Genomic DNA, 57,671 nt, shown 5'->3' on the forward strand with positions numbered 1-57,671 from the left:
CTTGCTCCATTAATTTGAGCACTTGAAAATCCGGATTCGATAATAATATCACGAGATGTGATTTGTTGTTCTATATTATCTCTAAAGAAATCTGTTGTTATTTTAAATTTCTGAAGGAAGTTAAAATCTAATCCAACATTGAATTTTTTATTGACTTCCCAGCCCAAATTAGGATTTGGTGCTGACGATAGATTAGCATAATCTAGGCCATTATATCCATTATTTTGTCTGGTGTATAGCCCTAAAGCTCTATAAGAACCAATACGAGAATTTCCTGTTCTACCATAACTTGTTCTAAGGCGAAGAAAATCTACAAACTTACTTTTCTTAAGAAAACCTTCGTTACTTATATTCCAACTGACACCTAAACCTCCGTTTAATGCGGTATCGTTATCATCACCAAAAGCTGAACTTTGATCTACTCTGAAATTGGCTAAAAAGAAATACTTTTTCGCATAATTATAGTTTACCTGAGCAAATCCTGATCGTCCAGCATATTCTGTATAATCGATCTCATAATCTTGTTGTTCGGCAGTAATAATAGGTTGAGGAGAATCGTAGATGGTAAATCCACGGCCTATTTCATATGAAAAATCAACTTTTTCACTTCTTGCCTCTATACCTAATAAAGCATCAAAATTATGTTTTTCTGCAAATTGTGTATTATAAGCTAGGGATGCATTCCAGTTCCATTTTCTTGTATCACGAGCTCTAATCATTCGTCGTCCCTTAGAACCATCATTAAAATTACCAGAACCGTTTAAACCCGAAAAGAATTTATCTTCATCTTTATTTGAAGCATCAATACCAAAGAGCGTAGATAACTTTAAATTATGAAGAACATCGTAATCTAGTTTTAAACTTCCTAAAAGTGCAAATGTTTTAGAATCCGAAATATTTTGTTTAGATACGGCTACAGGATTTCCGTAGGTTTCGAAATAGGTATATTCTCCGTTTACATCATAAGGCGATAATGTAGGAGGTAATGCGTACGCATAAAGTGTATTCGGGTTTTCTTTATTGGTTAACGAAGGTGATAAACGTAAACTTAAACCAAATTTATCTTTTTTATAATCTGCCGAAAACGACGTATTTAATTTTTTATAACTGTTTTCCTTCTGCGTTTCATTTGTATGTTGGTAACCTACATTAGCTCTGTAATTCCAATTACCTTTACCGCCGGAAACACCGAAATTTAATCGGCTAAAAATGCCTGTAGTATTTAATAAATCGAACCAATCAGTATTTACACCATTCCACGGTTGTACACTTCCAGAATTTCCACTATTGGTATAATAGGAATTTAACACCGTTTGATATTCTTCTCCACTTAAATATTTAAGGCCATTAAATGCAGTATTAATACCTGTTTGAGCCGAAGCTGTATATCTTAGCTTTCCTTTTTCACCTGATTTTGTGGTGATAATAATAACTCCATTAGCTGCATCAGCACCGTATAAACCAACAGCAGCAGCATCTTTTAAAATATTAAAACTTTCAATGTCTTCAATACCTACGCGAGCTAAAGGATTTAATATGTTCTCTGAAAGAATGCCGTCACCTAAATCAAAAAAACTATTTCCATCAATCCCAGTTTCTTCCGACAGGATAATACCATCTACTATTATTAACGGTTGTGTAGAGGTTCCTACCGCATTACTATTAAGTGGTGTTAAAGAGCCTTGGCCACGAATATCAATTTTTGCGGCTTCACCTAATTGCGGGTTTACTTCAACTAATACTCCGGCAACCTGACCTTCTAATAATTCATCAAAAGTTACAGCAGGCTGTTCTTTAGAAATATTGTCCGGATCGACTGTAGAAATGCTTCCGACAACTTCTTCTTTAAGTTTTTTGGTTCCGTAAGAAGACGTAATAACAACTTCTGTTAATTCACTAATATCTTCTTCCAAATAAAATGTAAATTCAGAAGCACTCCCAATGGTTTTAGTCTGAGATTTCATTCCCAGATATGAAGCTTCCAGTTCTACATTATTGATATTTTCCCCTTTAATGGTGTAAATAAAGTTACCGTCGATATCTGTCATGGCACCAATGCTTTTTCCTTTAATTACAACCATAGCGCCACTAAGGGGAAATTGATCAGCAGCGCTCAGGACCTTTCCCTTAATTAAACGGCTATTAGTGGTTTCTTTTTCCTTTTTATCGGTTAATAATATCTGGCTACTAATTAAAGCATAAGCAATATCAGAATCTTTTAACAGTGAGTTTAAAGCATCTTCCAATTTTGAATCTGTAACATTTAAAGTGAAGCGTTTTGTAACATCTACTTTATTAGAATTATAGATAATACGATACCCTGTTTGTTGTTCTATAGATTTTATAATGGTACTCAAAGGGGTATTTGTAGCCTTTATATTTACGGTTTTATTTTGTGCAAAACCAACTGTAGTGACAAGCAAAAAAAACAAAACACAGAGTGTCCTTTTAAGTTTAGCATTTTTTTTGTAGTTAATCATTGTTGAGAGGTTAGAGTTTTAGTCGTTAATTATTATGATATTATTTTTAATTGAATATTCGAAAGGTGTATCTATTTGTAATAGTTTAAATAAAGTATCAATATCAGATTCATCAATTCTAATAGATCCAGAAAACTCTTGATTTGCAAGTGTTTTATTATCGTTAATTATCGCCACATTATATGCTCGCTCTAATTTTTTACATAAGGCGCTAAACGGCATATCCTTAAAAAGGATTTCTCCATTTACCCAGGCTATATGATCGGTAGTATTGACATCTTTAATATGGAATGTGTTTTGTTTTTCTAACCAAACAGCTTGTTGATTGGGCTCTAGAATAGAATATTTTGAAGCATCGCTTACAGCTGAAATTTTAACAGATCCTTCTAAAAGTTCACTATGTGAATTGGCATCGTTTGGATAAGAACTCACATTGAATTTTGTTCCTAGAACCTGAATGTTAACCTTATCGGAATGTACAATAAACGGATTTTGTTCATTTTTTGTTACTTCAAAAAAAGCTTCACCTGTTAAAAACACATCTCGGTTTGCCGAGGCTATAAAGTTTTCTGGAAACCTAAAGGTTGTTCCTGAATTTAAATGCACAACGGTACTATCTGAAAGAACCACCTTAAATCGTTTTCCGTAAGGAATCTTAATGGTATTATACTTTAGCTCTTCACTCTTTACATTAGCATTAAAAATAATTTCATGATCTGTTTGTTTTCCTATAACAATACCGTCTTTATTTATTAAAACATTCTCCTGATTGTCATTAATATGTTTAACAACGCCATTGCTTAATTCTAAAATAACATCGTTATTATTATCGGTTATAGTGTTATTATAGATAGCACGTCCAATACCCACAGCAATCACCAAAATAGCTGCATACTTCCAGTAAGTGAAAACTTTGCGCTTTTTCTTTAAAGTTTGTTTTTTTATTATTCTAACCGTTTCTAAATTTGAAGCTTTCGGAGATTCTGTAAGGGACCAAGCTGTTTTCAATGCTATAAACTGCTTTTTGTTTTCATTAGAAGAATCTATCCAGTCGAATAGCTCTGCTATTTCTTCTTCAGAAGCTTTATTGTCCAAATATTTATAAATCAGTTTAGTCATTACTTGTGGTGTTTTGGGTTAATAAGCTTATTAATACACTTAAAATGATGATGTTTTTAATAATATATTGCCCTAATAAGGTGAATGAAAAAGGGCTTTTATTAAATGATAGTTCCGGAAAAATAAAAAACGTTGAAAATGTTAACGTTAGATGAATGAGCGCTAAAATAGTTGCTGATTTTCGTTGATAATTAAGAATAAACATCAACCCAATGGCTGTTTCCCAAATCGCTAAAAGCAAATAGGAAATGTTTGAAGGTAATAGGTCGCTTATTAAAACATTAATCGTTTTTTTAGCAATATCTTCGGCAGGACTGTAATCTGGAAAAAATTTTAATATTCCAAAGAAGAAAAAAATCAATCCAATAGACAGTGTAATTAAACGCTGACTTGTAGACTCTCTAGATATTAAAATCTGAGTTTTTTTCATATTATAGAGGTTAGTAGTTGCTTGTTAAACAGAAAAAAATCTCTGCTCTACAAGTTTGTACCCCTATGTCTTAAAAAACCCTATGCTTTTTTTAATTTTTTTTAGTCGAGAGAATAATTGATATTAAAATAGTTGGGAAATAAGGTGCCAATTGCTGCCTTAAAGCCTTTAAAGCCTTGGTTATGTGAGATTCAACGGTTTTTAAACTAATCTCTAATTCATCGGCAATTTCCTGATTTTTTTTGTTATCGAATCGCTTCTTTAGAAAAATTGCTTTGGTTTTTTCCGGAAGGTTTTCAATAGATTTATATATAATTTGTTCTAATTCAGAGAAGTCCATAGAATCAAAATTTAACGAGTCTAATACCTCCTGATTTAAAAGCTCTTCCCTTTTGTTTAACGTCTCGTTTTTATATTTTTCTTTAACCTTTTTACTTCTTATCAAATTCAAACATTTAGATTTTGTGTAGGTGTAAAGAAAGGATTTAATACCTGTTGGAAGGTCTATTTTGTTTTTATTAGACCATAAATTTATGAAGGCTTCCTGAGCGATATTTTTAGCTTCTTCTTCATCATAAATAAACTGTACACCAAAGCCAACGATACTATTGTAGTATTTATGAAAGAAATACTCAAAAGCAACTTCATTACCTCTTTTGAAGGCTTCAAACTGTAATTGCTCGTTTGGTTGTGCGTTCATTTATTTAAAATTGTCTTTGTGGAAAACTTAACTTAACATCTAATTTTGAGTAGAAAATAAACTAAAATGCGCCTAAAATTACATTTTTTATGTTAATACAAAATTTTTATTAGATAATTTATAACTACGCAAAACAAAAAGAAGATTAAAAACTTAGATTAATTTGGATTGACCCTAAATAATATTTCGCCTGATTTTCTCTATCTGAGCTTGCAATAAAAAACAGGACAAATAGCTGAATAACCAACTTTGTTAGTTCCTAGTGTTTTTTATTTTTTGTATCTTGAATTAATAGAAATAGCTAGAATTATGATAAGGATAATGAAAACATATAAAGAGCAAAACAAATCGATTAAATTGCTTTTTTTCGCCTTTATCATGCTACTTCAGGGGTGCTCTGTTTATAGATCAAATCCAACAACAATAGAGCATGTCATTAGGAATGAATCTAAAGTAAAGATGGTATTTAAAAATAATAAAACTGAAAAATTTGAGAAAATTATTATTGAAGAAGGTAACTATTATGGTGTAACGATAATCAACGGCGAAACAATTAAACATCCCTTGGACCAAAACGAAATTTTGGTAGTAAAAGAGAAAAATAAATCATTATCAACTATTCTTGGTATAGGAATTCCGGTGGTTGTTTTAGGTACTATTTTTGTGCTGGTCGGAGAGAATAACTCATATGACTTCTTTTTTCAGATGTAGTAATATTTGTCTGTTTTTTTGTTACAATTTCATTACTTACCTTTTTATTTTCCCTCCCCCTTATTTTGTATAATACCATTTTTGAATAGTATATTTTTCGTAAATTCATGTAATAATTAATTACTCATGTGTTTCCATACGGCTCAACTCAAAAAAGTTAAGGATTTAGAACGCAAGTATAACGTTAAAATTAGCGATGAAAACTGGGAGAAATACTTTGACGAACCTAGATACCATTTAAATGGTTTTTCGCATCCTAATATGTTAGTTATTCCGCAGCAAAGATCTGATGTTCTTGCACCAGGCGTTTGGGGTATAGTTCCCAATTATAAAAGCCCAGAGGAAATTAAACCTTATTATAAGGAAGCTGTAAAATATGGTTCAGGACTAAATGCACAATCCGAAAAGCTTTTCAGTCATTTTATGTATCGTGAATCTGTAATGACACAGCGATGCATAATTCCAGTAGATGGCTTTTTTGAACCACATGAACACAACAAGAAAAAATACCCTTTCTACATTAAAGAAAAAGAAGATAAAGGTTTGGCTTTGGCAGGTATATATACCGTTATTGGGACGTATATCACCTTTAGTATCTTAACTAAAAAGGCCTCCCCGCTATTTGAAAAGATACATAATTTGAAAAAACGACAACCTGTTATTCTAAATTCTGAAAATATTGATCATTGGCTTTCTGAAAGCCTTAATGAAGACAATGTAAAGGAATTAGTTAATCTCAATTTTCCTGAAGAACAATTGGATGCCTATACGGTTAGCAAAGATTTGTTTAGCCCTAAGATTGATAGTAATACTCAAACTATTTTAGAAAAAGTTGAATTTGATGGATTAGAAGGAATGTTTTAATGAAGTTGTGTATGGTTAGCTTGAGTCGATATGCCTTTAAAATAGCTAAAAAACGTGAATTAAAGTGAAATTCGTCAGAATTTAACGATGTAAAATGCACCAGCAAATTAATTATACACGTTTTTATAAAACGTTTTTTACTCAATTGTTATTAATTCCAATTCGTTTTTCAATTGTCCAAAATTTATTGGTTATCATGTGGAAGTGATCATCCCTTAATGGCATCATTTTCTGTTTGCCGTTCTGTTTGTATTTTTTCTCTTTTGCTTTTTTCATTTTCAAAACATAAAACTTTCAAAAATTCTAAACTATATTTGATAAAAGAAACTTTTTTGTGTGAGCATTCTTAAATCCATTCGAGAAAAGGAAGGTTATACCCAGACTGATTTAGCCAACCAAACTGGACTGTCTTTGCGTACTATTCAGCGTTTAGAAAGCACAAATAAAGTACCTAAAGGTTATACCTTAAACGTTCTGGCAGAAGAATTCAATATGGAACCATCAGCTTTACAGGCTAAATATGTAAAAAGCAAACTTTCAAGGGATTCTGAAATTACAACAATCAAGATGATAAACTTATCGGTTTTATCCTTTATTGGAATTCCATTCGGAAATCTAATTTTACCTATCATTTTATGGAGGAATAACCGTGATTCAAAATTCGTAGATGAAATAGGCCGTCGAGTTGTTAATTTTCAAATTTTGTTCACATTGTTCCTGTGTTTATTACTCATCTTATTACCATTTACCGTTGCAAAACTATTACCAAATATTCCAATCATGTTGATTGTATTGCTAATTGCTTACCTTTTTAATATTGCTGTAATCATCCGTACTGCCATAAAGATTCAACATCAGGACTTCGATTTTTTAAACGGTCCTTTTCGTCTTATTTAGACCTAAAACTAAAAATGTCATAAAAATGGCGGCATGAAACCCCCTTATTTTACTGGGATTCCTTATTTCTTTGCATCATGAAATTATTTTAAATGTTTATTCAAAATTTTAATGTATCATGAAAAAAATTATCGGTTACAGTATTTTAGGCCTTATAGGTCTTGCATTAATTTTTAGTATTTTCGGTATTAGAAAATTCAATAACAAATATTTTAAAGAACGTCCGGCCTATTTAGAACTTAGTCATGAATCTCAATCCATGGATTTTAAATGGACACATTCGAAGGTGGATGAAGGACATATTGAATATCAGTCAGGTCTTTTAATACCTGTGCAGATTGACAGCCTTCAACACAATCTTAATATGCAATTTGATACCGGCGCACCAGATTCTTTTTTCTATGAAAAAGATCTTATTTCATTGAGAAATTTGGGCTATAATATTGAGGAAGTTCAGAAAGATGGATTCCGATTTGTGAAGGACCTAAAATTAAAATTAGGTGGTAAGCCTGTTACCTTATCAATGGTGAAAATCTATCCGAATTATGGGAATACCTTTTCGGCTGAATATAACCCAGAAACCAATATTATTATTGGGACTATTGGAAGTGATATTCTGGTAGATAGAGTTACATCAATTGATTTTAAAAACAAGACCATACAGTTTTTTGAAAATCGTCCTGAATGGATGCAGGATCTCAAGGGGTTCAAAACTTTTGATTTCCCAGGGCGTCGTATAATGCTACCAGCTATCGTTGATGGAAAGGAGTATGAGTTTTTGTACGATTCCGGATGTTCAGCCTTTGGTTTAATCACGACCAAAGACCGTTTTGAAAAATATACTGATATAGCAACTCCTGTAGAAAGTTTTGGAGCTAAGAGTTGGAACGATAAAATCTATATTAACAGTAAAGCAAGTGATTATCCGCTTACCATTGGAGGTGCTCAACTACTTATGAATAGAGTTTCGTGTGTAGATATGTATGCTTTTCTACAGCCTTTAGTAACTCCATTTACCCGAATTGGTGGTTGGATGGGTAACCAAGCTATAAATGAGAGTCACCTTATTCTTGACACAAAAACTAAAGAATTTTTGATCACAATTTAGGTGATTGATTTGATTGTAACCGATCCAGATGCCTTAGCCCTTCATGGCTTGCCATGAACCTGAGGTGTCTGGTTACCGGTTAAGGAAATACCTTCATTCTAATTTTATGTAATTATTTTGTTTAGAGTATTTAACTTTTAATAAGAAAGCATCTGTTTTGACTCCAAGTAAGACAAAATAGATTCCTAAATTAACTATGTAAATTGGGATATTTTGTCTTTGAAAGGAAAAGGTGTTGATGTTTTAACGGTTAGGCTATGGTTTCGTTGCGTGAAAATCCGCGAGGTTTTTCCGCCGTAAACCGAAGATAGTTCATTGCTTTTGACTTTCCGAGAGGAAAGTCAAAAGCAATGAACTATAGCCGTTGTTGGGCAAAGTTATTTATAATTTATTTCTCGTATTATTATTCTTTTCAGAATTCCATTTTCAATTACCTTTTTTTCAGATGAGCCTTTTCAAATCTTTTATTTATCCAATCTTTCATTGTAATTAAATATGCATGTTTTTATACGTTGTTTTTTATTTTTCAAATAATTTTCGAGTTAAGTGTTCGCAGTTTTCGTCTATAAGAAAAGATGTTATTGTTCCATCTGAATGCCAAGTACTGTGTCCAATGTCAATTCCGCAACTGGTTAAAATATTCTTTTAGGGTGTTATTCGCAATTTCCATCTTCCGCATATAATTTAAGCCTGCAAAGTTATTAAGAAATAACAGGTAATCTTTAAACGTTATTAAATATCAACTAATAAAAAAAAAGCGGTTTGATTTTTCAAACCGCTTTAACCCAAAAAACTAATAATTAACTACCCTCTAATTAATTTTTTTACTGAGCTAACTGGAACAGCTATTTTAATAACCATTTGCCATTCAGGGTTATTACTATTTCCTGCATAAATAGAATTTGTAGATGATACTATCGCTACCAAATTTCCAAAGTCATCAAAAATGGGCCCTCCACTAGATCCCTTTGCATAATCAGCTGTAATATCGCATCTGTTTTCCCAAGGGTTATTTACAAAACTGGAGTTTCTTGCAACAATACCTTTGGTATAATAATATGCCCGCTGATTTGGATGAGTCATGGTATGCACGGTAGACCCAACCTCTAAATCATTACCTAAAGCAACAGGAGTTAATTTTTCTCCTCTTGTATCTATCTTAAATGTAGCTAAATCAGCATACTTACTGTAATTTAAAACTTTAGTTATTGGATACACCTTTCCTTTTGAATCTGCCGCAAAAAACAAGCTATCTTGCGGCATTATACTTTGCCCCTGATCTATAATAGATTCAAAAACATGATAATTAGAAACACATAAACCATCTTCACTAAGAACTGCTGCCGAAGCACCTATAATTACAAAGTCTTTATGAATACCAAAACCTCTTTTTAATTTACAAATCATTAATGATGTTGGCCTGATATTTTTCACTAATTTTTGAGGTGTTAACTGTTTTTTATTGGCTTTTGGCAACTTCGGATATTCGATAGCAGTTTCATTTTCAGCCGATACACTATTATTTTTAAGTTGTTCTATAGATATAAAATGTGCACTTTTTTGAGTTTCAACTATTGAATCGTAGAGCCTGTTAGGTAAATCTTCCCAATTAGAATAACTCACTTCCTGAGCTTTTAAAACTAGAGAAAAACTAGAGAAAACAGCTACTAAAACTAAAATATTCTTCATTTTCCCTTTTTATATATTATTTAAAATTTCGTCTAGCTTTTGATCTAAGTCTGCCCCTCTTAAATTTTTAGCGATGATAACTCCGTTAGGATCAATTAAAAAGTTCGCAGGTACAGCGTTAATACCATATAACTTAACAGCCATACTTTGCCATCCAGCTAAATCGGAAATTTGATTCCAAATTAACTGATCTTTCTCGATTGCCTCTGTCCATTTTCTTAAAGCATCATTTCCTCCATCCAAAGAATACCCTAAAATGGTAAAGTTTTTATTCTTAAAGGAATTGTATGTTTTAACTAAATTTGGATTTTCCCTTCTACATGGCCCACACCAAGAAGCCCAGAAATCTAAAAGCACATATTGTCCTCTTAAAGAACGTAAACTTAAATTTTCTCCATTTGGTTGTTTAGCACTAATATCCGGGGCTTCAGAGCCTATATCTGCTCCTTTAGTTTGATTTAATATATTGTTGTAGATTACACCTGCAGCCGATGTTTTTACGCCATCCGTCATTTGAGCAAACAATTTTTTTGCTAAATTTTTCTCTTGAATGATATTTACATTTCTTCTTAACCAGTCCAAACTAACGGCAGAATTTAAGTGACTTAAAAAAAATGCTTTCTCAGCTTCCTTTTTCTCTGCCATTAAAACTGCATAGTCCTTCTCTATTTCGGCCACTTTTTCAACATTGTTTGCCGATGAAGCTTCTTCATAAGCATCATTTAATGCATTTATTTTTAAATCGAAAGCTTTCCCTACAATGGCCAATTCCTGATAGTCTGTATTTAAAGGCGTTCCTTCTACAGCTGCTGTTAAAATGGAGTCTTTCCCAGTAATTCTTAATTCTCCTTCTTCTAGGTATACAGGCATTCCATCTGCATTATTGGGAGGAACCGTTGGATCTATTTTATGGTGTAGTAAGGTTAAAAAACCTCGTTCTACCGCAGGAATATCTCCAGAAAATATAAATTCATTATTTGAATTAGCATATACCGTATCAATTATTACTCTAGAGTTTTCTTTTATCAATAATAAAGCGGGGGCTTCCTTAATAACATTTTCCATTTTCACCACAATTTTATATTGTGCATTTTGCTCTTGTGCATTAGTATTCCAGCCAAACACTGATACCAGCACCCCTAAAATCATTAGATTTGTTTTCATTTTGTTCATAGTTTATTTTATGTTTAATAATTTTTCTAAATACACTTTTGTTTCAGGTTTGTCTGGCTTTGTCATAAAATTTTCAATAATGTAACCCTTCTTGTCCAATAGGATATATCTAGGTATATATTTGATTCCAAACCTATCCTCAAAGTCTTTGTTTAGTACTCTCCATTGCTCTCCCTTCATATGTAGATTAGAAACATCTCCTAACCACCTAAAATCCCTTTCATCGAGGTTTACTCCTAAAAAAACAATATCTTGTCCTTTGAAATCCTCTTTAAGTTCTTCAAAAAAAGGCATTTGTTTACGACATGGATAACACCAAGATGCCCACACATCAATAAGCACATACTTTCCTCTTAAATTGGATAACTTAGCTTTTTTTCTCTCTAAATTTTCCATTTTAAAATCTGGACATAAATCACCTATCTTAAGAGTATCTATTTCTTTATTCTTTAACACAAAAGGAGCTTGCATTAAAATATCTCTTTTTTCAATTGCGATAGCCAAACTTGTTGTTATTAAAACTATAATAACCATTAATATTCTATTTGTTCTCATTTGTTTTTTATTTTGATTAATAATTAGAATTGAATCATTTCATTTTAACATTAGGACATAGTTCTCCTGTGACCGATACAAATTCATTAAAATTTGCACCAGTCACTAGAACTTTTAATTGTTATTTATTTAATTAATTATATTGATAGAGTTGACTAGACCATGAATAAGACGAAGCCGATACATAAAGTACATCGGACACCTTACCTTGCCCTGTTTTTATATCATCCTGAAGTTCGACTGTACTTAAACCATTTAACTGATAACGATAAATTTTATAGGTATCGGTTCCCGATTGATACGTAGCAACCACTAAACCAGTAAAATTAGGATCTAAAGAAGAAAAGTTTGTATTAATATATTTCAAATAAGTAATTTCCTCTCCTGCTGGAATATTTTTTATAAACGACGGATTATAAGTATCACTATCCATATTATAAAGCCCAATACTACTGGAATTCGCAAAGTATAATATGTTATTACCTTTATTCATAGCATAAAATCCTGCAGATGTTAACATAGCGTATTCTGCATGAGATAACCTTTTTTCGAATGTAATGGGATTATTTCTCCCTGCTTTATACAATGTATAATTACTATAATCTCCTGGATTGGGATAGTAATAATAAAAACCTTCTACAAACTTATCATAATCGAAACCATATAGGAATAATGCGTCTTGATCATCATGCTTTCTAAACAAAGAATAAGCATAAGTTGTAGAACTATAACCAGATCCACGCTGTGTGTTTTCTAAAAATATAGCCTGACCATTCATATTATTTACTGGAATTTCAAGACCATTATTGAAATCGGTATACTGATCTTTAAAAAATCCAATAGTATCTGATGTTGAATAGCCTGCAGAACCAAACATAATGTATCTCTCATTTTTAGAATCGAAAGCCAATGTATTACCATACGATCCTTTGGTTGCCAAGCCTTCCACACTATAATCACCTTCAATTGCCGGAAAAAAGGCTGGATTTCCATCATTCATGGAATAAACTTTAGCTCCTTTACTCATGAAAACCTTGTCTCCACTAATCATAACTGATTTAATTTGACCCTCTTGATCTTCTGGGTTTAGAAAGAACATATCTTCAAGCGTTGATAATGTTCTTGCATTATTTACATTATAAGCCAAACCATCTTCCTCACTAAATGCTACCAAGGCAGGTGCAGAACTGTAATACACATCATCTTCTGATGGTTTCCATTTATAATAAGGTGAAAAAGCAAAACCAACAGGCATACCTTCTAAGGGAGCTCCTAAAGTCTTTTCTACAAGGTTATAATTCGGAATTTCTGAACTCACATAAAACCCGTCAATTTCTGTATTACCAGCAGCGGTTTGCTTCATAACATACCACCCTTGACTAGACACAGACTCGACATTAATTTGGAAAGTTGTGGACTGAATTACATTTGTGGTATTGTTGGTTACTTTTAAATTAAAATTCATTACGCCAATGGAATCTAAAAGGTATTCTAAAGTTTTATTTTCAGAAACTGAAATCAATTCATTTTCACTAAATAAATCCCATTGATAAGAGAAGTCTAAGTTTTCTCCGGTTTCTTCACCATACGTAATAGTAGGATCGATAACCAATGTTTCATTATAATAATAAACATTTTTAATATCTTCTACCTGAATATTAATATCTGGAAACTGTTCTACAAAATCTGAATTGTCTGAACAGGATGCTACAACCACTACCGATAAAACACCGGTAATCATAGCTTTTATAAATGTATTTATATTTTTCATGATGTTGTGCTTTATCTTAATAAGTTCTATCAAAGGTCACTACTGTGCCATCGGCCTCTCTTAAAGGGCCGTTTACTCCTAATCCTTCGTTATACTTTTTTAAATCTTCTTTAAACTTGTATACGTAGTAAGCTAAAAGGAAAGAGTCACTTAAAACTATTTCCATATCATCTTCAGTCCATCTTAAGTCTGAATGGTTGATCATAAAATCCAATTTTACATCACCGTAAATTCCAAAATACCAGAAATCCCAGTTACTTGGTCTTGAAATTTTGTCTGCTATGTAAACAACCACACGATTTTCATCATTATCTGCAACCTTGGCATTTTCCATTTCCGCTAATCTGAATGTTAATCTAAAGGTAGTTTCTTTTAAACTTTCATCCCTCAATAAGATAATAGGAATAGAATCTTCCATTACGTTAGCTTTATACTTTAAAAGATTTATCATTTCTTGTGACTCGAACGGCACATAGTGTACACCCGGAACAGCATTCTCAGTAGCACTATCTATGCGCTCTGGAAAAGACAAGGTGTCACTATTAAAGGCTTCTAATTTCACTGCTACTTCTTCCTTTGGAATTGCTCCAAAAGCATTTAATGGTACATAAATGGTATCTCTATCAACACCGTCTTGCCCATAATAATAAAAGTTATTAAAATGTTGCTGAACATAAATATTATAACCATGATCATCGGTTGGAAAAATCAAGTAAGGGTCGCCTTCAAATGTTGCCGGGTAATCTTCACTGCAAGACATTACCATAAGGCAAGAGGCTAATATTATTAAAAATCTATATTTCATTGTATTCTTTTTAGTCGATTTGTTTTATCAAAATCCAATAGTCTGATTACTATAAATCTCTATTGGTTTCTCCTGATGGTATTGCAATTTTATACTTGTCGGTGTTCATTTCCTGTCCAGAGAATGGTAATGATGTTAAGCTTAAACGCTTGTAAGTATAAAATATCTGCCCTTCTGCCCAAAATTCTCTGGTATACTGATTTAATATGTTTTCCTGTAAATTCCCTTCGGTAAGGGTTACATTTTCATCAAATCTGGAATTAGCAAACGTATCGTAATAAGTTTGGGCTTCTGCAATTGTAGGCGCGGTTTCTGCCAAAATCAAATACATTTCAGACACTCTAATAATGGGGAAATTTTTATAAGCACTAGCGTCGTTTTCTGACATTAAACTATACTTTAGACTAATCTGAGCATTATAAACTAATGCATTACTTGTTAATGTTGTAAACAAATTCATCTTTCTAATGTCTGATGACGATGGATAAACTTGGTTTAAAACATATTCTGAATTAACGCAATGTGCAGTATACGAAGAATACGAAGTATCATCATAACCTAAAGTTTCAACCCCAAACAACTGTTCTACAAATAATGCTAAATCGGTGTTTCCCATATCTGTAGATGTACCTAAACGAAACTTGCGGGTTCCATCTTCATTCTGGGCATCGACTACCTCTTTTGCATATTCATAAGCTTGTTCTTTGTTTCCCATCCATAATTGAACACGAGCTAAAGCACCTAAGGTTGCATAATAATTAAAACGATTTTGTCTGTTATACCAACCTAAATCTTCATACTCTTCAATACTTCCTTCGACGTTTAACAATTCATTGCTATAATAAACAATGGGATCAGAAAAACTCAACATGTCTTTCGCTTGTTCTAAATCTGACAGAATATTTGCGAAATAATCATTGTAATTTAAATACGGAATAAATTCGTTTGACACCTCTAAAGAATACGGCAATATCAAGTTTGAAGTCCCCGCGCTATCGTCTGGTGCTGTTCCATAAATTCTCCAGATATCGAAATGCAAAAAACCTCGTAATGCTCTTGCTTCACCTTCTACAAAGTTTTTCTGTTCAGCGGTTAAAACTTCTGTTGTTTCAATACTACTTAAAATTACATTTAAGTTGGTAATTGCTTTATACATCTGTAAAAAAGCAGCCCCAGAACTATTATCATAAGAAGTATCCGAAAAATTATAATTGTAAGCACTGTTTAAACTTTGAGAAAAGCCTATACTTGGTTCTGTATAAATATTAGCAAAAGTATCTACACCACTTCCCATTACAAAACCTCCCGGATTGTAAACGTTTTGCAATATTTGATAAACGCCAACTAAAGCAGAAGTATAGCCCTCTGGTGTTGTTAGGGCCTTATCTACTGTTACCATATCTTTTGGTTCCACAGTTAACCAATCATCGCATGATGAAAAAAGGCTAATCGCTGCAAACAAAAAGGTTATATATATTTTTTTCATAATCATTTAATTAAAAGGTTACTGATAAGTTTAACTGAGGTCTTATCGAATACGGGTAGTCTGTTCCACGTTCTGTGCTAATATTAGACAGGTAAAACACATCTGAAATTGAACTGGTTAGACTTAACTGTTTCACTTTAAAATAGTCTAATACCTTTTGCGGGAATTGGTAACTCAAATTAACCGAGCTTAAAGCAAATGCTCGTTCAGTGAAAACAAATCGATCATTTGGATAAGTTGATTCATCACTGGAAATACTCTTAAAAGCTGTTATGTCTCCTGGTTGCTGCCATCGTGTTCCTAAAACTCTGGCATCCATGTTATTTACAACATACGCATTTTCTACACGCAACAATGAATTATTTAACTTTTTGGCTCCTAATCTATAAGAAAAACCTATATCCATCATCCAACCCTTATAACGCAAAGAAGAGGTTATTCTACCATTAATTTTTGGAAGTGTGTTGCCTACCGAAATTTTTCTCAAACCTTCCTGAACCGAAGTGTAAACATTCCCTGTTTCTGGATCTTCGTAAAGTACCTGACCTGTAAGGGGGTCTACACCTGGCGATTTCAAAACATAAAGTGCATCTGTAGATTCTCCTTCTCTATATTGATAAAACGTGCCATTACTATAGTTTTGACCCTCCCATTGCTCATTAGCTTCTTTAATAGCATCAGATAATTTCACTAAAGTGTTTTTATTACTGTACACCCCAGTTGTTACATACCATGAGAATTGATTGTCTAAATCTCTTACTACATTAACACTTAAATTAGCATCATACCCAACGTTTCTAACCGTACCAAAGTTTTCTGTGTAAGATGTATATCCATTAGAATAAGGTAGAGACGCTTCTCCAATAAGGTTATGAGTATTAATTCTATAATAATTCACAGTCATACCAATTCTATTATCAAAAGCTTGAAAATCTAAACCAAAGTTGTGTTGCTTAGTATTTTGCCACTCTAAATTAGGGTTTCCTAAAGCCAATAAAGTCATTCCTGTAATATTAGAATATTGCGACGTCGTATCGTAAGAATAGGTTGATAATGCCTGATATGCTGAGAAGTTTAATGAACCTGTAACTCCGTAAGAATATCTAAACTTGATTCTATCTATTTTAGAGATATTTTCCTTAATAAATTTCTCCTGACCTAAATCCCAGGCAGCTCCAAATGAATAAAAAGGCGCATATCTACTTTCTAATCCAAATGATGACGCTCCATCCAATCTCGCCGATCCTTCAACAAAATATCTATTGTCGTAATTATAGTTTAGGGTTCCTGTTAAACCTACACTACGAACCGTAGATTCTCTTCTTGACGGACGTTGACCGGTATAAGAAATACCATTAGAAATATCATTTAGCTTTTCATTGGTAAACCCGCGAACCGAAAGCGTCGTTGACTCATTTTGATTTTGAATCAACTGTCCGTTACCTCCCAAGTACAACATATGTTTACCAAAAGTCTTTCCATAACTTATTGTTGAAGATATTTGATATGAACGTTCTTCTCTAAATGTTTGTGTATAGATACCTCTATCTAATGGGGCTATACCTGCAATAAAATTACTCGAGTTTAGTGGTGAACTAAAATAATCAGATCCTCCTTTTAATAATGTAACACCTAAACTGGTATCCCATTTTAAATTTTGATTAAAATTTACACTTACCGCTGTCTGATTACGAATGTTATTGTAATCTGTAGTTGAAAAACTAGCTAAAGACGAATCATATAACGGATTATACTTAACTTGATTATTAAATGTATCATAAGACATTACAGGGTCTCCGTTTTCATCGTAAGGTCTCCAATACGGATTCATATAATAATAGTCTGAAAATCTTCCGTAAGGACTATTGGTTCCTTTGTTAAACCCTAGTTCTAACTGGTTAGAAAATCTAACTTTTTTAAACTGGTACTGTAAATTTAAACTGGCATTGACATTGTCTCTTTTTGAGCCTTTCATAGCTCCCGTTATACCGTTGTATGACACATTAAACCCATATCTAAACTCTTTATCTCCACCACCAAGTCTTAAGCTATGATATTGACCAACTCCTACCTGCGTTGGTTCTTTAAGCCAATTCGTGTTAACACCTTCCTGAACGGCTTTATTATTCTGGTTATAAAGGTTATCTAGTAATATTTGCTCATTTACCGTTTCTCCGGTATACAAACCTGCTATACTCTCGATTTGCAGTTTTTGTCTTGCATCAAGTAAATCGTAAGATGATAAGTTTGGAATTTCAAAATTCAACCCCGAAGTGTAAGATACTCTTAATTTTCCTCTTGGCGGATTAGAAGACGTTATTACTACAACACCGTTAGCACCTCGTGAACCATAAATAGCTGTGGCACTGGCGTCTTTTAAGATTACGACCGATTCTACATCATTTTGATTCATATCCAAAACACGTTCTACGCTAACTTCAAACCCATCTAAAAGGAATAACGGCGTATTTAACTGTCCTCGTGATTGGTTTTGTAAATTGCTTACATCTGTTATAGATTTTGCACCACGAATTTCTATTGAAAGCGTTGTATTATTGGGATCGGAACCAAAAGCGTTTTGTTCCTGAATATCCAATGACGGATCAATATTTGCTAAGGTTCTAAGTAAGTTTCTGTTACCAAACGATTTAATTTGCTCTTTAGTGATTACAGAAGCTGCTCCGGTAAAACTGGTTTTAGGTCTATTGAAAATACCAGTAGAAATAATTTCTACGGCATCTAACTCTTCAATATCTTCTTCCAGAGTTACATCAATTCTCTTACCTCTTCCTACTAGAACTTCTTTCATTTTAAAGCCTAAAGCCTGAAATATTAAGACATTTTCTGGACTTGAAACGGAAATTGCATAATTCCCATCAAAATCTGAAGACACACCTTGTTTTGTCCCTTTTATAACAACAGATACACCATAAATGGGATCACCGTTAACATCCAAAACCCTACCTGAAACAAATTGCTGTTGATCATCTTCTTTAGGTTTAATTATAATTTGATTATTTGTAGAAAGAACAACATTAAAATCCTTTGACCCTAAACTGTAGCTCAATAATTTAAACACATCAATTTCTCCCTTTTTAATCTGTACCTTAGGATAGTTCTCAAATAATTCCTGAGGATACATAAAGTGATAATGTGTCTGTTTATTTATTATATCGAAAACCTCATCGATTGACACCAATTTATCTTCGCTAATAGTTACCTTATCCTGAGCGAAAGAATTATTAGTACTAATACCAAAGACTGCAGTACATAATAAAAAGATGAATGTTCTCATAATCATTAGAAGGAACCGTTTTCGCGTATGCGAACGGATCTTAATTAATTTTTGCATAAATTTGTTTTGTGTTAGTTAGACATTTGTTTTAATTAATACATCGAATTGAAAGAGACGAAGTTTGTTCACCGCCAAATGATAGGACTTCGATCTCTTTTTTATTTTAAAATTACTTGCTTGTTTCTTATTTCATAGTTTTTAATCACTCCGAAACTTTTAATATTCTCTAATATTTGTTCTATAGGTTGCTCCTTTCCTAAAGATCCATTGAATCCTCTTTGCTTTAATTCTTCATTTTCAAAAACTACATCCATATCATACCATCTTGATAAAATGGTCATAATGTCTTCTAAAGTCATTCGCTTGAAACTAAAAATGCCCTCTTTCCAAGATATTTGTCTGTAAACATCTACCGCCTCAACAGATAAGGTATTGACATTCTTATTTAACCTAGATTGTTCTCCTGGTTTTAAAATATGCTGTTCCTTACTCGAAGATATTTCAACTTTACCTTCCACTAATGTTGTATAAACTTCATCTTCGTCATTATAGGCCTTCACATTAAATTCGGTTCCAAGAACATGAACTAATTGGTTATCATTTATTACTTCGAAACTAGCTCCTTTATGTTCTGTACTTGGTGAAACATCAAAATATGCTTCACCATATACCAATTCAACCTTACGAGACTCTCCTTCAGTAAAATTTACAGGATATTTTAATTGGGATTCAGAATTTAACCAAACTTGAGTTCCATCAGAAAGTTTCACAAAAAACTGACCGCCTCTAGGTATAGTTAATGTATTATAGGCTAATGCTTGCCCCTTATGAGCCTCGTAAATTATTTTTTCACCATTACTGGTTGCATTATTGGTTTGCAAACTTGCTCCTTTTTCAAAAACGATTTCTTTACCATCTTCTAGTGTTAAAATAGCTTTGTTAGCTCCTGGCTTAATAGCATTATTAACAATTACAGGAGCTACCATATCATCACTACCGAAAATTGAATCTGGTTTAAAAAGGTACGCAGTTAACAAAACACCAACTAAAACAGCCGCCGCTGCATATTTATAGATATTTAATCTGAATACTTTACTCCTGTTTTGCTTTGCATTGATTATTGCTTCAGTTTTTCTATAAGCCTGCATAGCATCGAAAACCTGTCTTTTATCCAGTGTGTGATAAATATTCAAATACTCTTTAAAAGCCACATCATTGGAAGGGTTCTCTTCAATCCAATGTGACAACTGATTTAACTCAGCTACAGAGGCTTCATTATTTAAAAACTTAACTGTAATTATTCTGGCTTCTTTCGGACTCATTCTTTAGATTATGATATTAATTCTTTGTGTTATATTTATTAGACGAACACATATTAAAAAACCATTATTTTTTTTTTAAATTATTTTATCTTTTTTTTGCGTTCTTTTGTTAACCAACTGTTTTCTTTGAAAAATATTCCAATAAATAGCGAACTTTTAAACGATTTGAAAAAAGACTCTAAAGAAGCCTTTAGAGAAATCTATATGCTATTTTATGAAGATTTATGTGTTTTTACTTTTGCATACACCAAAGACCACGAATTAAGTGAAGACCTGGTACAGAGTGCTTTTTTAAAACTTTGGGAACAAAGAAAATCTCTGGAAATAAAAGATAATATTAAAGGCTATCTCTACCGACTCATCTATAATTCGTTTTTAGATAAAGTACGGCGAGATCAAACTTTTAACAAAAAAATTGAAGACCTAAGATACAATCAAATTATTGAAGCTATTGAAGAAGATACCGAATTGAAATCAAAACGTATTAAAATTCTTCAAGAAGCGATTGAAACCTTACCTAAAAAATGCAAAGAGATATTTATTTTAAGTAAATATGAAGGTCTTAAATACCAGCAAATAGCAGATCAACTAGGAATTTCTAAAAACACTGTTGAAGTTCAGGTAGGAAAGGCGTATAAAATCCTAAGAAAAAGCCTAATCAGTAAAGATAAACTAAACCTCTTTATTAGCTTAATATATAAAAAGTTAAAAATTGAATAGAGTTTTAGATAATTAACTCTAAATCTACAGATAAACCACCTCTTGTGTTTCAATATCGTAATATGGGTTTTGACCAAATTGATTTGAGTACATATTTGTAATAGGTAAATACCTCGCTCCAGTAATTAAAGACTTTAACTAATTAAACTCTTTTTTAGTAATATGTTTATTTTCTTCTTTGGCTGCCCATTGTTTTAATCAATCAGCAATAAGATAGCCCGCCATAGCATTCCCAACTCCAGCAAAACTCATTTTTTCTTTTTGAGATTTAAATTCTGGATTTATTTCTGTAGTTGGTAAGTTTTTCTCTTTTGGTATTGGTAAAACATGTTTTGGCTTTTTAGCATGGTGCGCTTTATTACGACAGGTGTCACTACAATACTTTTGAACACGACGTCTTTTGGGTTCAAATTCTTTAAAACAATACTTGCATTTGTAAAATCTACTTTCCATAATTTAACGTAAAATAAACGTTTGTTTTACGTATAACACCGTTTATTTGGTGTGTTATTTCAATTTTTGATGACATTTGTAACCTTATTTATGATTAATATTAAACACCGATTCCAGTAAAAAAGCGTCGGCATCTGCATCACTAATAAGTTGTGGCTTTTTAGTTTTTAGTGCCTTTAATGTCGTTTTTTTAATTGGTTCAGAACCGATTTCATTGACATTAAAACCACCCGTTTTTTCCTTAAATGGGCTACCAGATATAAAACCTGAAAATTTGGTTTTAATCTCTATATGATGTTTTAAAAATGCATCTTGTTGTAGCTTAAAAAGTGTAGTAACATTATCCGATACATCTTTAAAATATTTGCTTAAATTCACATACATTAAATAGGTAATGTTAGCGTGAATATCTAAATGCTCCCAATACTTATTCATTAAAAACTGAAATTGGCTTTCCGCTAGTTTTTCTCGGGCATCAATTAACAAAAACAGGTTCTCTTCAAACAAATTACATTTTGTTGCTATTTCAACTCTGTTGAATTTGGTTTCATCCGTGGTAATTTCCTCTTTACGATTTCTATACGCTATTGTATTCGTTGCTTCAGCAGGAACCAAATCTTTAAATTCCGTTTGTTGGAACTCATTATATATCGTATCTGGTATATAAAATAAATATGACCGTGTGAGATTATCGCGTATGGTGGTAAAAATAGCGTTCATATTTTATTTTAATAAATGTGAATAATAATCTGGAATAGCAGCATCGATAGTACGTAAATACTTTTCAAGAGCATCCATAGTAGAATGACCTGTAATATGCATAATTCTGCTTTTTACTTCGTTTGGTGGGTAATCGGTAATTAGTGATTGATATAACTTAGTGATAAAGGTATGCCTGAAACTATACAAACCATAGTTTTTATCTAAATTGAAATCCTCTTTGACTACCTTTTTAAAACGCTTTGAGAAATAGTTCCTTTTGTTATTCTCTTCGGTTTCCCAGAAATCACCAAACCTATCTGGGGTGAACAAATAACTATTTGGATCAAAAGCACCTAAATCCGGAAGTTCTTGTAGCAACATATCCGGAATACGTTTTGTTTCTAAAGCGTTCGTTTTCGATTTAAATTGTATCAGACCTTCTTCGACATTAATATCCTTTATTTTTATTCTACAAACCTCAATAGGCCTTAAAAAGCCATAGGCAACAAACTGAATATATAATAACAGTATAGGATCTTCCTTTTTTAAATAATCAAAAATTTCAGTTTGGGTCGTTTTAGAATAGGTTTTGTGACGTTCCGGTTTGGTCTTTAATGCTTTTATATTCTTTACAGGATTTGAAGTTATGATGTCGTTATCCTCCATAGTTTGCATTAAAGCGCCTAGATTGGTTCTGTGGTTATTGTAACTTCTTGCACTCGTATTAGAAAGTACATGACTAAGGAAAGTTTGGATTAACCCCTTATCAACTTGGTCAATTGTTTTTATGTCTGGGTTTGATTCCTTAAGCCAGTCTATAAATCTGTTCGCGTGAAACCTATAATCTTTATGAGTTCTTTCGCTAATCACATTCTTTTTAAAGTCTAAACTTAAATCGAACGCTTTTTGAACCGTTGGACTATTGGATTTTGTCTCTTCCACTACTCTTTTGACCTTAACTTTATCTTTGGCTGACTGAGGATTTAACGGTGCTTTGGGAGTTGCTTCACTTTTTGCCTGTTTAGGCTTGGTTGCTTGTGTTTTTTCCTTTTCAAATAAGGCTTCGTTATTTTCAAAAGGATTGTAGCCTTTTTTAAGAAGAATGATGAGTCGTTTTCTATAAACAGTTAAAACGGAAAGCCGATCTTCTTTCTTTTTATAAGTATTCGCTATACCATAGATGTTTTTCATTCGCTCTAATTTTCCTGTTTCAGGATTGCGAAATGAAAAATAAACATACCAACGTTTGTTTAAATTTCCGTTAGCTGTGTAGATTTTTGGGGTTGAAAATTGGGGTCTTTTACTCAAATCGTGTTCCAAATCGTGTGCAAAAACGTGTTCACTTTTGAAATCAAATGTAAGAAATTCATTTAGATAAAACATAAAAAAACGGTTTAGAGTGAACTAAACCGTTTCATTTCAGAACTTTACGTTTTGTAGCGAGAGCGGGGCACGATCCCGCGACCTCCGGGTTATGAACTTGAAGCCATAACCTTTCAAAAACCATTTTACTGGGGCTTTCAGCAGTATGTTTTACAAAAACGTATTCGTTTCCGTATTCAAATCGTATTCAGTTTGATGTCTTGATTAGACATTTAATTTTTAATAAAAATAATACAATTAATTCATATAATCTTGCCACTGGATTAGAATATATTTTTCAAGGTTTTGCTCTTTCTTCCTCAAAAAACCATATTCATAAACAAATAAATAAACATCTCCTTTTTGGTTCTTCCAATAATGAGTGAAAAATTTAGAATTGAACCCTTGTTCTTTTAAAACATTAGCTCTTACAGTGGATTTTCCTGCCTTATTAAAACTCTTCAAGATTTTACGGTTGAGTTTTAATTGATTATCTACCTGATTATAAAATCTAGGGGCCTCTTCTAAAGATCGGCGATAGTGATACGAGCTCTTACAGTGTAAATCACAAAACACTTTATCCGATCTTCCTGTTAATTCCTTTCCGCAAGATTTACACCCATTTCTTTTCATTTTTATTATTTAATCGAATGTTACACGAATACTATTCGTATAAGATACTCTTTTTTAAAAGATTATAAGTAAATTCAACAAAAAAAGTCATGGCTTTAAATCTTCATATCACCTTAAAACACCTTTTAATAGATGATGTACCGCAAATTGGTCTTAAATTTTATGCCAATGCAACCATAGAAATTCTAATTAAAGAATTAGACGATGTGAAATGGAGTAAAGAGTTTACTATGTTCTATGTTCGAAACACAAAAGATAACCTTGACGCTATTTTTAAATTATTTAAAGGTGTTGCATGGATTGACACCAAGTACTTTTTTGAAAGAACAAGAGCTAAAATTCTTGATGAAACCTTTGATGCCAGTTGGGTTTACAAGAGAAATAGACATGAAAATTATAAATTTTGTCCAGAAAGCTATCTACAAAAATTAGAACTCAAAAAATATGCGAATAATACCGTAAAAACCTATGTATCCTGCTTTGAAAGCTTTATAAATTACTATAACGATCAAGACATTAACACACTAGATGAAAATAACATTAGAAATTATTTAGAATATTTAATAAAAACAGAACGGTCTGATAGCTACATAAACCAAGCCGTTAACAGTATTAAATTCTACTATGAAACTGTATTAGGATTACCAAACAGGTTTTATAGTATTGAGCGCCCTAGAAAATCAAAGAAACTACCCGTTGTACTTTCAAAACCTGAAGTTTTATCCATTATATCTAATGCAAATAACTTAAAACACAAATGCATTATATCCCTACTCTATTCTGCTGGACTTAGACGATCTGAACTCTTAAATTTAAAGCTAACCGACATAGAAAGTAAACGAATGCTTATCAAGGTGCGAGATGCGAAAGGGAATAAAGACAGATACACTATTTTATCCGAAAAAGTACTAGAAGATTTAAGAGAATATTACAAACAATATAGACCAACAAATTATTTATTCGAAGGACAAAACAAAGAACAATACAGTGCTAACAGTGTAGGTAAAGTGGTATCTAACACGGCTAAACAAGCTGGTATTAAAATACCTGTAACGGCTCACACCCTACGCCATAGTTTTGCTACACATCTTTTAGAAGCCGGAACAGATATTAGATATATTCAACTTTTACTAGGACATAACTCTACGAAAACCACTGAAATATATACTCACGTTGCACAAAACAGTTTTAGTTCTATAAAAAATCCGTTAGACTTGTAAGTATTTATGTATATTTGGGTGTATATATATTAGAAATAAACACACCAGTGTGTTTATACACACGTTACCTGCAAGCTGAAAAAACGAAATGAGAAACCTTTTAATAATAATTTTAATGCTAAAATTTCTAACTGGTTGGGGACAAAATAAGAATGAGGACAAATTCATTACTTGGGAACAATTCACTCAAAATTTCGGAAAAGAAATGGTTTCTGCTCAAGATGTATTCAACAATATGCAAAAGAGTGGCGTGAGTGATTTTTCATTAGCGAAATTTGACTTCCATTTTATATCTAACTCTAAAGAAAAACTTGAAAAGCTGCAAGAATTTCTAAAGGAACATTATCCTTATGAAATCAAATCCTTGAAGAAAATAAACAAAGGACTTTGGGAATTGAATGGAGAAACTAATGAAATACCAATAACGGAAGACAATTTACTTTATTGGGGTTTGGACATGTATAAAAGAGGTTATGAATTTGATGCAAAACTTGACGGTTATGGAGCACCATTTGACCCAAAAAATCAAAAATTCCCCCATTTCGACAAAGCAAAAGAAGATTATTATTTTGACAAAGGACTTGAATGCTATAATTCGGGAGATTTAAGCGGAGCAATACTAAATTGGACAATTTGTATAAAAATCAATCCTAATGACCCTAATTATTACTATTCAAGAGCAATAGTTAAAAATGAATTATACACTTGGAAATCTTCGCTGAAAGATTACGACAAGGCTATTGAAATCGCACCTGACTTTATAAGTGCTTTAACAAATCGTGGAAGTGTCAAAGACGAAAATGGAGACTATCAAGGAGCAATTGAGGATTATGATAAAGTCATTAACCTCGAAAATGTTGATATAGAAAATAAACAAATGGCTTATTTCAATAAAGGAAATTCTGAATTCAATTTGGGAAATAAAACTAAAGCCTGTGAAAATTGGGAAAAGGCTCACGAACTTGGAGCTGAATACGCATTGGAACGAATAAATGAAAAATGTAAATAAAGCCAGCAGGTAACAATGTATATAAAAAATAGGCGAAATAGCAGTAAATTCAATGGCTTAGGCTCATATCAAACTTTGTGTTTAACCGAAAGTTTCGTGCTTCGTAATCGCCTACTTTTCATATACTAAACGTTGCCAACCATTTGAGAAATGACAAAGTACATAACAATATTTTTAACTTTTTTGATTTTAAATTCTTGCGAACAAAAAGCGACGGAAATGAAAACACCTGAAAATGCTAAAGAAAAGTTTGCGGAATTTATTGCAAAAGAAAAATTCTATATGGAAAACTTTTATCCTGGAATTGCGAACGAAAAGTTAAGACCCGTTTTTACTAAAAAAATTAATGAAGCTGCATCTGACTTTCTCACTGTTGCGGAATCTGACAATCCGACGGACAAAAAATATCAAGAAAAAATCGAAATTGGATTATCACGATTTTCGGATGTTTATATGGACTTGGATACGGAAGACCGAGAGCGAGTTTGCAGTTATTTTGAGGAATTAATGGACATTGTCGGATTGGAAAGTTCAGATGGTAAACTAAACAAATTCATGTACGGTTTTGACCCGAACTGAAATAAAAAATAAAAACGGTTGGCAACACCGTGTAAAAATAATTGCTTGGTTCTAGCCTACTCGGAAAATCCGCAGGATTTTCCTCTGGTTCGTTCCTTTTTTAGTAAGTTAGTTGCTTGCACACGCAACTATCCTTACACAAACCGTTGTGTGTAATTTGACGCAACTTTTTTAACAAAACTGCATCTATATACAAAACACAATTATGAAATTCATCATTTTTAAGTTCGGATTACTTGCATTGTTCTTGTCATTTTTAGAATGTGAAGATGACTTACAAGACCCAAGTGGCATTGAAACAAGAGTATATGGAAGAATGTATGATAGTCAAAACGAGATTCCTATTGTTGGTCAACAATTAAAAATAAGTGAATACAACAGAATCCCAGGAAGTTTTTATGGAAATACTGAATTTATTCAACACTTGGATTCAACACTGACTAATTCAGAAGGTTATTTTGATTTTACTTTTACAACAAGTGGACTTGGAGATTTGTATATTTTGACGTATCAATTAAATGACCAATTTAATACTATGGGACAGGATGCAACAATTGAAATTGAAGACTTAGGAGAGCCTTACGAAATAGACTTTGACTTTACTCATTTATATCCTGTAAATTTGAAAATAACCTTAGATTCTAATGTTCAATTTCTACCTGTTAGAATCAACCCTCAATTCCCTCTATATTATCCTTCGTCAAATAATTTAACCCAAACTGGTGTTGAATATACTCGCACAATTTACACTAACAAAAATTCAAGTCAAAATATTTGGTTTTATAGAACAAAAAACGATGGACAAGGACAACGTACAGTAATCAATTTACCTGCAACAAACACAACAGACTTAACCGAATTAAACATCTACATCAATAACGATGATTTTGTCGATTTTTAAAAACTACACACAACAATGTATAACCGCAATTACGGCGGATTCGACTACGTCCGAATCCACTCGGAATTGCTAACGCCAGTGTTAAACCGAAAAACAAAGTAAACCAAACCGATAACTGACGGTTATACAAACCGTTGCCAACCATTTGAGAAATGACAAAGTACATAACAATATTTTTAACTTTTTTGATTTTAAATTCTTGCGAACAAAAAGCGACGGAAATGAAAACACCTGAAAATGCTAAAGAAAAGTTTGCGGAATTTATTGCAAAAGAAAAATTCTATATGGAAAACTTTTATCCTGGAATTGCGAACGAAAAGTTAAGACCCGTTTTTACTAAAAAAATTAATGAAGCTGCATCTGACTTTCTCACTGTTGCGGAATCTGACAATCCGACGGACAAAAAATATCAAGAAAAAATCGAAATTGGATTATCACGATTTTCGGATGTTTATATGGACTTGGATACGGAAGACCGAGAGCGAGTTTGCAGTTATTTTGAGGAATTAATGGACATTGTCGGATTGGAAAGTTCAGATGGTAAACTAAACAAATTCATGTACGGTTTTGACCCGAACTGAAATAAAAAATAAAAACGGTTGGCAACACCGTGTAAAAATAATTGCTTGGTTCTAGCCTACTCGGAAAATCCGCAGGATTTTCCTCTGGTTCGTTCCTTTTTTAGTAAGTTAGTTGCTTGCACACGCAACTATCCTTACACAAACCGTTGTAACTAATTTTTAAACCCAAATCAAATGAAAACTAATCTTTCATTAAACCCAAAGATTATCACCTATATTTTAGCTTTAGTTTCAGTTTTAATACTGTTAAAATTATTAATAGAAGTTATACAGGATAAATTTCAATTTGGCCTTTTTATAATTGCTTGTTTATTCATATTGACTACAATTTTCTGCTATAGCTTTAAAAAATTAGTTTATGACAATAAGTTCCTTTATATTTTAGATAATGCAAAAGAAATAAAGATTGATTTGAGAAACGTAAAAACCATTAAGCCAACAATGACCAAAATTGCAGGATGGACTGTTTGGAAAATAAAATATTATAATTCCAATAATAAAATCAAATCAATTAGATTCTTACCCTATGGATTTAAAAACAAAGTTTTTGACTTCTCTGAAACTGTAAAAAAACATAATACCAACTTAAACTTTACTACTTGGACTTCAAATTTCGATTTTGACCAATAAAACTAGTTACAACATCATATAAAATTTATTGCTTCGGATTTTCCTAACGGAAAATTCTCGCAATTTTGCTATCTTGGTTCCATAATCTGAAAATCCTAGCGGATTTTCACGCAACAAACCTTATACAAACCGTTGTACGCAATATCTCAAAAACATTACGCTGAAATAAATGTTTAGTTTTAAAAAGAATAATTTAGAGAAAATAAAGACATTCATTCGAAATTCGGAGGAAGTTCAAATCGATAAAGAGGACAAAGAGGAACTAATCAAAATGATTAGACCAACTGTTGGTATTAGGACTAAATCGTGTGAGGATAAAAACCTAAAACTAGGAACATCTAAAATCGGTGGAAAACCTGATTTGCCAAAAGACTTTGAATGGCCAAAAGCAGATGGAAAACCAATGCTATTTTGTGCTCAATACAATTTAGCTGAATTAACAAAATTTGACAAAGAAAACAGGTTGCCTAAAAAAGGTTTTTTTTATGTCTTTGTGAGCCTTGACCAAGATTGGAAAGAATTTAATGGTGTAAACCAACCATACAAATTCATATTCAGCGAAACTGAAAATATCATCCGAACTGAATTTCCAAATGACCTTGATGAAAATCAAACGTTTAAAACAGCCGTAATAGAGTATTTTGAGTATTACACAATTCCCCATTGGCAGAATTATAAACTATTTGAGTTCGACAAAAAATATGACGATTTCAATTTCTACTTTATTGAACCTATTGAATTTTATATGATTGAGGAATTATATCAAGATTCTGATAATATGCATCAAATTTTAGGACACGATAGGTCTATTCAGTCAAGTGTAGTTTATGATTTCGCTTCAAAAGAATTGGGGCTTTACAGTGCGGAAAGTTCTGAATATCAAAAACGGTGGAATGATATTTTAGAATTATCAAAAACATACGAATTGTTACTTCAATTAGACTGCTATGATTCAAATACTGATTTAACAAAATTTGGTGGAAGTGGAACTTATTATTTCGGACTATCAAAAACCGATTTAGAAAATATGAATTTTAGCAATATAAAAATGTCGTTCCAAATGACATAAAATACTGCGTACAACAACGGCTATAGTTCATTGCTTCTGACTTTCCTCTCGGAAAGTCCTCGAAAAATTGCTATCTTCGGTTTACGGCGGAAAATCCTCACGGATTTTCACGCAACGAAACCATAGCCAAACCGTTGGGCACAATTAAAACCAAATGAACAGACTACTGATATTATTTCTTTCTTTATTTCTAATTGGTTGCGGTAAACCAAAGAAAATTTGGGACAACGGATTGACTAAAAGTGTGGAAGAAATAACTGAATATACTATTCGAATTCAAGAAGATTCCTTAAAAAATGAAATTCGAGACACACTTTTAATTGCAGTAAAAAAATATAGAGATGACGACCAAATAGCTTTTCAAACACGCAAAACTTTGTTTGACAATGAACAGATAGAAATTAATTATGTCTATGACTATTCCGATAGATTAAAGCAAGAGATTGTGAAAATGTCAACAGACAGTCTGCCATTTAAAGTAAACTATTCCTATAAAAACTCATTGCTTTTTCAATCAAGCGGAATTTTGGATAATGAAACTGAAAGGTTTGAGCGAATAGAAACTCATTATTATAGAAAAGACGACACTAAAGAGAAGTCAATAATGAGACAAATATTTATTGACAAAGAAACTAATGATACAATTACAAATTCAACGGTAAGTACTTACTTCAATACTGACGAAAAAGTTGACAGTATTTTATCAGTCAATCTTCGCAGACAAGGTCAGAACCGAAAAGCAGTATACGAATTTGACGGAAAGAATTTTATCGGACTTAAGGAATATAATGAAAAAGATTCTTTGCTATCAAATCAGAAATTCGAGTATAAAATGGACGAATTTCACAATTGGACTGAAAAAAAGGTAATTGAAAACGGAATTCTGAAAAGAATAATAATGCGAGAAATAAAATATAAATAACTGTGCCCAACAACGTGTAAGCGCAATAACGGCTGAATTTCCTAATCGGAAATTCAACTCGTTTTGCTAAATTAGGTGCGTCAGCGGAAAGTACTCACGCACTTTCCTGTTACTGACGCTTACACAAAACCGTTGTACACCATTTAACGAACATGATATTTCTAATCGATATAGTAGACTCTGAGCATCAAGTAACTGTTTACAAAAGCATTACTGATGTAACTCAACGAATTGAATGGCAAGATATTTTTGAAGGAAAATCAATTATTTTAGACGAAAATGGAACTGAATATGAATGGGATTCTTCAAAAAGGAATGAAATTGGAACAATATACAATTACACTTTGGTTCCAACTTCAAGAATTTCGGAATTAATAACCGAATGTTTAAAAAGAGTCAATACCGACCAAAACATTTGTGAATTCAATTTTTAAAAATGGTGACCAAACATAAAATAGACTCTGAATTCGTTCTAATTTGCCAACAAATTGTAAAAGAAAATCTTGACTTGAACAATTGGAGGTTAATTGAAAGTAGCGACCAATTTCAAACGGGAAAATATTGTGGTGGTTTTGACGGAACTGAAAATGAATTCACATTCAGTTACTTTGATGAGAATAAAAATGAATTTTGGTTTCAATTAGCTCTTTCTGACATTGAAAAAGTAGTAAAAGGAATTATAAAAGAAATTGAAGTTATAAAAGCAGAATAAAAAAACGGTGTACAACAACATATAACCGCAATTACGGCGGATTCGACTACGTCCGAATCCACTCGGAATTGCTAACGCCAGTGCTAAACCGAAAAGCAACATAAACTAAACCGATAACTGACGGTTATACGAACCGTTGTACACAAGCTAAAAAAACCAATCTGAATGAACAAAAATGAGAACATTGGAGCCAAAGTTGCATTAATAAATGGAATGACATTTGGACTAGGGTTTCTATTTATTATGACATTTATCGGACTAATGTTTTCGGGTGGTTTACTCGGATTAATCGGAATTGGAGCATTGTTGTCATATAATTCCCTATTTATATCCTTGGCTTTACTATATCTGACTTTGCCAATTGCTCTCTGGATTTTTGGAAAAAGAAACACCAAAAGCTTAAATCAAGGAAAGAGCATTATAAAAACTTCTGCGGAATTCTCATTTGGAGTGAATTTTATAATATGGATTGTGTTTTTGTTTTCTCAATTAGTATTCAGTGGATTTGAAAACTATTTAACCCTGAATTTAATAGTCATCGGAATTATAATCGTTTTAGGTTTTTTGACGACTTATACTTTCGGATTTTATATTGTAAAACTGACTAAAGAAAAAATAAAAGCCAGTGTACAACACAGTATATAAAAAATTGCTAGTTTTAGCTAAACCAATGTTAGTTGCTTGTTTTGTTAACTCTGATTTTCCTTCGGAAAATCCTCGCTCACAAACACGCAACTTTTCATATACATACACGTTAGCGGTAATTTAAACCCAAATCTGAATGAGACAAGAAATAACAGTTGACAAAGCAATTAAAAGAGGACATCTAATAGTGAATATTCCTGTTTTTATCGCAATTATTGGCTGTCCAGCTTTGGCTCTATACTTAGAGAAACAGAATTTAATTCCTGGTTGGGGAATTGGAATAGCTTTTTTAATAGGTTTTGTTTTAGCTTGGCTAATTTGGAGTTTTATGATTACCAAATGGAGAATTTGGGCATTTGAGAATGTGAAAAACGTTCACGAATTAAAGAAAAGAGCTATCCAAGAAAAATTGATTTGGAATGACGGAAATATTTTCGAAAAAACGGAAATCAGGAATAGCGAGGATAAAAGTAAACTTAAAAAACTTGAAAAGAAATTTGAGCAAGAAGATGAATTTCGAGAAGATTACTCTCTTCCACCTAAAATGGAAATTCACTATTCGAAAGTATATAACTATTTTGAACTTGGAATCTCTATTTTAATAATTGGAGTTGGAATTTATTTTTTTACTAAAGGAGAAACAAAGCAATACATTTTGGGTGCAATTATGACTGGAATTGGACTTTACAGCACAATCAAGGAATTTCTAAAAGCACTCGATACCAAACCAAAAATAATAATTGATTCGAAAGGGATACAAACTAAAAACGTGGAATTCAAAAAATGGTCGAATATAGAAAGTGAGGAAGTTGTTCAAGAAGGTTATGGCAAATCAGCTAAATCCTATCTGACTTATTTCTACGATGAAGACGAGTTTGAAAAAATAGAAATTGACTCTCTGAATGTAACACACGGAGAATTAGAAAATATAATAAGAACATACAGAATACGAAATAATAAAAACTACCGCTAACAATGGCTATAAGTAATTGCTTGTTCTCGCCTACTTCTGAAAATCCTCGCGGATTTTCAGAAGTAGGCGAGACCGTTGTGTACAATTAAAACCAAAGTCAATGAAAAAAATATTACTGCTATCATTATTGCTGATTTCGATAACTGTTTATTCTCAATCGGAAAAACCTGTTGATAAAAGACCCCAAATCGAAAAAGAAGACTCTAATGATATGTATAATCAGAGTAAAATAACTACTCTTGACTTACTTGAGGCACTGGAATTAGCATCTATTAGAGTGCATAAATTTGATATTGGACCGTTTGACAAAGAATACAAATTTGAAGTATTTGCGGACGAATACGTAAACGGAAAATTAATTAAAACCGACACTCTTATAAATTACACAAATGATTATGGATTTTGGATAGACGGAGAATATAATCAAGGATTTATTGACCAAATAAAAATCTTTACTAAAACAGAAGAAAATAATAGCACTCTGAACATCAGAACTTACGCTTTAGGAACAACTAAAGAAATAAACTTAGGAAAAACTGATAATCGACAATTCTATAATTGGAGAGAATACGAAGAGACTAAATGGAAACTGAACGAAAAGGTTCCACTTTTGATTTTTGCATCTTCTTGGTTGGACAAAAAATTCAATTTTCACAGATTTTGTGGAGTTGTAAACCTAAAAGAAAATGATGAACGGACACAAGAATTATTGGACTTTTCGCCAAACTATATTGTGATTAACTATAAAATATCTGGACTAGAAAAATAACTGTACACAACAATGTATAACCGCAATTACGGCGGATTCGACTACGTCCGAATCCACTCGGAATTGCTAATGTCAGTGCTAAACCGAAAAACATAGTAAACCAAACCGATAACTGACGGTTATACGAACCGTTGTGTGCAATGTAAACAGACCAACAAACGAGATAATGTTTGACAAATTGAAAGACATATTAAAAAAAGATGAAGTCAATTGGACTAAGTTTAAAGATATATTCATTGAAAAGGAAATTGCATCTAAGACAATATTACTGAATGAAGGAGAAATCTCAAATTACATTTATTACATTAAAAAAGGATGTTTGCGTGAATGGTTTAATAAAGACGGAAAAGACATTACTTTCCAATTCTTTTTTGAAGGGCAAGCCGTTGCTTCCCTTGACAGTTTTATAAATACAAAACCAAGTCTTTTTACCATTGAAAGTATTGAACCTTCAATTATTCTTTCAATTAAGAGAGCGGATTTTGAAAATATCTTGGATTCATACCCTGAGTTTAAAGACGAATTTCATAATCTTATCTTAAAGCGTTTTGGTGTTTACGGACAATTATTTTTATCTCGGATTAAGGACACAGCCCACAAGAGCGATACGAGAATCTAATTAAGAATCAACCTGAAATAATTAAACGGATTCCACAGCATTATATCGCATCTTATTTAGGGGTAACGCCAATCTCACTTAGTAGAATCAGAAATAGAAAGCCACATTGATTAATTAACAATTGTTATCGTCCAACGATTTGTTAGTTCTGATTTTTGTACTATAAATTTTAAACAATAGAATTATGAAACTTTCAGTATTGTTATTAGGCTTGTCGATTAAGATGAGAATGGCGAACAAAAAGAATGACCTTTTTCAGCGTCGATTACGCACCAAAACCGGATCTATCTTAATTAGAACGGCAGATCGTAGCGAAGGACGACTTTTTATCTTCAGCAAAGGTCATATTTTCACTAAAAAAGAAAAGGCGGGAGACGCCGATGTACAGATGGTTTGGAAAAATGCGAATATTGCTTTTAAAACCATGACTAGTAGCGATCCACAAGCACTATTTCGTGCAATGGATAAGGGTGATGTAGAAATGGTTGGAGATTTATCGATTGCACAATGGTTTGGGTTGCTGGTGAAAGCAATGAAAGCCAATGATAAAAAGGGCGCAAACCCACAACGTGTAGCAATGATTGGCTTGGGTAAAATGGGTAAGGGTATTGCAAGCAATATTCAAGACGCAGGATTCGATTTGGTGGTGTATAACCGCACAAGTGCCAAAGCAAAACCGTTTCTGAGCAAAGGCGCTACTTTGGCTAAAACTCCGGCAGAAGCGGCCAGCCTTGCAAATATTGTGGTTACATCGCTTATGGATGATGCTTCGGTGCTGAACATTGTGACAGCGGAAGATGGAATATTAGCCGGTTTGGCAAAAGGAGGAATTCACCTATGTGCAACGACTATTTCACCTGAGATGTCTAAAAAGCTAGAGGAGATCCATCGTCAGCATGGAAGTCATTTTATGATGGGTGCCGTTGTTGGTAGACCCGATGCTGCGGAAGCAGGAGAACTTTTAACTTTAATGGCCGGAGATGAAACACTCATTGATCAATGTAGAGCTGTAACTTCTGCTTATTCGGCAGCAACACTAATCATTGGTAAAGAATCCTGGCTGGCAAATTATGCAAAACTTTCGGTAAATTATTTTGCAGTTTCTAATATGGAGTTAATGGGACAATTATACGCTATGGGTGATGCAACCGGTATTGGAAGAACCTTTTATAAGCAAATCTTTGAATCAAGTTATTCCAACCCTATCCTTCGATTTTATGCACAAAGAATTATGGATAAATCGTATAAAGAAAATGTTGGTTTCGAACTTTCAGGAGGGATAAAAGATGTAAAACTGATGCAGGAAGCCTCAGATGCTACATCAGGTTCATTGAATTATGCACCAATCATTATTTCGAAAATGCAACAAGCTATGGATATAGGATTAGAACATTGCGATTGGAGTGTATTTACAGGTATTTCGGGAAAGAATTAGTATGACTAAATTTATTATCTTTTGGCAGTTGACAAAACTATTTAGAAAATAATAAGAAACACAGCACACAACATTTTGTATAAGTAATGGCAGGCAAAGCACTTAATATCAAGGTTTATATGCCGCTCAAACTGTATAGCGGTTTGACAGGAAAGTACCACCCAATCTGCCACTACCCATACAATTTACCGTTGTAACTAATTTTTAAACCCAAATCAAATGAAAACTAATCTTTCATTAAACCCAAAGATTATCACCTATATTTTAGCTTTAGTTTCAGTTTTAATACTGTTAAAATTATTAATAGAAGTTATAAAGGATAAATTTCAATTTGGCCTTTTTATAATTGCTTGTTTATTCATATTGACTACAATTTTCTGCTATAGCTTTAAAAAATTAGTTTATGACAATAAGTTCCTTTATATTTTAGATAATGCAAAAGAAATAAAGATTGATTTGAGAAACGTAAAAACCATTAAGCCAACAATGACCAAAATTGCAGGATGGACTGTTTGGAAAATAAAATATTATAATTCCAATAATAAAATCAAATCAATTAGATTCTTACCCTATGGATTTAAAAACAAAGTTTTTGACTTCTCTGAAACTGTAAAAAAACATAATACCAACTTAAACTTTACTACTTGGACTTCAAATTTCGATTTTGACCAATAAAACTAGTTACAACATCATATAAAATTTATTGCTTCGGATTTTCCTAACGGAAAATTCTCGCAATTTTGCTATCTTGGTTCCATAATCTGAAAATCCTAGCGGATTTTCACGCAACAAACCTTATACAAACCGTTGTGTGTAATTTATAAACCTACTATGAAAAACATAACTTTATGTCTTCTGATTTTTGTAACATTTCAAGTATTCGGACAAAATAAAGAAGATAATAACGGATTTAAAGACTTAAGCTATGAAGACAAAATAGCAGAAAAATCCTGTATATATCTTTCTGAAATGGACTCTATTTCTGACCCTAAACAAGCAGTCATAAAATGTATTATTAAAGCTCAAAACAAAGTACACGAAGAAGATGTTGACAAAAAATATAAACGTGATTACACTGTAGAAGGAATCAGAGGACTGTTTAAAAAAGTGACTGATTTACTGATTGAAAATTGTGAAGTAGTATCAAAATCTGAATGAAACAAAAAACTACACACAACACTATATAACCGCAATTACGGCGGATTCGACTACGTCCGAATCCACTCGGAATTGCTAACGACAGTGCTAAACCGAAAAACAAAATAAACCAAACCGATAACTGACGGTTATATGAACCGTTGTGCAACATTTAAACTAATGAGAATAAACCTAAGTATAATCTACTTTTTTCTATCAATTTCAGTAATTGGACAAAACAACCCAATGGAATTGTATAATACTGGAAATTCAAATTTCAAATCTGGGGATTTTAAGAAGGCAATTGAAAATTACTCAGAATTAATCAAAACCGTAGAAGAAAAAACTGTCCAAAAGACTTGTTATATAAATCGCGGACTTTCATACGACCGACTTCAAAAATACGACTTAGCAATTGCAGACTTTACAGAGGCAATTAAGTTAGATAGTACAGATATGGCTTCATTCATTGACAGAGGGCTTTCAAAAATGCACGCTGGATATTTGGAAAAGGCGAAAGAAGACTATAATTACGTTGTTTACAAAAACAGTAACAATGGAATGGCTGAAGCTGCTCTTTATTGGCTTGCCCGAATTCACTACTCACAAGGAAAATTCGAGGAAGTAATAAAAAACTGTGACAGCTATTTTACTATAAACTCAAAAGACTCAGAACTGTATTTCATTCGTGGAACTGCAAATGATATGCTGCGGAATTTTGAACAATCAATTAAAGACTACGGTAAAGCAATTGAAATAAAACCAAACTATGTTCAAGCCATTGCTAATCGAGGAACAGCAAAGATTAACCTTTTGACTAGCAACGGAAATTTGGAGCCAAGTAAAAAAGAAACGAAAAGTGCGTGTATGGATTTAAAAAAGGCAAAAGAACTTGGTGATAATTCGGTTGAGGATTTAATTTATATGTATTGCAACAAAAAAGAATAAAACAAACGAATTAGAAAAACGTTGCACAACACCGGCTATAGTTCATTGCTGCGGTAATCCTCACAGTTTATTTGGGCAACTTTACTATCTTTAAGTACGGCGGAAAAGTCCTGCGGACGTTTTCCGCAACGAAACCATAGCCAAGACCGTTGGCAAACATATGAAAAGACACCTACTAAAATTGATTATAATACTGACTTTAATAGTTTCTTGTAAGGAGAAAGAAACTAAAAAAATGGAATTGACAGAACCAAAACCAACTACTGAATTAAAGTCAAAAACTGAAATAAAAATAGAAAACAAAGATGATTCACAAAAAAATATAATTAATGACACTTTACATTCAAATTCTAGTTTAGAAATCGTAAAACTCGATACAGATTTAATCGAAAAACTATTTAAAAATCTGAAATCAAATTTTGAGATTGACTTTAAGCTAAGTCATTTGGATAATGCTCTGAATGGAATCAATTTATCCGAATTAAAAAATGGAAAAGTATTTGAAAAAGAAATGTTATTTGAGGATTTTGAATGTAAGTGTTTTGACAAGATAACTGTTTCTTATTCCGAAAAAAGATACTTGCTCGATATATATGAAGAATTTTACGAAGAAGAATTGGATTGGTGTCCTGAAAGTAGTTACAGATATTCATTCATGATTATTAACGACAACATATCTGACTTGAAATTAGATTATATGGCTGGATAATAAAATACGTTTGCCAACACTATATAACCGCAATTACGGCGGATTGGACTACGTCCGAATCCACTCGGAATTGCTAACGCCAGTGCTAAACCGAAAAACAAAGTAAACCAAACCGATAACTGACGGTTATACAAACCGTTAGCTTTAATGTAAACCAAACTAAAACTTGGAAAAAATTAACGACCGAATAAAAAATGTGGATTCCGAAATGTTAGATTGTCGGAACAAAATTAACCAAATGAAAAAACGGATTCCACTGGGAATTTTAATAGGAATCGGATTCTCTTTCCTCTTCCCCTATTTACCAGGAAAGCACGGAAGAAGACCTTTGATAGAAACTTGGGATTATCATAATGCGGTAATATTTGGTGCGGTAATTTTTGCAGTCATTTATCCAATTGGATATTCAATCGGAAAAAACAAATTAGAAAAAAAGCTACGCGGACTGAAACTAAAAAAACATCTTATTGAAAAAGAAAACTCTATATAAAACACTAAAGCTAACAATACATAACCGCAATTACGGCGGATTCGACTACGTCCGAATCCACACGGAATTGCTAACGCCAGTTCTAAATCGAAAAACAAAGTAAACCAAACCGATAACTGACGGTTATACATACCGTTAGCAACAATTTAAACCAACCTTAATAATTGACTAGAGAATACGAAAGAGCATTAACCGAATCCGAAAAAAGAATTTTGAGGAAGCAAATTGAGGAAACTAAATCAAGTATTCCGAAAGACGTTGGTTTAATTATTTTGAAAGTTCTATTTCTTATAGTTTTTGCTATTCTTTTATATTTCTACCCTAAGATTTGGTTGATAATAATTTTGTCAATTGCGTCTTTTTTTATGCTTTGGTCTTTATATTATGAAATACCAGATTTGATAAGATTACCGAAGTTCCTAAAGAAAAAAGAAGAGGTTATAGAAAATGGAATTGTTCGTGTTAACGAAATTAATCTTGATAGATATATTAAAATCGCCAATTTTGAAGATGAGGGAAATCATTACATAGTGGAGTATAATGGAATGTTGACTTTGATTGGCGGACAAGAATTTCTTGGAGTTAGAAAACTAAAAAACAAGATTGAACAAATAGAAATATTAGACCCTGAAAAAACTGGAATTTATTACGAAAAAATAAAAAAAACAGGTGCAAATTTAAACCCTTACTATGTGTTTAAAAATGGAATTTCAGACAATTTAGTGGAATCTCAAATTTGGGAAAAATTGACAAATCGAAATCCATTTCCTGGAAAGTTGGAGGATTTAGATGAATTTATAAAAGAAGATAAATAAAAAACAGTTGCTAACAATGGCTATAAGTAATTGCTTGTTCTCGCCTACTTCTGAAAATCCTCGCGGATTTTCAGTTTGGTATGTCCTTGCAAAATTAAGTGCTAAACCACGCAACTACTCATAGCCGAGACCGTTGTAGGTAATTTAAGTAGCCCCAAAAAACAATGAATTTCAACCAATTGAAAAACGTTTTCATACTTACTTCTTTCTTATTACTAGTTATTTCTTGTGTTGAAACAAAAAAGGAAGAAACTGCAAGAATTAAAAAAGATAAATTATTAATTGACTCTTTATATAAACGAAAATGGTTAAGGGTTGATTATGGAAATGACCGAATTGAAGAAGTGGAAATTTATGTTACTAAAAATAACGACACTATTTCCAATCAATTCAAACCTTCTAAAAACAAACAGATTGATACTCTCCATAGTGAATTCTACGATTTAAAAATATCTGAAACAGACAAACCCAATATTTATAAAGGGCAAATTACAATTCATTCAAAATATGATAAGCTCGTAACAAATGAAAAGAATAAAAGAACTTTAGAATTTCACTATTGCGAACAGAATTCTGACAGTATTCGAATTACAACAAAGGAAACTAAAAGCTCAAATACAATCGACTTTGAGTATGAGAACTTTTATGGCAAACGCTTACAAGGACTAATTTACTTAACTGTGGAGAGAGATACGATTATGAATAATGAAAAGATGATAAACCTTTTTATGCTTCCATTATTAGTTGATAACGAACCAACCACTGACAATCTATTTCTTAAGGCATTCGAATTGGACAAAAAGAATAAATTTAATCCTGAAAAACTAAAATTAGAAAAAGAATAAAAACTACCTACAACACCGTGTATAATTCATTGCTTCCGATTTTCCTCGCGGAAAATCCTCGCAACTTTATTATCTTAGTTTCTTAACACGAAAATCCTGCGGATTTTCACGCAACGAAACTATACACAAACCGTTGTAGGTAATATTAAAAAAAACTGAATTGAAACATTTTGACAGAGTCGGAATTTATGAATATCCGGATAAATATGTTATAGTTACAATAAATACTTGGGAACAAGGTGGCGGAATGCAAACTGACCAAATTTCTGTGACTTCAAAAGACATTGATAACCTTGAATTGTCTGAATTAATTCTTAAGCATTTAGCATTGTCAAAAAGTGGAGTTAACTATTTTGACAGAGAAAAAGCAAAAAAGGAATTAATAAAGGTAACTGGATTAAAAACATTAAAAGCTCAAATGACAAATTCCAAATACATTTCTGTTAACCGAAACAATGGGATTTATTCAATCGGACCGACCGTAAATGGAGGAACTTCTGGACCAAAAAAAGGTTATCATTTCACAAAAGAAAAAATTGAATTTAATGAACCTGAAAAAATAACTGAAATCGGAATTAATGTAAAAAAAGGATTGGAGTTATCTAAATAAAAATACGACCTACAACATCGGCTATAATTCATTGCTTCGGAATTTTCTGCCGAAAATTCCTTCCACTTAACTATCTTTGGTTTACGGCGGAAAATCCTCTCGGATTTTCACGCAACGAAACCATAGCCAAACCGTTAGCACCAATTTGAAAAATAAATAACTAATTAATGGGAATTTTAGACATCTTCAAATCTGACAGCTCAAAACCAAAAACTGCTTTAAAAAGGAAAAAAGAAACAGAAAAGTTCTTAAAGTCAATTAACGTTCCTTTTATTGAACATCTTCCTATGATTGAAGAAGAAAATCAAGCACGAATAAGAAAACCTAAAGAAATAGCTGAAAGAATATTAATTTTAACTTATCTAAATTACGTTGCAGAAGAACCTGATGCTAAAATTGAGATAATTGATTTTTTAAAATCTAATGGTCTTTGGGACAAAGTCTCTCCAGAAGAAAAAATTTTATTCAAAAGCAAAGAATTAACAGAACTAGAACATATTAATATTTCCTGGCGTTCTGAGGCTATTTGGGTATTATTGTGGGCAATTAACAAAGTTGACAAAATAGAACTTCCGATTGAGCAAGTAGAAATAACTGAAATAGTTTCAAGACTACCTGAATTTATGGTTGAACCATCCGAATATATTTCGTCTGCAAATATTAGGTCAACTACTGAAATATTGGACTTTTCGGATTTAATCTATAGAATTCATTGGGCAACTCGAAACGCGGGATTAAATAATGATAAGTCATTGAATTTTAATCCTAGTATTGTAATGGAACAGCATTATGCAATAAATTGGATAACTTATTATGCAGAAGAATGGGACGAAGTAACAACGGACACATAAAAACTGGTGCTAACATTGTATAAAAATAATGCTAAATTTAATGCTTAACTAAAGGTTAGTGCGTATTTGGTCACTCTGATTTTCCTTCGGAAAATCCTCGGACACAAAACCGCACTATTCTTATACTAACCGTTGGCAGTAATTAGAAGAAAATGAACTGGAAATTTATTTCGGGATTGATTTTAATAATCATTCTAATAATTTACATCATATTTTATCCTTTACAATTTGAGTTTTATGAAAACTTAAAGGCAAAAAAAATATCTGACTTTATTGTTTTACCGATTTTCTTTCTTTTAATCATTTATGAATTGTTTCGGAATATCAAAAAAGGAGAAAAAGAATGGAAAAAATACTTGTTAGACTTAACAAAAGGACTTGGAATATTTGCTGTACTTTATTTTCTAATGTTAAGAAGTTTGTTTTCCAGCGGAATTATATTTATTAATACAATTTTCGGAGAAAAGGAAATGGTCAAAGTTAGCGGAATTATAACTGATAAAACGGACTTAAAAGGTAGTGGGAAATTTTTGGGTAAATATGAACTAATAATTGAACAAAATGGGAATGAATTTGTTTTTGACTCAAATCATAAGTCAATTGAAAACTATAAAGTCAACGACCATTTTGAAATGGAAATGAAAAAAGGAGTTTTAAATCTGATATATAAATAACTACTGCCAACACCGTATAAAAAAAATTGCTAGTTTTAGCTAAACCAAAATGAGTTGCTCGTTTGCTAGCTTCTGATTTTCCTGCGGAAAATCCTCGGACACAAAACCGCACTATTCTTATACAAACCGTTGTAGTGCATTTTAACATGACACATAAAGAAAAACGAGAAAAAATGGATAAAGCAATAAAGGAGATAATTATTCCCTTCTTGCGAAATAAAGGTTTTAAAGGTTCCTTTCCTCATTTTAGACGTGAGAATAATGACAAATTGAACTTACTAAATTTCCAATTCAGCCTTTATTCATCATCATTTGTTGTAAATATTGCAAATTGTTCTGTAAACGGAATGACCACATCGGACGGTGAATTAATCAAGCCTGCCAAATGTCAAGTTCCATATTTAAAAAACCGCTTAAGAGTTGGGAGCATTAAAAATCGGAGAGATTATTGGTATGATTTTGATAAACAGTTAATTTTTGGAGATATCTTTAAAAAAAGAGCAAAAGAATTTATAAATAATTGGGAGGAAGCTGAGCAATGGTGGAGGAATAACGATATTGAACTATTAAATTAAAAAAAACGCACTACAACACTATATAACCGCAATTACGGCGGATTCGACTACGTCCGAATCCACTCGGAATTGCTAAAAACAGTGCTAAACCGAAAAACAAAGTAAACCAAATCGATAACTGACGGTTATACGAACCGTTGTATGCCATTTATGAAAAACCTGTTTCTGACATTTTTACTAACAATTGGAATTAATTTGACTTATTGTCAAAATGGTTATTCTATGCATTCCGTTGAGTTTTTCAAAAACAAAATTGAAAAGAATATTAAGATTTCGGAAATTTCAATAATAGTTGACGGAATCAAAATTAGTGGAGAAAAAGTTGGAAACGAATACAGATTTCCTATGATTGATTCCACCAAAACATTTGAATTTCTCATCAAATCGAACAGAATGGATTTTAATTCAGGTCCATATAACGCTTGGATTTTAAATAAAGGCTCGAACATAATACTCGGAAAAATAAACCGAATTGATAAACTTCTCTCTGTTGCGGAATATAATGGAATGGAAAAAACGGAAGATGATTATGATATATTCTCAAAACGTTTTTTCGTAGCAAATGATTATACGATTGACATAAATGAATTTGAAAAAATTAAGCGTCTTGACTATTTAGTTTTCAACCCAATTCAACAAGGAGATGGAAGTTATGTCTTGACCCAAAAAATAATTAAACTTAAAAAATAAAAACGGCATACAACAACGGCTATAGTTCATTGCGGCGGAATTTCCAAGAGGAAATTCCTGTGTATTTTCTAACTTTGGTTTACGGCGGAATAGTTCTGTCGAACCATTCCGCAACGAAACCATAGCCCAACCGTTGGCAACAAACTAAAAAAATGACACACTATAAAAATAGAAACTTAGGAATAAGATTAGCCTCAATGATTTTAGACCATATTATTATGACATTTGGAATTGTAATAATTGCGTTTATTCTAGTTGGAATTGGATATTTAATAGTTGGAGAGCCAACGGAATCTGATTTACCTGAATGGTTTGTAATATTCCCAATATTTCTCGGCTTGATAATTTTTTCAGCCTATTTGAACAAAGATGCTGTTAAAGGAAAAAGTCCTGCTAAAAGACTTCTTGGGCTTATCATAGTTGACTATAAAACAGGAGAAATAGCAAACCCGATAAAGTCAGTTATTAGAAATACAACACTTATATTTTGGCCAATAGAAGTGATTTTTACACTTTTCTCTCCAGACCGTAGAATTGGAGATTATATAGCAGGAACAAAAGTTATTTCAGATGACAAAACTCTAGACACCGAATTGAAAATTGGACAAATTATTTTTGCGCTAATAATCGGAATACTGTTTATGTTGTTAATTTCGCTATTCCAGTTTTTAATTATTGGAATAAATGTAATGGAATGGTAAAAAACCCAGTTGCCAACAATATATAACAGCAATTACGGCGGATTAGACTACGTCCGAATCCACTCGGAATTGCTAACGCCAGTGCTAAATCGAAAAACAAAGTAAACCAAACCGATAACTGACGGTTATATGAACCGTTGCCAGCAATTTAAAAAGACACCATCACACTTATAATGACCTTAAAACAAAATAGAATAAATGACCCAGAAAAAATCGATGTTGATTACATTGAGAAGGAACTCAGTGAGGATAAACATGTTATTGTTCAATTCTCGGGTAAGACTTTCAATGATAAGATACTTTCACAATTAGATAAACTGTGTGAGAAACATGACACAAGTTTAGGAGTGCGATTTTATGGTCATTACTCGGGGATATTTGATTTTAATATTATCTCTAAAATTCCTCATGTAAAATGTTTGTACACGGATTGTTTGACTAAAGCAACCAATTTAAATGTACTTAGGGAACTTAAATATTTGGAGAATCTTTCGCTTGGAGTTTATGAGCTGACTGATACAGAGATTTTAAATTCTGATAATTTTAAAGGGCTAACTGAACTGCTACTGACTGAAACAAAAACGAAAGCTTTAAACCTTGAATATTTAAAAGAATACAAAAAACTAAAGACTCTTGTAATTGGAGGTCATACAAAGAATATTTCAACGGTCGGAGAATTAAGTGATTTAGAATTTTTGTCTTTTAATTCTGTTAAAAAAGTCCCAATTGATTTTGTAAATAGATTGAAGAAACTAAAAACTCTAAAATTTATTCTTGGTGGCAGAGACAATATACTGGAAATTGAGGAAAATCAGATAGAGAATCTTGAGATAACATGGGTCAGAGGATTTAACGATTTAAGTAACATTGGAAAATTCAGGAATTTAAAAAAGTTGCATGTTGAAAATAATATTCAGCTTGGACAAATTCAGTTCGACACTGAATTTAAAAACATGGATGATTTAAAAATCATTAATTGTAAAACGCTTGACAAATTAACGGGATTAGAACAGTTATCAGCTCTTAAAGAAATGGTGATTTATCAAACTAATCTTGATTTTGAATCAGTTATTAATCAAAAATTATCTAAAACGCTTGATATGTTTGTCTTTTACACAACTAAAGCAAAGATTGACAAAGAGATTAAAAAACGGATTATTGAAATGGGATATAAAACAAGATAAGAATAAAAAACTGCTGGCAACAATGTATATACAAAATAGGCGTGAAAGTAGTAATTTCAACGGTTGTAGCCCGCTTCAACATCTCAACGGTTTGATAAGTTTGAAGCCCGCAATCGCCTACTTTGCATATACTTACAGTTACCCATAAGCTAAACCACCAAAATTTGAGAATCCTACTCCACATTATAATTTTCGTCATCTTAACAATTATCACTCAAATTGGCGGAATTTTATATCTAGTTTCAATCTTGCTTATAAATCGAAATGCAAAAAAAAGACGGATTAAACGGATTGGAATTTTTGTTGGACTCTATCTAATCTCTACATTTTTGATTGTTCCAAATGTTGCGCCGATTTTCGGACGTGAAAAAATAAAAGAAACTCAATTTCTAAAGGCTCATTCGATATTCTACAAACTCGCGAATAGAAATTATGTTCGACCAGAACTAAACAAAACTCTCACCCAAGTGGCAACTGAATTTGAAAATCAAAATAGCGGAATTAAAATGGTCTACCTTGATGCAAACTTCCCGTTTATTGATAAATTTCCTCTTCTACCTCATTTGAGCCACAATGATGGAAAGAAAATAGATGTTTCGTTAATATATAAAACCCCAAACGGTCAATTAACAAATAAAAAACCTTCAATTAGTGGATATGGAGTTTATGAAAACCCCAAACCTAATGAATATGATCAAAGTGAAGTTTGCAAAAAAAGCGGACATTGGCAATATGACTTTCCCAAATACCTGACTTTAGGGACAATTAATAAGGACATAGACTTTTCAGAAAGTGGAACTCGTAATTTGGCTAATTTAATCTTAAAGCAAAATAGTATAGGCAAAATGTTCATCGAACCGCATTTGAAAACACGACTGAATTTAACTAACGAAAAAGTAAGGTTTCACGGCTGTCAGGCAGTTCGACACGATGACCACATTCATTTCCAATTAAAATAAAAAAAGCCTATGGGTAACACCGTGTATAATTCATTGCTTCTGATTTTCCTCTCGGAAAATCCTCGCAACTTTGCTATCTTAGTTTCTTAACCCGAAAATCCTACGGATTTTCACGCAACGAAACTATACACAAACCGTTGCCCACAATATTGAAAACACACAATATGATTAAGAAAGTTTCGCTTTTAATAATAATGATTTGTACAATTTCCTGTAACCAAGCTCAAACTGACAAACATTATGCAGATGACCTAAAAGGGTGTCTAAATGATAATGATATAGAAATATTAAATCGAGCAACCTTTCTTTTTGAAAAGATGTTGGCTGAACATTATGGTAGCACAAACAATAAAGCAAATTTCAACACATATATAGAAGAATTAGGCTCAATTCCAAAACGTTTAAATGTGCCATTGTCTTTCTATTTAAATGACAAATCAGTAGCAATGATTAAAGAACTGGAAAGTAGCGGAACTTTCAATAAAATTTGGATAAAATTTGTTGAGAAAGAAAACGAAAAAGAAATACCGATTGTTGCCGCTTCTGAATATGAGGAGCCTGAAAGTGAAAAACTTGAAATCTACACACTAAACCCAAACGGAGATTATTTAAAGTGCATAAATAATGTTTCCAATAATGAAGGCTTCAAAGAAGTTCTAAATTCACAAACAAAATATGGAGATATTGCGCCGACCATAATCGCTGGAGCTTTAAAACAAAAAATTACTGTAAATGATTTCAACAATGGACTTAATAGAGTAATCATTGCAATCGGATTTTATTACGACATGGTTAATTTATTAAATAAAAACCCAAGATAATTAAAATACTGTGGGCAACACCGTATAAAAATAATGCGTAGTTTAGTACAAATTCAAAAGTTAGTGCGTATTTGGTCACTCTGATTTTCCTACGGAAAATCCTCGGACACAAAACCGCACTATTCTAATACAAACCGTTACCACACATTTGAGAAAAACAGCGACCATATCATTAATTTTAGTCCTTTTTTTATCAGCTTGTAAAACTGACAAGAATTTGAAAGGAACTTGGATTGGAGAATATTCGAAATCGGAAAATGGAACTATTGTTTTTCCCGAACGAAATTTATTAACCTTTAAGAATAATAAATGCTATTCAAAAGGCTCAAAATATGATTACGGAACTGAACTTCGAGAAAGTAAGAATATGTACTTTTCAAACGACATAATATTTAACGAAGATTATTCAGAAGAAAACCCTTTGGAATATTATGAAATCGTAAAAGCGGAGAATGATTCTTTGGTAATAAAAATTCCGAATAACGAGTTTCAACACGTTTACAGAAAATTACCAGAATCAGCAAAACACAAACAAACGATTAAACTTATTGGAAAAAAATTCTTTTGGGAAAATAGAAAATTTCAAGATACGATTTACTTCAAAACTGACTCTACTCTCGTAAGAGAATCTAATAAACATCCTGACTATAAGACATCATCATGGGAACGAATTAATTTTGAGGGATATGACATAATTTTTATGGACGGAGATGTTCCCTATCTGATTGAAAAACAAAACGGAAAAACTATAAATTTAATAACATTCCATAAAACTGACGTTGAACACACAATGACTGAATTGGAATAAAAAACGTGTGGTAACAACGTGTAAAAATAATTGCTTGGTTCTAGCCTACTCGGAAAATCCTACGGATTTTCCTCTGGTTCGTTCCTTTTTTAGTAAGTTAGTTGCTTGCACACGCAACTATCCTTACACAAACCGTTACCTGCAAGTTTGACAAAATTTAACAAACAATAAATCTCCAAATATGACTAAAAACCTTTATCTGAATTTAATATTGAGTTTTATAATCTTGTTAATAGGTTATAATTATTCTTCTCAATTTAGCAATATTTGGATAACTAGATTCGGTAATTTCTTATCAATAATTATAGCAGGTCTTTTTTTAATCAAATTTAAAGCAAGTGCATTGCCTGAAAAACATTCAAAACCTTTAAAAGTTCAATGGGTATATTCAATAATTATAGGTGTCATTGGACTTTACATATTTAACTCTTTCACCCATAAACTTACATGTAGTTTATTCGATTTTGAATATACCGGTGAAATTAATCGTACGACAAAAGAATTAATCGAATTAATATTTATGATAGCTATTTTAGGGATTCTGGAGGAATTCTATTTTCGAAGAATTATTGCCCAGAAAATCTTAAATTCAAAAGGATTTTCAAAAGCTTTATGGATTTCAGCCTTAATTTTTAGTCTTGCTCATATTGTAACAGATTCAAGTATTTTTTCAACTTTTATAGGTGGACTATTTTTTGGATATATCTATCTTAAAACCCAAAATCTTTGGTTAACAATTTTCGCACATATGTCATATAACCTAATTACCTTTTTGATTTCACCAATAATTGACAGTAGGTTGTCTGAATTTAACACAAATAGGATGATTTCTTATTTTCTTGCACTTGGTCTAGGATTGTTAATTATATTTTACTTGATTTTAAAGAGGCAAACTAATTTAAAACCAGCAGGTAACATCGTATAAAATTTATTGCTTCGGATTTTCCTACGGAAAATACTTGCAATTTTGCTATCTTGGTTTCGTAATCTGAAAATCCTCGCGGATTTTCACGCAAAAAACCTTATACAAACCGTTAGCAGCAAGTAATGGATTGGAATAAAATCAATAAATCCTGGAACGAATTTGCTCAATTCCATGATACTCATTTGGACTACAATGAACGTAATTTATTTCATGTCATTCAATGTAGTTATAAAGTAGATTTAAAGAGTAATCAATATTACGCAAGATTTTCAGGAGTTCTATGGAAAACTCAAGACGGCCAAAATAGAAATCGGACAAAAATTCTCACTGAATTTAAGACTGAAAAAAAATTAAATAATTTAAAAATAACCAAAACGAGAATTAGCAATCTATTTTCTAAGAAACAACGGACTGATTTAGAGAAAAGCATTGCTAAGGATTTAGAAATTTTAAATGGAAAAAAACTGACTTTGAAAAATAACGTTTTGGAAATAGAATTGAACTCAATAATATCAATTTGAGAACGCAACAACTCTAATAGAAAAAATAAAAACCAGCTGCTAACATCGTGTATAATTCATTGCTTCCGATTTTCCTCACGGAAAATCCTCGCAACTTTACTATCTTAGTTTCTTAACACGAAAATCCTGCGGATTTTCACGCAACGAAACTATACACAAACCGTTGTGTGTCATTTGAAAAAACCTATGAGAAAAATATTTATACTAATCATAGTTCTTGGAATTTTGTCTTGTAATAATTCCGAAAACAAAAATAAAACACTTCAAAAAGAACAGGAATCCACTGAAATTGAAAACAGAGTTAACGAAGAAAAAAAAATAATAGTAAATAAAGATGAAAAAATTGATTCAATTATAGAACCAATTAAACCTAAATTAATTTTTACTGATTTAGAAAAAGAAATAGCAGAAGTTGGAATTTCATTCCATAGATGGTACATTAAAAATACAAATGAACATAATCCTGAAACACCTACAGAATTTGAGGTTACAGAAGGAAAAAATGATAGTTGTATTGTAAATTATGAACCATATTTTAAGGAACTAAGAAAATTAGGTACAATTTCAAATTCATTTTTGGATAAAGAAAAAGCAAGAACCAAACTATGTGCTGAAACTATTTCCAACATGAAGTGGAGTGAATACATTGGTGTAATTCCAGAAAACTGTGACGATTATCTATATTGGACCAATAGTCAAGATATAACTGATGGAGTTGATATCATTGAATTAAATAAAGAAAATGACTATTGGACTGTGTTTTTATCGCTATTTATGAGTGATAAAAATGGACAAAAATATTTTGGTAATGATAAACTAAAAGTTACTGTGATAAAAGAAAATGGCAAATATTTGATAAGCGAAATTAATTGGATAATAAAATAAAAAACGCCACACAACACCATATAACCGCAATTACGGCGGATTAGACTACGTCCGAATCCACTCGGAATTGCTAACGCCAGTGCTAAACCGAAAAACAAAGTAAACCAAACCGATAACTGACGGTTATACAAACCGTTAGCAAACATTTAAAAATTAAATGAAAAACGACATATCTTCTCTACTCATTGCAATTATAATTCTTTTATCATTTTGGATTTTAATTGTAAAATATATTCTTCATCCATTATTTTTTAAGCCGAAAATAAAGACATCTGAAATCACTAACTTTCTTAATGAAAAAGAATGTTCCTTGGTTGAATATAAAAGTTTAAACAAAAAAGAAAGAGAAAGAAATATTTTCAACAAACCTAAAGGATTGACGTTTGAAAGTTTCATTTCTGGACATTCTGAATATAAAATTATCGGATTCTCTCAAAAGACCAATCACTACAAAATATTTTGGACTGATTTAGAATCATCGTTCCTTCCTTTTGGTAAACGGATTTTAAATTTTATAGAAGAAAAAAATTCTGAATTATTAAACGAATTACAAAAGGAATATACTCAAGAAATAATAAATGTTTTTGATAGATGTCCAGCTTGTCAAACCCTATTATTTAATAACTCTAAAAAATGTCCAGTTTGCGGATTGAATTTTATTGCTAAATAAAAAAACGTTTTGCTAACACCGTATAAATTTTATCGCTTCGGATTTTCCTACGGAAAATACTCGCAAATTTGCTATCTTGGTTTCTTAAACTGAAAACCCTAGCGGATTTTCACGCAACAAGCCTTATACAAACTGTTACCCAACATTTTGAAAAAAACCTACCAACCCAATAATAAACTTCTAAAAACCCTTTTAAGGGAAAATCTCTATTTCGCAATTGGATTAATAATACTTACTCCAATTTTGTACTACTTTAGAGAGGGAAAACAATTCGTTTGGGATTTCCCATTTGTGAAAATAATGGCCGTAATTTTGATAATTTACAACCTTCCAAATTTTATAATTTATTGGGATTACTATAAAGAAAATAAAACCACAAAAATTAAATTCGACACAGAATCAAACCGTATTGGAATCACAAAAAATGGAGTTCAAAAGCAATATGAAATATCCGAAATCAAATCTTCAATTTATCATTTGGGTGTTTACTATAAAAATCGGATTGACGATGCTAAACGTTGGAAAATGATAAATTCTGACCTTGCATATTGGGATTTAGAATTTAATAATGGTGACAGATATTACATTTCAAATTTACTTGTGGACTTTTTGCATGATGCTCCAATAGTGCAAAATACAAAGTATAGATTTAGAATGTTTCAATACATTAATAAATCCGATTCTAAGGAAGCAGTGGAATTAAAACAAACTCAAGAAAAGAATCGGACAAAAAAATTCGTTGACAAATTTCAATCGAAATCAGAAAGTGAATTGAATTATATTTTGAACAATAAATCAAAATATCAGAAAGAAGCGGTAAAAGCGGTTGAAATAATAATAAAAAATAAAAACGTTGGGTAACACCGCGTATAATTCATTGCTTATGATTTTCCTCACGGAAAATCCTCGCAACTTTGCTATCTTAGTTTCTTAAACCTGAAAATCCTGCGGATTTTCACGCAACGAAACTATACACAAACCGTTGTAAAACATTTAAGAGAACCGTATGAAATTCATATTGACGCTATTTATCGGAATTTTGACATTGACTTTAAATGCACAAACGGACGGAGAAGAAACTGTTATATTCTCAAGAATTGGAGAATTGAGCGATGAGCAATTAAATAATTCTGGAGCTTCTAAACTGACTTTTATTACAGACATAAAAGAAGCTGAAAAAATGGCGGAATTAGATATTAAAAACGGAAATCCATTTTTGTTGCTAATGGGCGGAATTGCACCAACAATAATAGCTACTGACCCACAATTTGAAAAAGAATACGGAATTTACTTTTACGAATTTGGTTGTACTGGACCAGAAAATGACATAATAATTGCTTACAACAGAATAGTATATGAACACTTGAACTCGACAAAGGGAGAAAAGTGGATAAAAGAAGTTAGAGATGACGTAATCGGATTTAAAGAATGGAAACGCAATTACAAACGGAAATAAAAAAACGTTTTACAACAATGTATAACCGCAATTACGGCGGATTCGACTACGTCCGAATCCACTCGGAATTGCTAACGACAGTGTTAAACCGAAAAACAAAGTAAATTAAACCGATAACTGACGGTTATACGAACCGTTGTGTGTAATTAAAGAAAATAGTTAATGGAATATTTATCTTTTAAAGAAGGAAAAACAATGCTTACAATAATCTACATTTTTCAGTTGATTATAATGAGTATCATCTGCTCTATTTTACTAGAAAGAAGACATTATCTTGGAATTTTAAAAATTTTAACCATATTTTTCTCAATAATTTTTTTTCACGGAAAATACATTGTAAAATTTCATAAGATTAAAAATATCTTTTTTGACGATGAAAACTATTATATAAATTCCGAAGAACTATCATACACTAAATCTGACTTGACAAAAATCAAAAACAACTACCTAACTGCTAGTTATATTGAGTTTAAAGATGGTAAACGGTTTTATTTTTTAAGGAATCCTAAATTCATTTTTTTTGATATAATTGATTAAAACTACACACAACACCATATAAAGTTCATTGCTTCGGATTTACAACTAAAAATAAGTTGTTTAAGTGAATTTTTGGCATAATAAGGGAGCCACCAATTCCTACTTCGAAATTTTTATAAATTTCTACGCAACGGAATTATCTTATAAATTATACCTCTACTGATTTTAGTCCCATTTTAAAATCAGTTCATCTTAAAATCCTATCACAAAAGCTTAATATTAAAAATCGTTAGCAACTTATTCTAAAAAAACCGCAGATTACCATAAAACAAACTTAAATAACTATTCAAAATCAAGGGACCTACAAATAACACCATATTTTACATCCAAAACACCATTAACATTTTTTAAAAATTCCACTGATTACCACAAAAACAAACTTAAATAACCATTCAAAATCAGGGGACCTACAAATAACACCACATTTTACATCCAAAACACCATTAACATTTTTTAAAACACCACTGCGCACCGCAAATCAAACCTAAATAACTATTCAAAATCAAGGGCCCACAAATAACACCACATTTTACATCCAAAACACCATTAACATTTTTTAAAAACGCCACTGAGCACCACAAAAACAAACTTAAATAACCATTCAAAATCAAGGGACCTACAAATAACACCACATTTTACATCCAAACTCTATTAACTAATTTACACCCATTTTTACACCCATTCTTACTAATTGTAGTTTTCGGTGTAAAAACCGGTGCTAACTTTTTAGTGTGGTGCACACTGGTGCATTCTAAAATAACTCTGTGTAATGACTAAAAACCCCATAATCAAACACCTTCATCTAATTTACACCCATTTTTACACCCATTCTTACTAATTATAGTTTTCGGTGTAAAAACCGGTGTTAACTTTTTAGTGTGGTGCGCACTGGTGCATTCTAAAATAACTCTAGGGTAATGACTAAAACCCCATAACCAAACACCTTCATCTAATTTACACCCACTTTTACACCCATTCTTACTAATTATAGTTTTCGGTGTAAAAACCGGTGTTAACTTTTTAGTGTGGTGCGCACTGGTGCATCCTAAAATAACTCTGGTGTAATGACTAAAACCCCATAATCAAATACCTTCATCTAATTTACACCCACTTTTACACCCATTCTTACTAATTATAGTTTTCGGTGTAAAAACCGGTGTTAACTTTTTAGTGTGGTGCGCACTGGTGCATCCTAAAATAACTCTGGTGTAATGACTAAAACCCCATAATCAAATACCTTCATCTAATTTACACCCACTTTTACACCCATTCTTACTAATTATAGTTTTCGGTGTAAAAACCGGTGTTAACTTTTTAGTGTGGTGCGCACTGGTGCATCCTAAAATAACTCTGGTGTAATGACTAAAACCCCATAATCAAATACCTTCATCTAATTTACACCCACTTTTACACCCATTCTTACTAATTGTGGTTTTCGGTGTAAAAACCGGTGTTAACTTTTTTGTGTGGTGCGCACTGGTGCATCCTAAAATAACTCTGGTATAATGACTAAAAACCCCATAATCAAACACCTTCATCTAATTTACACCCACTTTTACACCCATTCTTGATAATTGCAGTTTTCGGTGTAAAAACCGGTGTTAACTTTTTTGTGTGGTGCGCACTGGTGCATTCTAAAATAACACTGGCATCACTTCTGTCACACAATAAACACACATTTTTGAAACCGGTGTTCTTTCGGTGGAAAGCATCAACTCGTCTCTAATGGCACATTAAATACTTGAGTTAAAAGCACAAATTCTGCTTCGCTTCTTGCCTGCTCTTTTAGTTCTTCAATATGCTGCTTTCTTTTATCCTGAGCTTTAGACGTCTTAGTTTCCTTTAACTTAAATTCTAATTTTTCAGAGTCTTTGCTAACATTAGGGATTAAAACACGTTTTACTTCTTCCAGTGTTTCCTCTAGGGCTTTATTTTCAGAAACAGACACCTGTTTTACTTCCGATTTATTTTTTGCTTTTTTACCAAACCGTTCCTTAAGCTCTTCCAAATGCTGCTTTGTGATATTTAATTGTTGTACAAATGCATTAAACTGATCCTTACTTATATCCGGTATGTCTATTTTCACATATTCCATATAATAACTGTAAATACCAACAAATCCTTGAACATAGGTTGTATAGCGATCGATTAAAAACTCGACCTTTGTTTTAGGTTCAGTCTCTACCATTTCTAAGAGGGTATAAATGTTGTTATCTAAAAGAAGTGATTTAGATAATACATGAACACTAACCGGTTGTTGGTCTACTAAATAATTGTGTCCGTTTTTCTCAAAAAGCAACATCCTATTAGCATGATTTAACAACACCGGTGTCGTTTCACCAGCCATCTCTAATAATCCTAAAGGCAAGTAATACACCGAAGCACAAAACAAATTACTTAGAAGCTCTAATTGTATATCTTCATATGATTTCATAAGCATCTAACTTTTTAGTAATTCTGAAAAATCTTTTGGCAATTCGGCATCAATGTCTCTTAAGTATTTCTCTAGAGCATCCATAGTATTGTGCCCTGTAATTTGCATTAATTTACTTTTAGCTTCATTGGGTGATGATTCTTTTACCAAGGCTCTGTATAACTTCGTTATAAAGGTATGTCTGAAACTATACATGCTATGCTCCGAATCTAGATTAAAGGCATCCTTGACAACCCTTTTAAAGCGTTTGGAAAAATAATTGCGTTTACCATTATCACTCATATGCCATTCGCCCCCAATGCCTTGTGGTGTAAACAAGCTATAATTTTTATTTAATTTACTTAAATCAGGTAACTCTTTAAACAAGATCTCTGGAATAATTTTAGTCTTTAAGGCTTTATTCTTAGCTTCAAAAGTGACTGTTTTTTGTTTTAAGTCTATATCTCCTACTTTCAAACGACAAATCTCAATTGGCCTTAACAAGCCATAGGATACAAACTTTACAAAAAGTAAAAGCATTGCATCCTGCTCTTCCATATGCTTAAAAATGTTCTCTTGAAGTTCTTTACTGTAGGTTTTATTTCGTTTAGGTTGCGTTTTTAGCGCTTTGATATTCTTAACAAAGTTCTGATTGACTATTTCGTTTTCTTCTAAGGTTTGAAATAAATTACTCAAACTAATTCTATAATTATTCCTGTTTCTTGCTGAGGATTTTGTTAATGTATAGTCTAAAAACTCCATCACTAGCTTTTTATCAATCTCTCGTATGAATTTAACCTCTGGGTGATTATTTTTTAGCCATCCACTAAAGACATTAATATGACTTTTGTAAGATCTCAAACTGTTTTCCCGAAGCGAACGCTTTTTTAAAGTCATATATAAATCAAAAGCCTCTTCAATACGCTTTCCTTTGTCAAAGACTTCCTCTGATTGTTCTGACTTTAGCTCAACTTTGGGTGTGATTTTAATTTCAGGAGTCTCCGTGGTGTTATCTGTACGCTGTTTTGCCGTTTCTTTTTTAAAAAGTTCGACATTATCAGCATAAGGATTGTAGCCTCTTTTAAGTAATTTAAATAGAATTTGACTG

At 32.0% G+C, this 57,671-nt stretch carries 61 protein-coding genes (2 of these 61 only partly in view); 43 read left to right on the forward strand and 18 right to left on the reverse strand.

Going from position 1 to position 57,671, the window contains the following annotated elements; translation table 11 throughout:
* From NO995_RS10005 to NO995_RS10020, 4 genes are all read right to left on the reverse strand, one after another.
* Positions 1-2,357 carry the 5' portion of a SusC/RagA family TonB-linked outer membrane protein gene (locus tag NO995_RS10005; RefSeq protein ID WP_258227386.1) on the reverse strand. The gene continues 799 nt to the left of window position 1, outside the view, so the window shows 2,357 of its 3,156 coding nt (coding positions 1-2,357); the start codon lies at positions 2,355-2,357; its stop codon lies off the left edge, out of view.
* A gap of 141 nt (positions 2,358-2,498) precedes the next feature.
* Positions 2,499-3,599: a FecR family protein gene (locus tag NO995_RS10010; protein ID WP_258227387.1), complete on the reverse strand. Its 1,101-nt coding sequence runs from the start codon at positions 3,597-3,599 to the stop codon at positions 2,499-2,501.
* The gene (locus NO995_RS10015) at positions 3,592-4,029 is read right to left on the reverse strand and encodes a doxx family protein (protein WP_240573037.1); all 438 of its coding nucleotides are present in this window, start codon (positions 4,027-4,029) and stop codon (positions 3,592-3,594) included. The genes NO995_RS10010 and NO995_RS10015 overlap by 8 nt, the downstream gene beginning before the upstream one ends.
* Positions 4,030-4,120: 91 nt before the next feature.
* The gene (locus NO995_RS10020) at positions 4,121-4,729 is read right to left on the reverse strand and encodes an RNA polymerase sigma-70 factor (RefSeq protein WP_258227388.1); all 609 of its coding nucleotides are present in this window, start codon (positions 4,727-4,729) and stop codon (positions 4,121-4,123) included.
* 321 nt (positions 4,730-5,050) lie between these two features.
* Here NO995_RS10020 and NO995_RS10025 point away from each other — a divergent pair, with 321 nt between their 5' ends.
* From NO995_RS10025 to NO995_RS10040, 4 genes are all read left to right on the forward strand, one after another.
* Positions 5,051-5,440 carry a hypothetical protein gene (locus NO995_RS10025; protein WP_258227389.1) on the forward strand — a complete coding sequence of 130 codons (390 nt, stop codon included), beginning with the start codon at positions 5,051-5,053 and terminating at the stop codon, positions 5,438-5,440.
* A 126-nt stretch (positions 5,441-5,566) separates the two neighbouring features.
* Positions 5,567-6,304, forward strand: coding sequence for an SOS response-associated peptidase (locus tag NO995_RS10030; RefSeq protein WP_258227390.1), 738 nt, complete (start codon positions 5,567-5,569; stop codon positions 6,302-6,304).
* Positions 6,305-6,640: 336 nt separating this feature from the next.
* Positions 6,641-7,201, forward strand: a complete 561-nt coding sequence (locus tag NO995_RS10035) for a helix-turn-helix domain-containing protein (RefSeq protein WP_258227391.1) — start codon at positions 6,641-6,643, stop codon at positions 7,199-7,201.
* A 118-nt stretch (positions 7,202-7,319) separates the two neighbouring features.
* On the forward strand, positions 7,320-8,309 hold the full coding sequence (locus NO995_RS10040) for a hypothetical protein (RefSeq protein ID WP_258227392.1): 990 nt from the start codon (positions 7,320-7,322) through the stop codon (positions 8,307-8,309).
* An 804-nt stretch (positions 8,310-9,113) separates the two neighbouring features.
* Here the strand turns inward: NO995_RS10040 and NO995_RS10045 are convergent.
* The 8 genes from NO995_RS10045 to NO995_RS10080 all read right to left on the reverse strand — a co-directional run bounded on the left by NO995_RS10045 (position 9,114) and on the right by NO995_RS10080 (position 20,405).
* A complete protein-coding gene (locus NO995_RS10045) occupies positions 9,114-9,998 on the reverse strand; it encodes a serine protease (protein ID WP_258227393.1) in 885 nt (294 codons plus the stop codon).
* A gap of 9 nt (positions 9,999-10,007) precedes the next feature.
* The gene (locus NO995_RS10050; protein ID WP_258227394.1) at positions 10,008-11,162 is read right to left on the reverse strand and encodes a TlpA disulfide reductase family protein; all 1,155 of its coding nucleotides are present in this window, start codon (positions 11,160-11,162) and stop codon (positions 10,008-10,010) included.
* 12 nt (positions 11,163-11,174) lie between these two features.
* Positions 11,175-11,726 carry a TlpA disulfide reductase family protein gene (locus NO995_RS10055; RefSeq protein WP_258227395.1) on the reverse strand — a complete coding sequence of 184 codons (552 nt, stop codon included), beginning with the start codon at positions 11,724-11,726 and terminating at the stop codon, positions 11,175-11,177.
* 133 nt (positions 11,727-11,859) lie between these two features.
* Positions 11,860-13,497, reverse strand: coding sequence for a PKD-like family lipoprotein (locus NO995_RS10060; RefSeq protein WP_258227396.1), 1,638 nt, complete (start codon positions 13,495-13,497; stop codon positions 11,860-11,862).
* A gap of 16 nt (positions 13,498-13,513) precedes the next feature.
* Complete coding sequence (locus NO995_RS10065) at positions 13,514-14,302, reverse strand: DUF4843 domain-containing protein (protein ID WP_258227397.1); 789 nt, start codon at positions 14,300-14,302, stop codon at positions 13,514-13,516.
* 49 nt (positions 14,303-14,351) lie between these two features.
* On the reverse strand, positions 14,352-15,788 hold the full coding sequence (locus NO995_RS10070; protein WP_258227398.1) for a RagB/SusD family nutrient uptake outer membrane protein: 1,437 nt from the start codon (positions 15,786-15,788) through the stop codon (positions 14,352-14,354).
* 10 nt (positions 15,789-15,798) lie between these two features.
* Positions 15,799-19,083, reverse strand: coding sequence for a SusC/RagA family TonB-linked outer membrane protein (locus NO995_RS10075; protein WP_258227399.1), 3,285 nt, complete (start codon positions 19,081-19,083; stop codon positions 15,799-15,801).
* Positions 19,084-19,241: 158 nt separating this feature from the next.
* A complete protein-coding gene (locus NO995_RS10080) occupies positions 19,242-20,405 on the reverse strand; it encodes a FecR family protein (RefSeq protein ID WP_258227400.1) in 1,164 nt (387 codons plus the stop codon).
* A gap of 126 nt (positions 20,406-20,531) precedes the next feature.
* Here NO995_RS10080 and NO995_RS10085 point away from each other — a divergent pair, with 126 nt between their 5' ends.
* Positions 20,532-21,125 (forward strand): RNA polymerase sigma-70 factor, encoded by a 594-nt coding sequence (locus NO995_RS10085; protein ID WP_258227401.1) that lies wholly within the window; start codon positions 20,532-20,534, stop codon positions 21,123-21,125.
* 198 nt (positions 21,126-21,323) lie between these two features.
* Here the strand turns inward: NO995_RS10085 and NO995_RS10090 are convergent, their stop codons facing one another.
* The 4 genes from NO995_RS10090 to NO995_RS10105 all read right to left on the reverse strand — a co-directional run bounded on the left by NO995_RS10090 (position 21,324) and on the right by NO995_RS10105 (position 24,275).
* The gene (locus tag NO995_RS10090; protein WP_258227402.1) at positions 21,324-21,578 is read right to left on the reverse strand and encodes a hypothetical protein; all 255 of its coding nucleotides are present in this window, start codon (positions 21,576-21,578) and stop codon (positions 21,324-21,326) included.
* 84 nt (positions 21,579-21,662) lie between these two features.
* Positions 21,663-22,298 (reverse strand): hypothetical protein, encoded by a 636-nt coding sequence (locus NO995_RS10095; protein WP_258227403.1) that lies wholly within the window; start codon positions 22,296-22,298, stop codon positions 21,663-21,665.
* A gap of 3 nt (positions 22,299-22,301) precedes the next feature.
* Positions 22,302-23,663: a site-specific integrase gene (locus NO995_RS10100; protein ID WP_258227404.1), complete on the reverse strand. Its 1,362-nt coding sequence runs from the start codon at positions 23,661-23,663 to the stop codon at positions 22,302-22,304.
* 237 nt (positions 23,664-23,900) lie between these two features.
* Positions 23,901-24,275 carry a hypothetical protein gene (locus tag NO995_RS10105; protein WP_258227405.1) on the reverse strand — a complete coding sequence of 125 codons (375 nt, stop codon included), beginning with the start codon at positions 24,273-24,275 and terminating at the stop codon, positions 23,901-23,903.
* Positions 24,276-24,364: 89 nt separating this feature from the next.
* On the opposite strand from NO995_RS10105, the gene xerA reads away from it, so the two are divergent.
* The 38 genes from xerA (at position 24,365) to NO995_RS10295 (ending at position 53,613) form a co-directional block, all read left to right on the forward strand.
* Entirely contained in the window at positions 24,365-25,495 is a 1,131-nt protein-coding gene (gene xerA, locus NO995_RS10110) for a site-specific tyrosine recombinase/integron integrase (protein ID WP_258227406.1), read from the forward strand.
* An 88-nt stretch (positions 25,496-25,583) separates the two neighbouring features.
* Positions 25,584-26,504, forward strand: coding sequence for a ribonuclease E inhibitor RraB (locus NO995_RS10115; RefSeq protein ID WP_258227407.1), 921 nt, complete (start codon positions 25,584-25,586; stop codon positions 26,502-26,504).
* A 150-nt stretch (positions 26,505-26,654) separates the two neighbouring features.
* Complete coding sequence (locus NO995_RS10120) at positions 26,655-27,083, forward strand: DUF4844 domain-containing protein (protein WP_258227408.1); 429 nt, start codon at positions 26,655-26,657, stop codon at positions 27,081-27,083.
* 205 nt (positions 27,084-27,288) lie between these two features.
* Complete coding sequence (locus tag NO995_RS10125; RefSeq protein WP_258227409.1) at positions 27,289-27,984, forward strand: hypothetical protein; 696 nt, start codon at positions 27,289-27,291, stop codon at positions 27,982-27,984.
* Between the two features lie 152 nt (positions 27,985-28,136).
* Positions 28,137-28,565 carry a DUF4844 domain-containing protein gene (locus NO995_RS10130; protein WP_258227408.1) on the forward strand — a complete coding sequence of 143 codons (429 nt, stop codon included), beginning with the start codon at positions 28,137-28,139 and terminating at the stop codon, positions 28,563-28,565.
* Between the two features lie 174 nt (positions 28,566-28,739).
* Positions 28,740-29,195 (forward strand): hypothetical protein, encoded by a 456-nt coding sequence (locus NO995_RS10135; RefSeq protein WP_258227410.1) that lies wholly within the window; start codon positions 28,740-28,742, stop codon positions 29,193-29,195.
* A gap of 169 nt (positions 29,196-29,364) precedes the next feature.
* Positions 29,365-30,264: a YwqG family protein gene (locus NO995_RS10140; protein WP_258227411.1), complete on the forward strand. Its 900-nt coding sequence runs from the start codon at positions 29,365-29,367 to the stop codon at positions 30,262-30,264.
* A 154-nt stretch (positions 30,265-30,418) separates the two neighbouring features.
* On the forward strand, positions 30,419-31,186 hold the full coding sequence (locus NO995_RS10145) for a hypothetical protein (protein ID WP_258227412.1): 768 nt from the start codon (positions 30,419-30,421) through the stop codon (positions 31,184-31,186).
* Between the two features lie 152 nt (positions 31,187-31,338).
* Positions 31,339-31,620, forward strand: a complete 282-nt coding sequence (locus tag NO995_RS10150; RefSeq protein WP_258227413.1) for a hypothetical protein — start codon at positions 31,339-31,341, stop codon at positions 31,618-31,620.
* A gap of 2 nt (positions 31,621-31,622) precedes the next feature.
* Positions 31,623-31,898, forward strand: coding sequence for a hypothetical protein (locus NO995_RS10155; RefSeq protein ID WP_258227414.1), 276 nt, complete (start codon positions 31,623-31,625; stop codon positions 31,896-31,898).
* 165 nt (positions 31,899-32,063) lie between these two features.
* Complete coding sequence (locus tag NO995_RS10160) at positions 32,064-32,543, forward strand: hypothetical protein (RefSeq protein ID WP_258227415.1); 480 nt, start codon at positions 32,064-32,066, stop codon at positions 32,541-32,543.
* Between the two features lie 136 nt (positions 32,544-32,679).
* On the forward strand, positions 32,680-33,516 hold the full coding sequence (locus tag NO995_RS10165; protein WP_258227416.1) for a hypothetical protein: 837 nt from the start codon (positions 32,680-32,682) through the stop codon (positions 33,514-33,516).
* A 100-nt stretch (positions 33,517-33,616) separates the two neighbouring features.
* A complete protein-coding gene (locus tag NO995_RS10170) occupies positions 33,617-34,285 on the forward strand; it encodes a DUF5041 domain-containing protein (RefSeq protein WP_258227417.1) in 669 nt (222 codons plus the stop codon).
* Positions 34,286-34,463: 178 nt separating this feature from the next.
* On the forward strand, positions 34,464-34,904 hold the full coding sequence (locus tag NO995_RS10175) for a Crp/Fnr family transcriptional regulator (protein WP_258227418.1): 441 nt from the start codon (positions 34,464-34,466) through the stop codon (positions 34,902-34,904).
* A 223-nt stretch (positions 34,905-35,127) separates the two neighbouring features.
* Positions 35,128-36,339: an NAD(P)-dependent oxidoreductase gene (locus NO995_RS10180; RefSeq protein ID WP_258227419.1), complete on the forward strand. Its 1,212-nt coding sequence runs from the start codon at positions 35,128-35,130 to the stop codon at positions 36,337-36,339.
* Positions 36,340-36,558: 219 nt separating this feature from the next.
* A complete protein-coding gene (locus tag NO995_RS10185; protein ID WP_258227420.1) occupies positions 36,559-37,014 on the forward strand; it encodes a hypothetical protein in 456 nt (151 codons plus the stop codon).
* Positions 37,015-37,170: 156 nt separating this feature from the next.
* Positions 37,171-37,497, forward strand: a complete 327-nt coding sequence (locus NO995_RS10190; RefSeq protein WP_258227421.1) for a hypothetical protein — start codon at positions 37,171-37,173, stop codon at positions 37,495-37,497.
* 159 nt (positions 37,498-37,656) lie between these two features.
* Positions 37,657-38,424, forward strand: a complete 768-nt coding sequence (locus NO995_RS10195) for a tetratricopeptide repeat protein (protein WP_258227422.1) — start codon at positions 37,657-37,659, stop codon at positions 38,422-38,424.
* Positions 38,425-38,584: 160 nt separating this feature from the next.
* Entirely contained in the window at positions 38,585-39,133 is a 549-nt protein-coding gene (locus NO995_RS10200) for a hypothetical protein (protein WP_258227423.1), read from the forward strand.
* A gap of 238 nt (positions 39,134-39,371) precedes the next feature.
* Complete coding sequence (locus tag NO995_RS10205; protein WP_258227424.1) at positions 39,372-39,623, forward strand: hypothetical protein; 252 nt, start codon at positions 39,372-39,374, stop codon at positions 39,621-39,623.
* A gap of 164 nt (positions 39,624-39,787) precedes the next feature.
* Positions 39,788-40,438 (forward strand): hypothetical protein, encoded by a 651-nt coding sequence (locus NO995_RS10210; RefSeq protein WP_258227425.1) that lies wholly within the window; start codon positions 39,788-39,790, stop codon positions 40,436-40,438.
* A 164-nt stretch (positions 40,439-40,602) separates the two neighbouring features.
* The gene (locus tag NO995_RS10215; protein WP_258227426.1) at positions 40,603-41,283 is read left to right on the forward strand and encodes a hypothetical protein; all 681 of its coding nucleotides are present in this window, start codon (positions 40,603-40,605) and stop codon (positions 41,281-41,283) included.
* Positions 41,284-41,443: 160 nt separating this feature from the next.
* Positions 41,444-41,893, forward strand: a complete 450-nt coding sequence (locus tag NO995_RS10220) for a hypothetical protein (RefSeq protein WP_258227427.1) — start codon at positions 41,444-41,446, stop codon at positions 41,891-41,893.
* Between the two features lie 167 nt (positions 41,894-42,060).
* The gene (locus tag NO995_RS10225; protein WP_258227428.1) at positions 42,061-42,744 is read left to right on the forward strand and encodes a DUF4272 domain-containing protein; all 684 of its coding nucleotides are present in this window, start codon (positions 42,061-42,063) and stop codon (positions 42,742-42,744) included.
* A 152-nt stretch (positions 42,745-42,896) separates the two neighbouring features.
* Positions 42,897-43,418: a hypothetical protein gene (locus NO995_RS10230; RefSeq protein WP_258227429.1), complete on the forward strand. Its 522-nt coding sequence runs from the start codon at positions 42,897-42,899 to the stop codon at positions 43,416-43,418.
* A gap of 173 nt (positions 43,419-43,591) precedes the next feature.
* Complete coding sequence (locus tag NO995_RS10235; protein ID WP_258227430.1) at positions 43,592-43,993, forward strand: DUF4304 domain-containing protein; 402 nt, start codon at positions 43,592-43,594, stop codon at positions 43,991-43,993.
* A 150-nt stretch (positions 43,994-44,143) separates the two neighbouring features.
* Positions 44,144-44,683: a hypothetical protein gene (locus NO995_RS10240; protein WP_258227431.1), complete on the forward strand. Its 540-nt coding sequence runs from the start codon at positions 44,144-44,146 to the stop codon at positions 44,681-44,683.
* 152 nt (positions 44,684-44,835) lie between these two features.
* On the forward strand, positions 44,836-45,384 hold the full coding sequence (locus NO995_RS10245) for an RDD family protein (protein WP_258227432.1): 549 nt from the start codon (positions 44,836-44,838) through the stop codon (positions 45,382-45,384).
* 173 nt (positions 45,385-45,557) lie between these two features.
* Positions 45,558-46,568 (forward strand): hypothetical protein, encoded by a 1,011-nt coding sequence (locus NO995_RS10250; RefSeq protein WP_258227433.1) that lies wholly within the window; start codon positions 45,558-45,560, stop codon positions 46,566-46,568.
* Between the two features lie 164 nt (positions 46,569-46,732).
* The gene (locus NO995_RS10255; RefSeq protein ID WP_258227434.1) at positions 46,733-47,527 is read left to right on the forward strand and encodes a hypothetical protein; all 795 of its coding nucleotides are present in this window, start codon (positions 46,733-46,735) and stop codon (positions 47,525-47,527) included.
* A gap of 164 nt (positions 47,528-47,691) precedes the next feature.
* The gene (locus tag NO995_RS10260; RefSeq protein WP_258227435.1) at positions 47,692-48,348 is read left to right on the forward strand and encodes a hypothetical protein; all 657 of its coding nucleotides are present in this window, start codon (positions 47,692-47,694) and stop codon (positions 48,346-48,348) included.
* A 148-nt stretch (positions 48,349-48,496) separates the two neighbouring features.
* The gene (locus tag NO995_RS10265) at positions 48,497-49,156 is read left to right on the forward strand and encodes a hypothetical protein (protein ID WP_258227436.1); all 660 of its coding nucleotides are present in this window, start codon (positions 48,497-48,499) and stop codon (positions 49,154-49,156) included.
* A 181-nt stretch (positions 49,157-49,337) separates the two neighbouring features.
* A complete protein-coding gene (locus tag NO995_RS10270; RefSeq protein ID WP_258227437.1) occupies positions 49,338-50,081 on the forward strand; it encodes a CPBP family intramembrane glutamic endopeptidase in 744 nt (247 codons plus the stop codon).
* Between the two features lie 122 nt (positions 50,082-50,203).
* On the forward strand, positions 50,204-50,602 hold the full coding sequence (locus tag NO995_RS10275; protein WP_258227438.1) for a hypothetical protein: 399 nt from the start codon (positions 50,204-50,206) through the stop codon (positions 50,600-50,602).
* Positions 50,603-50,788: 186 nt separating this feature from the next.
* Positions 50,789-51,487, forward strand: coding sequence for a hypothetical protein (locus NO995_RS10280; RefSeq protein WP_258227439.1), 699 nt, complete (start codon positions 50,789-50,791; stop codon positions 51,485-51,487).
* A gap of 157 nt (positions 51,488-51,644) precedes the next feature.
* Positions 51,645-52,157, forward strand: a complete 513-nt coding sequence (locus NO995_RS10285) for a hypothetical protein (protein WP_258227440.1) — start codon at positions 51,645-51,647, stop codon at positions 52,155-52,157.
* A 147-nt stretch (positions 52,158-52,304) separates the two neighbouring features.
* Positions 52,305-53,018, forward strand: a complete 714-nt coding sequence (locus tag NO995_RS10290; RefSeq protein ID WP_258227441.1) for a hypothetical protein — start codon at positions 52,305-52,307, stop codon at positions 53,016-53,018.
* A gap of 145 nt (positions 53,019-53,163) precedes the next feature.
* Entirely contained in the window at positions 53,164-53,613 is a 450-nt protein-coding gene (locus NO995_RS10295; RefSeq protein WP_258227442.1) for a hypothetical protein, read from the forward strand.
* A 2,248-nt stretch (positions 53,614-55,861) separates the two neighbouring features.
* Here the strand turns inward: NO995_RS10295 and NO995_RS10300 are convergent.
* Positions 55,862-56,584 (reverse strand): hypothetical protein, encoded by a 723-nt coding sequence (locus NO995_RS10300; protein WP_258227443.1) that lies wholly within the window; start codon positions 56,582-56,584, stop codon positions 55,862-55,864.
* A gap of 6 nt (positions 56,585-56,590) precedes the next feature.
* Positions 56,591-57,671 carry the 3' portion of a tyrosine-type recombinase/integrase gene (locus tag NO995_RS10305; protein WP_258227444.1) on the reverse strand. It continues 251 nt past the right edge of the window, so only the last 1,081 of its 1,332 coding nucleotides appear in the window; the start codon falls outside the window, past its right edge — the gene reads right to left on this strand; its stop codon occupies positions 56,591-56,593.

This window comes from Aestuariibaculum sp. M13, from assembly GCF_024723255.1.
Lineage (GTDB): Bacteria > Bacteroidota > Bacteroidia > Flavobacteriales > Flavobacteriaceae > Aestuariibaculum > Aestuariibaculum lutulentum.

Excerpts from the sequence above, each read along its gene's own strand:
- NO995_RS10010 (WP_258227387.1), bottom strand. The coding sequence starts at position 3,599 with ATGACTAAACTGATTTATAAATATTTGGACAATAAAGCTTCTGAAGAA.
- NO995_RS10015 (WP_240573037.1), bottom strand. The coding sequence starts at position 4,029 with ATGAAAAAAACTCAGATTTTAATATCTAGAGAGTCTACAAGTCAGCGT.
- NO995_RS10020 (WP_258227388.1), bottom strand. The coding sequence starts at position 4,729 with ATGAACGCACAACCAAACGAGCAATTACAGTTTGAAGCCTTCAAAAGA.
- NO995_RS10025 (WP_258227389.1), top strand. The coding sequence starts at position 5,051 with ATGAAAACATATAAAGAGCAAAACAAATCGATTAAATTGCTTTTTTTC.
- NO995_RS10030 (WP_258227390.1), top strand. The coding sequence starts at position 5,567 with ATGTGTTTCCATACGGCTCAACTCAAAAAAGTTAAGGATTTAGAACGC.
- NO995_RS10040 (WP_258227392.1), top strand. The coding sequence starts at position 7,320 with ATGAAAAAAATTATCGGTTACAGTATTTTAGGCCTTATAGGTCTTGCA.
- NO995_RS10045 (WP_258227393.1), bottom strand. The coding sequence starts at position 9,998 with ATGAAGAATATTTTAGTTTTAGTAGCTGTTTTCTCTAGTTTTTCTCTA.
- NO995_RS10050 (WP_258227394.1), bottom strand. The coding sequence starts at position 11,162 with ATGAAAACAAATCTAATGATTTTAGGGGTGCTGGTATCAGTGTTTGGC.
- NO995_RS10055 (WP_258227395.1), bottom strand. The coding sequence starts at position 11,726 with ATGAGAACAAATAGAATATTAATGGTTATTATAGTTTTAATAACAACA.
- NO995_RS10060 (WP_258227396.1), bottom strand. The coding sequence starts at position 13,497 with ATGAAAAATATAAATACATTTATAAAAGCTATGATTACCGGTGTTTTA.
- NO995_RS10065 (WP_258227397.1), bottom strand. The coding sequence starts at position 14,302 with ATGAAATATAGATTTTTAATAATATTAGCCTCTTGCCTTATGGTAATG.
- NO995_RS10070 (WP_258227398.1), bottom strand. The coding sequence starts at position 15,788 with ATGAAAAAAATATATATAACCTTTTTGTTTGCAGCGATTAGCCTTTTT.
- NO995_RS10075 (WP_258227399.1), bottom strand. The coding sequence starts at position 19,083 with ATGAGAACATTCATCTTTTTATTATGTACTGCAGTCTTTGGTATTAGT.
- NO995_RS10080 (WP_258227400.1), bottom strand. The coding sequence starts at position 20,405 with ATGAGTCCGAAAGAAGCCAGAATAATTACAGTTAAGTTTTTAAATAAT.
- NO995_RS10090 (WP_258227402.1), bottom strand. The coding sequence starts at position 21,578 with ATGGAAAGTAGATTTTACAAATGCAAGTATTGTTTTAAAGAATTTGAA.
- NO995_RS10095 (WP_258227403.1), bottom strand. The coding sequence starts at position 22,298 with ATGAACGCTATTTTTACCACCATACGCGATAATCTCACACGGTCATAT.
- NO995_RS10100 (WP_258227404.1), bottom strand. The coding sequence starts at position 23,663 with ATGTTTTATCTAAATGAATTTCTTACATTTGATTTCAAAAGTGAACAC.
- NO995_RS10105 (WP_258227405.1), bottom strand. The coding sequence starts at position 24,275 with ATGAAAAGAAATGGGTGTAAATCTTGCGGAAAGGAATTAACAGGAAGA.
- xerA (WP_258227406.1), top strand. The coding sequence starts at position 24,365 with ATGGCTTTAAATCTTCATATCACCTTAAAACACCTTTTAATAGATGAT.
- NO995_RS10115 (WP_258227407.1), top strand. The coding sequence starts at position 25,584 with ATGAGAAACCTTTTAATAATAATTTTAATGCTAAAATTTCTAACTGGT.
- NO995_RS10120 (WP_258227408.1), top strand. The coding sequence starts at position 26,655 with ATGACAAAGTACATAACAATATTTTTAACTTTTTTGATTTTAAATTCT.
- NO995_RS10125 (WP_258227409.1), top strand. The coding sequence starts at position 27,289 with ATGAAATTCATCATTTTTAAGTTCGGATTACTTGCATTGTTCTTGTCA.
- NO995_RS10130 (WP_258227408.1), top strand. The coding sequence starts at position 28,137 with ATGACAAAGTACATAACAATATTTTTAACTTTTTTGATTTTAAATTCT.
- NO995_RS10135 (WP_258227410.1), top strand. The coding sequence starts at position 28,740 with ATGAAAACTAATCTTTCATTAAACCCAAAGATTATCACCTATATTTTA.
- NO995_RS10140 (WP_258227411.1), top strand. The coding sequence starts at position 29,365 with ATGTTTAGTTTTAAAAAGAATAATTTAGAGAAAATAAAGACATTCATT.
- NO995_RS10145 (WP_258227412.1), top strand. The coding sequence starts at position 30,419 with ATGAACAGACTACTGATATTATTTCTTTCTTTATTTCTAATTGGTTGC.
- NO995_RS10150 (WP_258227413.1), top strand. The coding sequence starts at position 31,339 with ATGATATTTCTAATCGATATAGTAGACTCTGAGCATCAAGTAACTGTT.
- NO995_RS10155 (WP_258227414.1), top strand. The coding sequence starts at position 31,623 with ATGGTGACCAAACATAAAATAGACTCTGAATTCGTTCTAATTTGCCAA.
- NO995_RS10160 (WP_258227415.1), top strand. The coding sequence starts at position 32,064 with ATGAACAAAAATGAGAACATTGGAGCCAAAGTTGCATTAATAAATGGA.
- NO995_RS10165 (WP_258227416.1), top strand. The coding sequence starts at position 32,680 with ATGAGACAAGAAATAACAGTTGACAAAGCAATTAAAAGAGGACATCTA.
- NO995_RS10170 (WP_258227417.1), top strand. The coding sequence starts at position 33,617 with ATGAAAAAAATATTACTGCTATCATTATTGCTGATTTCGATAACTGTT.
- NO995_RS10180 (WP_258227419.1), top strand. The coding sequence starts at position 35,128 with ATGAGAATGGCGAACAAAAAGAATGACCTTTTTCAGCGTCGATTACGC.
- NO995_RS10185 (WP_258227420.1), top strand. The coding sequence starts at position 36,559 with ATGAAAACTAATCTTTCATTAAACCCAAAGATTATCACCTATATTTTA.
- NO995_RS10190 (WP_258227421.1), top strand. The coding sequence starts at position 37,171 with ATGAAAAACATAACTTTATGTCTTCTGATTTTTGTAACATTTCAAGTA.
- NO995_RS10195 (WP_258227422.1), top strand. The coding sequence starts at position 37,657 with ATGAGAATAAACCTAAGTATAATCTACTTTTTTCTATCAATTTCAGTA.
- NO995_RS10200 (WP_258227423.1), top strand. The coding sequence starts at position 38,585 with ATGAAAAGACACCTACTAAAATTGATTATAATACTGACTTTAATAGTT.
- NO995_RS10205 (WP_258227424.1), top strand. The coding sequence starts at position 39,372 with ATGAAAAAACGGATTCCACTGGGAATTTTAATAGGAATCGGATTCTCT.
- NO995_RS10215 (WP_258227426.1), top strand. The coding sequence starts at position 40,603 with ATGAATTTCAACCAATTGAAAAACGTTTTCATACTTACTTCTTTCTTA.
- NO995_RS10225 (WP_258227428.1), top strand. The coding sequence starts at position 42,061 with ATGGGAATTTTAGACATCTTCAAATCTGACAGCTCAAAACCAAAAACT.
- NO995_RS10230 (WP_258227429.1), top strand. The coding sequence starts at position 42,897 with ATGAACTGGAAATTTATTTCGGGATTGATTTTAATAATCATTCTAATA.
- NO995_RS10235 (WP_258227430.1), top strand. The coding sequence starts at position 43,592 with ATGGATAAAGCAATAAAGGAGATAATTATTCCCTTCTTGCGAAATAAA.
- NO995_RS10240 (WP_258227431.1), top strand. The coding sequence starts at position 44,144 with ATGAAAAACCTGTTTCTGACATTTTTACTAACAATTGGAATTAATTTG.
- NO995_RS10245 (WP_258227432.1), top strand. The coding sequence starts at position 44,836 with ATGACACACTATAAAAATAGAAACTTAGGAATAAGATTAGCCTCAATG.
- NO995_RS10250 (WP_258227433.1), top strand. The coding sequence starts at position 45,558 with ATGACCTTAAAACAAAATAGAATAAATGACCCAGAAAAAATCGATGTT.
- NO995_RS10260 (WP_258227435.1), top strand. The coding sequence starts at position 47,692 with ATGATTAAGAAAGTTTCGCTTTTAATAATAATGATTTGTACAATTTCC.
- NO995_RS10270 (WP_258227437.1), top strand. The coding sequence starts at position 49,338 with ATGACTAAAAACCTTTATCTGAATTTAATATTGAGTTTTATAATCTTG.
- NO995_RS10275 (WP_258227438.1), top strand. The coding sequence starts at position 50,204 with ATGGATTGGAATAAAATCAATAAATCCTGGAACGAATTTGCTCAATTC.
- NO995_RS10280 (WP_258227439.1), top strand. The coding sequence starts at position 50,789 with ATGAGAAAAATATTTATACTAATCATAGTTCTTGGAATTTTGTCTTGT.
- NO995_RS10285 (WP_258227440.1), top strand. The coding sequence starts at position 51,645 with ATGAAAAACGACATATCTTCTCTACTCATTGCAATTATAATTCTTTTA.
- NO995_RS10295 (WP_258227442.1), top strand. The coding sequence starts at position 53,164 with ATGAAATTCATATTGACGCTATTTATCGGAATTTTGACATTGACTTTA.
- NO995_RS10300 (WP_258227443.1), bottom strand. The coding sequence starts at position 56,584 with ATGAAATCATATGAAGATATACAATTAGAGCTTCTAAGTAATTTGTTT.